The sequence below is a fragment of the Micromonospora sp. NPDC004540 genome (genome assembly GCF_040610095.1).
Taxonomy (GTDB): Bacteria; Actinomycetota; Actinomycetes; order Mycobacteriales; family Micromonosporaceae; genus Micromonospora.
The window spans coordinates 1-57536 of record NZ_JBEXLR010000002.1 but is presented as its reverse complement, the minus strand read 5'-3'; the positions used below and the strand labels follow the sequence as shown (position 1 = coordinate 57536).

50 protein-coding genes (1 of these 50 running past the window's edge) are annotated in these 57536 nt (G+C 70.8%); 26 read left to right on the top strand and 24 right to left on the bottom strand.

Going from position 1 to position 57536, the window contains the following annotated elements:
• Together hydA and ABZV78_RS01095 are read left to right on the top strand one after the other, a co-directional pair.
• On the top strand, positions 1–1397 hold the 3' portion of the coding sequence (hydA, locus tag ABZV78_RS01100; protein WP_355634741.1) for a dihydropyrimidinase. The gene continues 7 nt to the left of window position 1, outside the view; the window shows 1397 of its 1404 coding nt (coding positions 8–1404); its start codon lies beyond the left edge, outside the window; it ends in the stop codon at positions 1395–1397.
• 13 nt (positions 1398–1410) lie between these two features.
• Positions 1411–2403: a TIGR03842 family LLM class F420-dependent oxidoreductase gene (locus tag ABZV78_RS01095; RefSeq protein WP_355634740.1), complete on the top strand. Its 993-nt coding sequence runs from the start codon at positions 1411–1413 to the stop codon at positions 2401–2403.
• Positions 2404–2466: 63 nt separating this feature from the next.
• Here the strand turns inward: ABZV78_RS01095 and ABZV78_RS01090 are convergent, their stop codons facing one another.
• From ABZV78_RS01090 to ABZV78_RS01075, 4 genes are read right to left on the bottom strand one after another with little or no spacing between them, the layout of a single operon-like run.
• Positions 2467–3069 carry an LUD domain-containing protein gene (locus ABZV78_RS01090; protein ID WP_355634739.1) on the bottom strand — a complete coding sequence of 201 codons (603 nt, stop codon included), beginning with the start codon at positions 3067–3069 and terminating at the stop codon, positions 2467–2469.
• Positions 3066–4475, bottom strand: coding sequence for a lactate utilization protein B (locus tag ABZV78_RS01085; RefSeq protein ID WP_355634822.1), 1410 nt, complete (start codon positions 4473–4475; stop codon positions 3066–3068). The genes ABZV78_RS01090 and ABZV78_RS01085 overlap by 4 nt, the downstream gene beginning before the upstream one ends.
• A gap of 17 nt (positions 4476–4492) precedes the next feature.
• On the bottom strand, positions 4493–5266 hold the full coding sequence (locus tag ABZV78_RS01080; RefSeq protein WP_355634738.1) for a (Fe-S)-binding protein: 774 nt from the start codon (positions 5264–5266) through the stop codon (positions 4493–4495).
• A gap of 46 nt (positions 5267–5312) precedes the next feature.
• Positions 5313–7286 carry a beta-propeller domain-containing protein gene (locus tag ABZV78_RS01075; protein WP_355634737.1) on the bottom strand — a complete coding sequence of 658 codons (1974 nt, stop codon included), beginning with the start codon at positions 7284–7286 and terminating at the stop codon, positions 5313–5315.
• Positions 7287–7477: 191 nt separating this feature from the next.
• Between ABZV78_RS01075 and ABZV78_RS01070 the strand changes: the two genes are divergently transcribed.
• On the top strand, positions 7478–8275 hold the full coding sequence (locus ABZV78_RS01070; protein WP_355634736.1) for an inositol monophosphatase family protein: 798 nt from the start codon (positions 7478–7480) through the stop codon (positions 8273–8275).
• 53 nt (positions 8276–8328) lie between these two features.
• Here ABZV78_RS01070 and ABZV78_RS01065 read toward each other — a convergent pair whose 3' ends face one another.
• Entirely contained in the window at positions 8329–9417 is a 1089-nt protein-coding gene (locus ABZV78_RS01065; protein WP_355634735.1) for an XdhC/CoxI family protein, read from the bottom strand.
• A gap of 117 nt (positions 9418–9534) precedes the next feature.
• Between ABZV78_RS01065 and ABZV78_RS01060 the strand changes: the two genes are divergently transcribed.
• Genes ABZV78_RS01060 through ABZV78_RS01025 form a run of 8 tightly spaced genes read left to right on the top strand, consistent with a single transcriptional unit; the run spans position 9535 to position 17654 of the window.
• On the top strand, positions 9535–10407 hold the full coding sequence (locus tag ABZV78_RS01060; RefSeq protein ID WP_355634734.1) for a xanthine dehydrogenase family protein subunit M: 873 nt from the start codon (positions 9535–9537) through the stop codon (positions 10405–10407).
• 2 nt (positions 10408–10409) lie between these two features.
• Positions 10410–10958 carry a (2Fe-2S)-binding protein gene (locus tag ABZV78_RS01055; protein ID WP_355634733.1) on the top strand — a complete coding sequence of 183 codons (549 nt, stop codon included), beginning with the start codon at positions 10410–10412 and terminating at the stop codon, positions 10956–10958.
• On the top strand, positions 10955–13345 hold the full coding sequence (locus tag ABZV78_RS01050; protein ID WP_355634732.1) for an aerobic carbon-monoxide dehydrogenase large subunit: 2391 nt from the start codon (positions 10955–10957) through the stop codon (positions 13343–13345). Before ABZV78_RS01055 ends, ABZV78_RS01050 begins: the two co-directional genes overlap by 4 nt.
• Positions 13346–13356: 11 nt before the next feature.
• On the top strand, positions 13357–14223 hold the full coding sequence (locus ABZV78_RS01045; RefSeq protein WP_355634731.1) for an XdhC family protein: 867 nt from the start codon (positions 13357–13359) through the stop codon (positions 14221–14223).
• The gene (locus ABZV78_RS01040) at positions 14220–14804 is read left to right on the top strand and encodes a nucleotidyltransferase family protein (RefSeq protein WP_355634730.1); all 585 of its coding nucleotides are present in this window, start codon (positions 14220–14222) and stop codon (positions 14802–14804) included. The genes ABZV78_RS01045 and ABZV78_RS01040 overlap by 4 nt, the downstream gene beginning before the upstream one ends.
• Complete coding sequence (locus ABZV78_RS01035; RefSeq protein ID WP_355634729.1) at positions 14801–15670, top strand: MoxR family ATPase; 870 nt, start codon at positions 14801–14803, stop codon at positions 15668–15670. Before ABZV78_RS01040 ends, ABZV78_RS01035 begins: the two co-directional genes overlap by 4 nt.
• Positions 15667–16422 carry an SRPBCC domain-containing protein gene (locus ABZV78_RS01030; protein WP_355634728.1) on the top strand — a complete coding sequence of 252 codons (756 nt, stop codon included), beginning with the start codon at positions 15667–15669 and terminating at the stop codon, positions 16420–16422. Before ABZV78_RS01035 ends, ABZV78_RS01030 begins: the two co-directional genes overlap by 4 nt.
• Complete coding sequence (locus ABZV78_RS01025) at positions 16419–17654, top strand: VWA domain-containing protein (protein ID WP_355634727.1); 1236 nt, start codon at positions 16419–16421, stop codon at positions 17652–17654. Before ABZV78_RS01030 ends, ABZV78_RS01025 begins: the two co-directional genes overlap by 4 nt.
• Here the strand turns inward: ABZV78_RS01025 and ABZV78_RS01020 are convergent.
• Positions 17579–18535, bottom strand: a complete 957-nt coding sequence (locus ABZV78_RS01020; protein ID WP_355634726.1) for a LysR family transcriptional regulator — start codon at positions 18533–18535, stop codon at positions 17579–17581. The two genes, ABZV78_RS01025 and ABZV78_RS01020, sit on opposite strands and share 76 nt — an antisense overlap.
• A gap of 162 nt (positions 18536–18697) precedes the next feature.
• Positions 18698–19081, bottom strand: a complete 384-nt coding sequence (locus ABZV78_RS01015) for a hypothetical protein (protein WP_355634725.1) — start codon at positions 19079–19081, stop codon at positions 18698–18700.
• A 299-nt stretch (positions 19082–19380) separates the two neighbouring features.
• Between ABZV78_RS01015 and ABZV78_RS01010 the strand changes: the two genes are divergently transcribed.
• A complete protein-coding gene (locus ABZV78_RS01010) occupies positions 19381–22212 on the top strand; it encodes an MXAN_6230/SCO0854 family RING domain-containing protein (RefSeq protein WP_355634724.1) in 2832 nt (943 codons plus the stop codon).
• A gap of 456 nt (positions 22213–22668) precedes the next feature.
• Entirely contained in the window at positions 22669–24963 is a 2295-nt protein-coding gene (locus ABZV78_RS01005) for a M14 family zinc carboxypeptidase (protein ID WP_355634723.1), read from the top strand.
• 195 nt (positions 24964–25158) lie between these two features.
• On the opposite strand, the gene ABZV78_RS01000 is transcribed toward ABZV78_RS01005, so the two are convergent.
• The 4 genes from ABZV78_RS01000 to ABZV78_RS00985 all read right to left on the bottom strand — a co-directional run bounded on the left by ABZV78_RS01000 (position 25159) and on the right by ABZV78_RS00985 (position 27228).
• Positions 25159–25572 carry a hypothetical protein gene (locus ABZV78_RS01000; RefSeq protein ID WP_355634722.1) on the bottom strand — a complete coding sequence of 138 codons (414 nt, stop codon included), beginning with the start codon at positions 25570–25572 and terminating at the stop codon, positions 25159–25161.
• A gap of 137 nt (positions 25573–25709) precedes the next feature.
• Positions 25710–26141 (bottom strand): hypothetical protein, encoded by a 432-nt coding sequence (locus ABZV78_RS00995; protein ID WP_355634721.1) that lies wholly within the window; start codon positions 26139–26141, stop codon positions 25710–25712.
• 90 nt (positions 26142–26231) lie between these two features.
• On the bottom strand, positions 26232–26789 hold the full coding sequence (locus ABZV78_RS00990) for a DinB family protein (protein WP_355634720.1): 558 nt from the start codon (positions 26787–26789) through the stop codon (positions 26232–26234).
• Positions 26790–26940: 151 nt separating this feature from the next.
• Positions 26941–27228 carry a DUF2277 domain-containing protein gene (locus ABZV78_RS00985; RefSeq protein ID WP_355634719.1) on the bottom strand — a complete coding sequence of 96 codons (288 nt, stop codon included), beginning with the start codon at positions 27226–27228 and terminating at the stop codon, positions 26941–26943.
• A gap of 371 nt (positions 27229–27599) precedes the next feature.
• On the opposite strand from ABZV78_RS00985, the gene ABZV78_RS00980 reads away from it, so the two are divergent.
• Entirely contained in the window at positions 27600–28610 is a 1011-nt protein-coding gene (locus tag ABZV78_RS00980; protein WP_355634718.1) for a helix-turn-helix transcriptional regulator, read from the top strand.
• Between the two features lie 137 nt (positions 28611–28747).
• Here the strand turns inward: ABZV78_RS00980 and ABZV78_RS00975 are convergent, their stop codons facing one another.
• The 4 genes from ABZV78_RS00975 to ABZV78_RS00960 form a co-directional block, all read right to left on the bottom strand.
• Positions 28748–31705 (bottom strand): M4 family metallopeptidase, encoded by a 2958-nt coding sequence (locus ABZV78_RS00975; RefSeq protein WP_355634717.1) that lies wholly within the window; start codon positions 31703–31705, stop codon positions 28748–28750.
• 479 nt (positions 31706–32184) lie between these two features.
• Positions 32185–33045, bottom strand: coding sequence for a DUF4253 domain-containing protein (locus tag ABZV78_RS00970; RefSeq protein ID WP_355634716.1), 861 nt, complete (start codon positions 33043–33045; stop codon positions 32185–32187).
• An 80-nt stretch (positions 33046–33125) separates the two neighbouring features.
• Positions 33126–34118 carry a hypothetical protein gene (locus tag ABZV78_RS00965; protein WP_355634715.1) on the bottom strand — a complete coding sequence of 331 codons (993 nt, stop codon included), beginning with the start codon at positions 34116–34118 and terminating at the stop codon, positions 33126–33128.
• Positions 34119–34148: 30 nt separating this feature from the next.
• Positions 34149–34445: a hypothetical protein gene (locus ABZV78_RS00960; RefSeq protein ID WP_355634714.1), complete on the bottom strand. Its 297-nt coding sequence runs from the start codon at positions 34443–34445 to the stop codon at positions 34149–34151.
• On the opposite strand from ABZV78_RS00960, the gene ABZV78_RS00955 reads away from it, so the two are divergent.
• Positions 34444–35214 (top strand): DUF4253 domain-containing protein, encoded by a 771-nt coding sequence (locus tag ABZV78_RS00955; protein ID WP_355634713.1) that lies wholly within the window; start codon positions 34444–34446, stop codon positions 35212–35214. The genes ABZV78_RS00960 and ABZV78_RS00955 overlap by 2 nt on opposite strands.
• A gap of 64 nt (positions 35215–35278) precedes the next feature.
• On the opposite strand, the gene ABZV78_RS00950 is transcribed toward ABZV78_RS00955, so the two are convergent.
• Positions 35279–35635 carry a hypothetical protein gene (locus ABZV78_RS00950; protein WP_355634712.1) on the bottom strand — a complete coding sequence of 119 codons (357 nt, stop codon included), beginning with the start codon at positions 35633–35635 and terminating at the stop codon, positions 35279–35281.
• Positions 35636–35825: 190 nt separating this feature from the next.
• Here ABZV78_RS00950 and ABZV78_RS00945 point away from each other — a divergent pair, with 190 nt between their 5' ends.
• The 3 genes from ABZV78_RS00945 to ABZV78_RS00935 all read left to right on the top strand — a co-directional run bounded on the left by ABZV78_RS00945 (position 35826) and on the right by ABZV78_RS00935 (position 37453).
• Positions 35826–36359 (top strand): DUF6817 domain-containing protein, encoded by a 534-nt coding sequence (locus tag ABZV78_RS00945; protein WP_355634711.1) that lies wholly within the window; start codon positions 35826–35828, stop codon positions 36357–36359.
• Between the two features lie 56 nt (positions 36360–36415).
• On the top strand, positions 36416–36841 hold the full coding sequence (gene coaD, locus ABZV78_RS00940) for a pantetheine-phosphate adenylyltransferase (protein WP_355634710.1): 426 nt from the start codon (positions 36416–36418) through the stop codon (positions 36839–36841).
• Between the two features lie 306 nt (positions 36842–37147).
• Positions 37148–37453 (top strand): hypothetical protein, encoded by a 306-nt coding sequence (locus ABZV78_RS00935; protein ID WP_355634709.1) that lies wholly within the window; start codon positions 37148–37150, stop codon positions 37451–37453.
• A 116-nt stretch (positions 37454–37569) separates the two neighbouring features.
• Here ABZV78_RS00935 and ABZV78_RS00930 read toward each other — a convergent pair whose 3' ends face one another.
• The 6 genes from ABZV78_RS00930 to ABZV78_RS00905 all read right to left on the bottom strand — a co-directional run bounded on the left by ABZV78_RS00930 (position 37570) and on the right by ABZV78_RS00905 (position 43167).
• Positions 37570–38142 carry a GNAT family protein gene (locus tag ABZV78_RS00930; RefSeq protein ID WP_355634708.1) on the bottom strand — a complete coding sequence of 191 codons (573 nt, stop codon included), beginning with the start codon at positions 38140–38142 and terminating at the stop codon, positions 37570–37572.
• Positions 38143–38292: 150 nt separating this feature from the next.
• Entirely contained in the window at positions 38293–38769 is a 477-nt protein-coding gene (locus ABZV78_RS00925) for a hypothetical protein (RefSeq protein WP_355634707.1), read from the bottom strand.
• Positions 38770–39731: 962 nt separating this feature from the next.
• The gene (locus ABZV78_RS00920) at positions 39732–40475 is read right to left on the bottom strand and encodes a hypothetical protein (RefSeq protein WP_355634706.1); all 744 of its coding nucleotides are present in this window, start codon (positions 40473–40475) and stop codon (positions 39732–39734) included.
• 240 nt (positions 40476–40715) lie between these two features.
• Positions 40716–41690, bottom strand: coding sequence for a vanadium-dependent haloperoxidase (locus tag ABZV78_RS00915; protein ID WP_355634705.1), 975 nt, complete (start codon positions 41688–41690; stop codon positions 40716–40718).
• A gap of 42 nt (positions 41691–41732) precedes the next feature.
• Positions 41733–42209, bottom strand: a complete 477-nt coding sequence (locus ABZV78_RS00910; protein ID WP_355634704.1) for a hypothetical protein — start codon at positions 42207–42209, stop codon at positions 41733–41735.
• Positions 42210–42603: 394 nt separating this feature from the next.
• A complete protein-coding gene (locus ABZV78_RS00905) occupies positions 42604–43167 on the bottom strand; it encodes a hypothetical protein (RefSeq protein WP_355634703.1) in 564 nt (187 codons plus the stop codon).
• A 26-nt stretch (positions 43168–43193) separates the two neighbouring features.
• On the opposite strand from ABZV78_RS00905, the gene ABZV78_RS00900 reads away from it, so the two are divergent.
• From ABZV78_RS00900 to ABZV78_RS00880, 5 genes are all read left to right on the top strand, one after another.
• Positions 43194–45791 (top strand): AMP-binding protein, encoded by a 2598-nt coding sequence (locus ABZV78_RS00900; RefSeq protein WP_355634702.1) that lies wholly within the window; start codon positions 43194–43196, stop codon positions 45789–45791.
• The gene (locus tag ABZV78_RS00895; RefSeq protein WP_355634701.1) at positions 45770–46795 is read left to right on the top strand and encodes an iron ABC transporter substrate-binding protein; all 1026 of its coding nucleotides are present in this window, start codon (positions 45770–45772) and stop codon (positions 46793–46795) included. Before ABZV78_RS00900 ends, ABZV78_RS00895 begins: the two co-directional genes overlap by 22 nt.
• Positions 46779–48380, top strand: coding sequence for an iron ABC transporter permease (locus ABZV78_RS00890; protein WP_355634700.1), 1602 nt, complete (start codon positions 46779–46781; stop codon positions 48378–48380). The genes ABZV78_RS00895 and ABZV78_RS00890 overlap by 17 nt, the downstream gene beginning before the upstream one ends.
• Positions 48377–49411, top strand: a complete 1035-nt coding sequence (locus ABZV78_RS00885) for an ABC transporter ATP-binding protein (RefSeq protein ID WP_355634699.1) — start codon at positions 48377–48379, stop codon at positions 49409–49411. The genes ABZV78_RS00890 and ABZV78_RS00885 overlap by 4 nt, the downstream gene beginning before the upstream one ends.
• 86 nt (positions 49412–49497) lie before the next feature.
• Positions 49498–52077 (top strand): non-ribosomal peptide synthetase, encoded by a 2580-nt coding sequence (locus ABZV78_RS00880; RefSeq protein WP_355634698.1) that lies wholly within the window; start codon positions 49498–49500, stop codon positions 52075–52077.
• A gap of 200 nt (positions 52078–52277) precedes the next feature.
• Here the strand turns inward: ABZV78_RS00880 and ABZV78_RS00875 are convergent, their stop codons facing one another.
• Both ABZV78_RS00875 and ABZV78_RS00870 read right to left on the bottom strand, forming a co-directional pair.
• Entirely contained in the window at positions 52278–53909 is a 1632-nt protein-coding gene (locus ABZV78_RS00875) for a M28 family peptidase (RefSeq protein ID WP_355634697.1), read from the bottom strand.
• Between the two features lie 274 nt (positions 53910–54183).
• Positions 54184–54354 carry a hypothetical protein gene (locus tag ABZV78_RS00870; protein WP_355634696.1) on the bottom strand — a complete coding sequence of 57 codons (171 nt, stop codon included), beginning with the start codon at positions 54352–54354 and terminating at the stop codon, positions 54184–54186.
• Between the two features lie 83 nt (positions 54355–54437).
• Here ABZV78_RS00870 and ABZV78_RS00865 point away from each other — a divergent pair, with 83 nt between their 5' ends.
• The 3 genes from ABZV78_RS00865 (at position 54438) to ABZV78_RS00855 (ending at position 57431) form a co-directional block, all read left to right on the top strand.
• Positions 54438–54824 carry a VOC family protein gene (locus ABZV78_RS00865; protein WP_355634695.1) on the top strand — a complete coding sequence of 129 codons (387 nt, stop codon included), beginning with the start codon at positions 54438–54440 and terminating at the stop codon, positions 54822–54824.
• Between the two features lie 1266 nt (positions 54825–56090).
• Complete coding sequence (locus ABZV78_RS00860; RefSeq protein WP_355634694.1) at positions 56091–56720, top strand: class I SAM-dependent methyltransferase; 630 nt, start codon at positions 56091–56093, stop codon at positions 56718–56720.
• 102 nt (positions 56721–56822) lie between these two features.
• Complete coding sequence (locus ABZV78_RS00855; protein WP_355634693.1) at positions 56823–57431, top strand: class I SAM-dependent methyltransferase; 609 nt, start codon at positions 56823–56825, stop codon at positions 57429–57431.
• The last annotated feature ends 105 nt before the right edge of the window (positions 57432–57536 follow it).

Here is a 57536-nt window from a genome sequence, read left to right as displayed (position 1 = left end):
TCGTCATCCGCAACGGAACAGTCGTCAACGCCACCGGGGAGTACCCGGCGGACGTGCTGGTGGAGGGCGAGCGGATCGCCGCGCTCGCCGCGCCGGACTCGGGTCTGGCCGAGCAGTGGGCGTCCGGCGCCGAGCGAGTCATCGACGCCGCCGGGAAGTACGTGGTGCCGGGCGGCATCGACGGCCACACCCACATGGAGATGCCGTTCGGCGGCACCTTCTCGGCCGACAACTTCGAGAGCGGGACGATCGCGGCGGCCTGGGGCGGCACGACCACGATCATCGACTTCGCCGTGCAGGGCAAGGGCACGTCGTTACTGTCCGCGCTGGACAGGTGGCACAGCAAGGCCGACGGCAACTGCGCGATCGACTACGGGTTCCACATGATCGTCTCGGACGTCAACGACACGTCGCTCAAGGAGATGGAGACCTGCATCGACGCGGGCGTGAACACCTTCAAGATGTTCATGGCCTACCCGGGTGTCTTCTACGCCACGGACGGGGAGATCCTGCGGGCGATGCAGAAGGCCCGGGACACCGGATCGATGATCATGATGCACGCGGAGAACGGCATCGCCATCGACCAGCTCGTCGTGCAGGCACTGGCCAGTGGGCGGACCGACCCGGTGCAGCACGGGCTGACCCGGCCGCCCGAGCTGGAAGGCGAGGCGACGTCCCGGGCGATTACCCTGGCGAAGGTCACCGGCGCGCCGCTGTACATCGTGCACCTGTCCGCCGCGCACGCCCTCGACGCGGTCACCCAGGCCCGCGACACCGGGCAGAACGTGTTCGCGGAGACCTGCCCGCAGTACCTGTTCCTGTCGCTGGACGACCTGGCCAGGCCCGACTTCGAGGGCGCGAAGTACGTCGCCTCTCCCCCGCTGCGACCCAAGGAGCACCAGGCGGAGCTGTGGCGGGGCCTGCGCACCAACGACCTGTCGCTGGTGTCCACCGACCACTGCCCCTTCTGCTTCAAGGACCAGAAGGAGTTGGGCCGGGGAGACTTCTCGAAGATCCCCAACGGGATGCCGGGCGTCGAGCACCGGATGGACCTGCTCTACCAGGGCGTCGTGAAGGGCGAGATCACCCTGCCGCGCTGGGTCGAGATCAGCTCGACCACGCCCGCCCGGATGTTCGGTCTCTACCCGCGCAAGGGCGTCATCGCCCCGGGCGCGGACGCCGACATCACGGTGTACGACCCGACGGCCGAGCAGACCATCTCCGCCGGCAGCCACCACATGAACGTGGACTATTCCGCGTACGAGGGCATGCGGCTGACCGGGAAGGTCTCCACCGTGTTGTCCCGCGGCCGGGTCGTGGTCGACGACAACGCCTTCCACGGCGCCGCCGGGCACGGCACGTTCCTGAAGCGCGACCTCAGCCAGTACCTGGTCTGACGAGGAGTTGACCGTGGACTTCGGTGTCGTACTGCAGACCGACCCGCCCGCTCGAGACGTCGTGGCGGGCCTCGCCGCCGCCGAGGACAACGGCTTCCGCTACGGGTGGACGTTCGACTCCTGCGTGCTGTGGCAGGAGCCGTTCGTCATCTACTCGCAGGTCCTCGCCGCGACCAAGCACCTGATCGTCGGACCGATGGTGACCAACCCGAGCACCCGCGACTGGTCGGTCACGGCGTCACTCTTCGCCACCCTCAACGACATGTTCGGCAACCGAACCGTCTGCGGGATCGGCCGGGGCGACTCGGCCCGCCGGGTCATCGGCCAACCGCCGGCGAGCCTGGCCACCCTCGGAAGCGCCATGCGCGTGATCAAGGAACTGGCTGAGGGACGCGCCGTCGAACACCACGGCACGCCGGTGCGCATCCCGTGGGTGCGTGACGGCAAGCTGGAGATCTGGATGGCCGCCTACGGCCCGAAGGCGCTGCGGCTGGTCGGCGAGCAGGCCGACGGCTTCATCCTGCAGACCGCCGACCCGGACATCGCCCGCTGGACGATCGGCACGGTACGCGACGCGGCCAGCGCCGCCGGCCGGGATCCGGACTCGATCACGATGTGTGTGGCCGCCCCCGCCTACGTGGGGACGAACCTCGTGCACCAACGGGATCAGCTGCGCTGGTTCGGCGGCATGGTCGGCAACCACGTGGCCGACCTGGTCGCCCGCTACGGCGACTCCGGCGTGGTGCCGAAGGCGCTGACCGACTACATCACCGGCCGCGAGGGCTACGACTACGCCCACCACGGCCGCGCCGGCAATCCGTCCACCGACTTCGTCCCCGACGCCATCGTCGACCGATTCTGCCTGCTCGGCCCCGAGTCGGCCCATGTCGACCGGCTGCAGGAGCTCAAGGAGATCGGGGTCGACAACTTCGCCCTCTACCTCATGCACGACGACAAGGAGAAGACCCTCACCGCGTACGGCAAGAACGTGATCACGCACGTCTAGCGCGTCGCGCACGACGGTGCGCTCGGCAGGGCCGGCCCGACTGTCACGCCCGCGGGCCGGGGTTCAGGCCGTGATGATCACGTGCAGGTTCCGCGGCCCGTGGACGCCCTCGACCCGGTTGAGTTCGATGTCGCTGGTGGCGGAGGGCCCGCTGATCCAGGTCAGCGGCCGGTGCGGATCGACCCGGGCGAGGGCGTCCGGCACGGTGGCGACGACCTGCGTGGCCCCCAGCACGCACACGTGCACGTCGGGCAGCAGCGTGATGATCCGGCGGCCCTGGTCCGGGGCTCCGTCGAGCACGATGGTGCCGGTCTCGGCGATCGCCACGGCCGCCGCGGTGACGACCCCGTCCACGGCCGCGATCCGCGCCGCGGTGAGGTTGTCGTCCGGCACCGCGGTGACGCTGTCGGGCAGCCAGTGCCGGGGCAGTTCGGGTGGCACCACGATCTGCCGGCCGCCGAGCACCTCGTCGACGACCCGGGCGACGTCCGCGGCCCCGCACCGGTGGACGGTGGCCCGATAGTCGGTGAGGCGGTCCACGAACAGGTCGAGGTCGGTGACGACGGAGCCGGCGGGCCGGTAGTCGCGGGAGACCTCGGCCGGCGCGGCTCGCGGCTCGCCCAGGGCGGCGCGGAGCCGGCCGAGGATGAGGTCGCGTCCGGTCACCTCTCCGCCCACCACTGGCGGAAGGTCTGCGGCGGCGGTTCCGGTAGGTCGCGGCTGGCCGTCCAGCCGGACAGTGGAGGTGGCAGGCCGCGTCCGCGCGGGCCGGCCACCCGGCTCAGCCGCGCGCCGCGTTGCGCGGCCGCGTACAGCGCGGGGTGGTCCATGGTGTACGCGGCGGCGGCCATGGCGGCGGCCTCGGCCCGCGGGTGGGGGGCCTCGGCGCGCAGGTGGACCAGGAGCTCCGGGATGTTGATCATCACGGGGCAGGCGTCGTAGCAGGCCCCGCAGAGCGACGAGGCGTACGGCAGGGAGGCGTTCTCGGCGATTCCGGTGAGCTGCGGGGAGAGCACCGCCCCGATCGGGCCCGGGTAGACCGAGCCGTACGCGTGCCCGCCGGTGCGTTCGTACACGGGGCAGACGTTCAGGCAGGCGGAGCAGCGGATGCAGTGCAGGGCCTGCCGTCCCACCGGGTCGGCCAGCACGGCGCTGCGGCCGTTGTCCAGCAGGACGAGGTGCACCTGCTGCGGCCCGTCGCCCGGCGTCACGCCCGTCCACATCGAGGTGTACGGGTTCATCCGCTCCCCCGTCGAGGCGCGGGGCAGCAGTTGCAGGAACACCGCCAGGTCTGCCCACGTGGGCACGACCTTCTCGATGCCCATCACCGTGATCAGCGTGTCGGGCAGGGTCAGGCACATCCGCCCGTTGCCCTCCGACTCCACCACGGCCAGGGTGCCGGTCTCGGCGACGGCGAAGTTCGCCCCGGAGATCGCCACCTTCGTGCTGAGGAAGGTCCGCCGCAGATGCCGGCGCGCCGCAGCCGCCAGGGCCGCCGGCTCGTCGGTCAGGCCCGGGTCGACGTCGGGCATCTCGCGCAGGAAGATCTCCCGGATCTCCGCCCGGTTGCGGTGGATCGCCGGCACCAGGATGTGACTCGGTTTGTCCCGCCCGAGCTGCACGATCAGCTCGGCGAGGTCGGTCTCGACCGGCTCGATCCCGACCGCCTCCAGGGCCTCGTTCAGGCCGATCTCCTGGGTGGCCATCGACTTGACCTTCATCACCCGGTCGGCGCCGGTCGCCCGCACCAGCTCGGTGACGATCCGGTTGGCCTCCACCGCGTCGGCCGCCCAGTGCACGGTGCCACCCGCGGCGGTGACCGCCGCCTCCAGCTGTTCCAGCAGCTCGGGCAGGCGCGCCAGCACCTCCGCCTTGATCGCCCGGCCGGCGGCCCGCAGCTCCTGCCAGTCCGGCACCTCACCGATCACGGCCCCCGACTTGCCGCGGATCGTCGTGGTGGCATGTCGCAGGTTCCGGCGAAGCTGGGCGTCACCCAACGCCCGCCGGGCCGCGACCGGGAACGGCTCGTCGCCACGCAGCTGCCCCACCCCGCGCGGCGCGGTCGTCGGCATGCCCAGGAAGGTCCTGCTCACGACCGCACCTCCAACCGGTCCCGCTCACCGGCTGGCTCCGACCGATCCGTGCTGGCGAGGACCTCCGCCAGATGCACCGTCCGCACCCCCGCTCTCAGGCGGGACAGCCCGCCGCCGATGTGCATCAGGCACGACGCGTCCCCGGCGGTGCACACGTCCGCCCTCGTGGCCAGCACATTCTGTATCTTGTCCGCCAGCATCGCCGTCGAGGTGTCCGCGTTCTTCAGCGCGAAGGTGCCCCCGAAGCCGCAGCACTGCTCCGCCTGCGGCAGCTCCACCAGCTCCAGGCCACGCACCTCGCGCAGCAGGCGCAACGGCTTGTCCCCGACCCGGGTCATCCGCAGGGAGTGGCAGGTCGGGTGGTACGTCACCCGGTGCGGAAAGTACGCCCCGACATCGGTCACCCCCAGCACGTCGATCAGCAGCTCCGACAGCTCATACGTGCGCGCGGCCACCTCCTCCGCCCGACTCGCCAGCCGCTCGTCCCCCGCCCGACGCGCCACCATCGCGTGCTGATGCCGCACCGATCCCACGCACGAGGCCGACGGCGCCACCGCCACGTCGTACGGGGCGAACACCCGCACGTGCCGGCGGACCAGCCGTAGTGCCTCGTCCGGATAGCCGGTGTTGATGTGCATCTGCCCGCAGCAGGTCTGATCCTCGGGGAAGACCACCTCGTGGCCCAGGCGCTCCAGCAGCCGTACGGTCGCTCTGGCCGCCTCCGGAAAGAGGGTGTCGGCCAGGCAGGTAACGAACAGGGCGATCCGCATCCTCAGCCACCCATCCGATCTTCGGCGGCTCGCCCGGCGAGCGCCGTCACGCCGTACGCAGCCAGCCGAGGGTCTTCATGGTGGCAAGGCTAGTCGCCTTGAGGCCGGCGTCGGACACGGTCCAGAGCACGCCGTCGACCACCAGTGACCGCCGGATCATCACCAGCTCCCCGGAACGTCCGGCGGCGAGCTCGTGGTCGACGGTGCCGACCTCGGTGAACCCGCCGTCGCCGACGCGCAACGCCAGCGCCACGTTGCTCGGCAGGCCCCGCTTGCTCACGGCGCCCGCGCCGGGGACGGTCAGGGGAACCACGACCAGGCGTTCGGCCGACCAGTACAGGAAGGCGTGCGGGTCGAACTCCGCTTCGGATTGCCCCTGCCGGACGTGGTACTGCGCGATCCGGCTCGGCTCGGCCGGATCGGCGACGTTGAAAAGCGAGAGCTGGGTGCCCTGGACCCGCCCCTGGCCGGACGCCTCCTGCCCGACGCCGAGCAGCCGTCCTTCGCCGACCGGGTGCAGGTACGCCGAATACCCGTTGATCTTCAGTTCCCCGCTCACCTTCGGCGCGGTCGGATCACGCAGGTCGACGGTGTAGAGCGGATCGGTCTGCCGGAAGGTGACGACGTATCCGCTGCCGCCGACGAACCGTACGGCGTGGATCCGTTCCCCCTTGCCCAGGCCGGTGACCTTGCCGACCTGGGCCAGTGTCGTGCCGTCGGCGCGCAGGACGTACACGCTGGACGTCGAGTTGGGCCGGTCACCCCAGGTACGGCCACTGGTGGTGGCGACGCGCAGATGCCCGTCCCACTCCGACATCGCGTACTGGTTGATCAGCCAACCCGGAACGGTGGCGGCGGCGACGTACCGCGGGGGGCCTGCCCCCGCGGTGTCGAACTGGTAGATCTCGGTGGTCTCGTCCTTGGGATCGGGGGCGACGTTGCGCGCGGTCAGCATGGGCAGCACCCGCCAGCGTTGGTCGTTGGCGACGTACAGCCGGCTTCCGGTGCTGTAGACGGTGTCGCCGTCGGCGGTCAGGGTGACCGGGTCGCCGGCGCTGAGCATGGCCGCCCCGAGGTCGAAGCTGAGGACGGTCACCAGCGAGGTACCGGAGTAGCTGGCCGGCCGGCTCACCCGTTCGCAGTCGACCCGTCCGGTGCTGGTTCGTCCACCGGCGGTGACCTCGTACCGAGGCAGCCAGTCGTCGGCCGTGGCCCTGTCGATGATCTCGCGGTTGGCAGCGGTGCGCTGTGCGTCGGTGGCCCGTTCCCGGTACGGGAAGGCGATCCGGGGCGCGGAGCGGACCACGACCCGGACCGTCGTGCCGACCTGGCGGGCGTCCACCAGGCTGCCGTCGATCCGGTACTCCCCGATGATTTTCGGCGGCCCCGCGAGGTCGACCATGACCAGGCGTGGACCGACGATGTCGCCACGGGTCGGACCGGCTGCCGCGGGCCGCCCCTCCGGGACGGCCGGTTTCGCGATCGCGGCCCACCCCTCGCGGAGCAGCACCAGCGCCCGGTCACCGTGGAGGAGGAGGCTGCCGTCGGCCCAGCCGAACCGGTCGGCACCGGGCGCCAACTCCAGCGCCCCGGTCAGCTGCCGGGTGGCCGGGTCGATCACGTACAACTTGCCCCGGGTGACGGTGACGATCCGCTTGCCGTCGGTCTTGACCAGGTCCGGTTCGTCGACCCCAGCCTCGTGCGTGTTCGTGCCCGAGTGGTCGGGGGTCCCGGCTCCGGCCGCGTTGGCCCCGGGCGCCGCGTCCACCGACTTCGCCGCGGGCGCTCCGGCCTGTTCCGCCCTGCCGAAGGTACGGGCATCCCCGCCCGGCCCGAACCCCCAGGGCCCGACGTACGCCTTGGCGGCCGTTTTGAGCTGCCGCAGCGCCTGCGCGCAGGAGTCGAACGCGACGAGCCGGAACCCGCCGGCCGGCACTCCCCCGGGCCGTGGTGGCGTGGGGACGGCCTCCGCCGTGCACCCGCTGAGCAGCGACAGACTGGCGACAAGGACCAGCCCCATGACTCGGGGAACGCCGGCCGTCCGATGACGTGGGGGCACGCTGCTGCCTGTCATGCCCCTAGGACGTGTCCGTCCTGGGTTGGGTTCCCGGCCCGAGGCACCTGGATCAGGTCGCTACGGCGTCCGGTCGGGGGCGGCGCGATGCCGCCCTGGCCGCCCGGAGACAGCTTCGCCCCGATATTCTGCCTGACATGATCAACTCGTACGCGGGCCTTGACGATGCCGGGGTCGCGGTGGCTGCGGCCCGTGCCGGAGCGGACGTGGTGCGGGACATGTACGGCCAACGGCTCAGCCGCATCGACAAGGGCGCCGGGGACTTCGCCACCGCCGCCGATGTGGAGGCCGAGCAGACGATCCTCGCCGTCATCCGTGCGGCTCGGCCCGATGACGCGGTGCTCGGCGAGGAAGGCGGCCGGCGGGGCGCGGCCGACGCTGCGCGCCAGTGGCTGGTGGATCCCCTGTGCGGCACCCTGAACTACGCCGTCGGCAACATGCTGGTGGCCGTCAACGTGGCGCTGCGCAACGGGGCGGCGGCGGTGGCCGACCCGTTCAGCGGCGAGGTCTTCTTCACCGACGGTGAGACGGCCTGGGTGCGGCAGGACGGTGTCGACGCGCGGTTGACGCCGACTCCCGCCAACCAACTGGTGGACGTCAACCTGGACCCGCCGTTTCCGAGCGCGCCCGGATTCCGGGCCGTCGACCTGCTGGCCCACCCCGGGTTCGTCGAGCGGTTCCGGCCGCGGGTCGTGTCCACCACCCTGGCATTGGCCTGGGTCGCGGCCGGCAAGCGCGCCGCGTACGTCACCGACGGCGGTGACCTGTCCGGGAGTGTGCACTTCGCCGCCGGCATCGCGGTGTGCCGGGCCGCCGGCTGCGTGGTCACCGGGATCGACGGCGCCCCGCTCGGGCCGGCGGGCCGCGGGCTGGTGGTGGCCGGCGACGCCGAGACCCACGGGCTGCTGATGTCGATGATCCGCGGCCGGGGCTAGTGGGGTGACCGCACAGGTCTCGCCGGGCCGGGTCAGGCCGCGGCACGAGCGGATCACTCCGACGGGTGCAGCTGCTGGTGGATCGGGACCTCAAGGCCGGTGAGGGGACGGCCCGAGCCTCCCCAGGCCTGGGCGATGATCTCGGCGGCGATCGCCACGGCCGTCTCCTCCGGCGTCCGCGCGCCGAGGTCCAGCCCGATCGGCGAGGAGAGCCGGGCCAGGGCGCCTTCGTCCACACCCTCTTCTCGCAGCCGTCGCAGCCGGTCCGCGTGGGTGCGGCGGCTGCCCATCGCGCCGATGTAGCGGGCCGGCGTGTGCAGGGCGAGCTTCAGCAGCGGCACGTCGAACTTCGGGTCGTGGGTCAGCACGCAGAGCACGGTGCGCTCGTCGACGGTGGTCGACTCCAGGTACTTGTGCGGCCATTGCACGACGAGGTCGTCGGCCTCGGGGAAGCGTCTGCGGGTGGCGAACACGGGGCGGGCGTCGCAGACGGTGACGCGGTAGCCGAGGAACCGGCCGATCCGGGCCACCGCGGCGGCGTAGTCGATCGCCCCGAAGACGATCATCCGGGGCGGCGGCAGGTACGACTGGACGAAGACCGAGACCTCGTCGCGTCGCTGCTCCCCCTTCCTCCCGAGGCGGATCGTGCCGGTGGTGCCGAGCGCGAGCATGCCGGCAGCCTGCTGCGCCGCCGCGCGGTCCAGGTCGGGGTCGCCGAGGCTGCCCGCGACCCGGTCGGGCCAGAGCACCAGCTGCGCATCCTCGAGCGAGGCCGTGGCGACCGGCCGGCCGGTCCGGATCGCGGCGAGCACCTCGTCGGGCTCGGTCAGCGCGGTGTCCGGCCGGACCAGGATCTCGATGGTGCCGCCGCAGGTCAGACCGACGTCGAACGCGTCGTCGTCGCTGACGCCGTACGTCTGGACGTGGGCCGTGCCGGTCTCGAGGGACGCCAGGCACAGCTCGTAGACGGCGGCCTCGACGCAGCCACCGGAGACGCTGCCCAGGACCTCGCCGTGGGCGGAGACCGCCATGGCCGCGCCCGGTTGCCGGGGCGCCGAGCGCCAGGTCCGTACGACGGTGGCCACGGCGAAGGCGACACCGGCGGCGCGCCAGGCGATCAACCCGTCGGCGATGTCCCGCATGACGGCACGATCCGCGAGCCGCGGCACACCGTCAACGCCGACCTAAGGATCTGCTTAGGTCGGCGTTGACTTTGCCGGGTGCCGGGGCGAGATTTTGCCGGACTGCGGAGGTGCGACATGCAGGTCCCGGCACCGTTCGAGTACGAGCGAGCCACCACTGTGGATCAGGCCATCGGCCTGTTGGAGCGGCTGGGCAGCGGGGCGCGGCTGATCGCGGGCGGGCACAGCCTGCTGCCCATGATGAAGCTTCGTCTGGCCAACTTCGACTATCTGATCGACATCAACGATCTGCACGCGGAACTGGGCTACATCCGGCCCGGCCCCGACGAGCTGCGGATCGGCGCACTCACCCGGCACCGCGAACTGCTCGAGTCCGCGGAGCTGGCCGCGGCGTTCCCGATCTTCGCCGACGCGGAGCGGGTGATCGCCGACCCGGTGGTGCGCAACCGGGGCACGTTGGGCGGGTCGCTGTGCCAGGCCGACCCGTCGGAGGACCTCTCGGCGGTGTGCACGACGCTGGACGCGAGCTGCGTGATCCGCGGGCCCGGCGGCGCCGAGCGGGTCGTGTCCATGGAGGAGTTCCACGTCGGCCCGTACGAGACGGCGGTCGGCGACGCCGAGATCCTGGTCGAGGTCCGGCTGCCGGTGCGGCCGGGCGGCGGCAGCGCGTACGAGAAGGTCGAGCGCCGCGCCGGTGACTGGGCGGTGGTGTCGGCCGGCGCGGCGGTCTGGCTCGACGGCGGCGTGGTCGTGGACGCCCGGGCCGGGCTGGCCGCGGTGGGGCCCAACACCACGGGCCTCCCGGGGATCTCGGCGCTGCTTCGCGGCCGGCAGCCGAGCGAGGACCTGCTGAAGCAGGCCGGAGCGATCGCGGCGCGCAGCTGCGATCCGGTCAGCGACCAGCGCGGCAGCGCGGACTACAAGCGGCATCTGGCCGCCGAGCTGACCAGACGGGCCCTGCGCCGGGCCGTGGAGCGGGCGAGGAGCTGAACATGCAGGTGACGATGACCGTCAACGACGTCGAGGTCACTCGGGAGATCGAGGGCCGGCTGCTGCTGGTGCACTTCCTGCGGGACGTGCTGGGCCTGACCGGCACGCACTGGGGCTGCGACACCAGCAACTGCGGCACCTGCGTGGTGTGGCTGGACGGCGAGCCGGTGAAGTCGTGCACCGTACTGGCCGCGATGGCCGGAGGTCACGAGGTGCGCACGGTCGAGGGCCTGGCCGCCGGCGGCGAGCTGGACCCGGTCCAGCAGGGGTTCATGCAGTGTCACGGCCTGCAGTGCGGCTTCTGCACGCCCGGGATGATGATGACGGCCCGGGCGCTGCTCGACCGGAACCCGGACCCGACGGAGGCGGAGATCCGCGAGGCGATCTCGGGGCAGATCTGCCGGTGTACGGGTTACGCCACCATCGTGCGGTCGGTGCGCTGGGCGGCCGTGCACGAGGCGGCCGCCGCCGCCCAGGTCACCGAGACCACCGAATCAGACGACGCCGGTGAGATCGCGAACGCCGGCCAGCCCGCCGGGAGCCTGTCATGACGGCCGTGCACGAGCGCCCGGACACCTTCCACGACAACGACCAGAAGCCGGTCGGGCACGGCCGGATGCTGCGCAAGGAGGACCCGCGGTTCCTGCGCGGTCGCGGCCGGTACGTCGACGACGTCCAGCTTCCCGGCATGCTGCACCTCGCCATCCTCCGGGCGCCGGTGGCGCACGCCCGCATTCTCGGCATCGACACCAGCGCGGCCGAGGCCTCGCCGGGGGTGAAGGCGGTCGTGACCGGGGCGATGCTCGCGGAGCAGAACCTGGCCTGGATGCCGACCCTCTCCAACGACGTGCAGGCCGTGCTCGCCACCGACAAGGTCCGCTTCCAGGGCCAGGAGGTGGCGTTCGTCGTCGCCGACGACCGGTATGCGGCGCGGGACGCGCTGGAACTGATCGACGTCGAGTACGACGTCCTCGACCCGGTCGTCGACGCCCGCCGCGCGCTGGAGCCGGACGCGCCGCTGATCCGCGACGACCTCGAGGGCAAGGCGAACAACCACTGCTTCGACTGGGAGACCGGCGACGAGGCGGCCACCGCGGCCGTGTTCGCCCGCGCCGACGTGGTGGTCGCCCAGGACATCGTCTACCCCCGGGTGCACCCAGCGCCGATGGAGACGTGCGGAGCGGTCGCCGACTTCGACGCGGTGGAGGGCAAGCTGCGGCTCTGGTCCACCACCCAGGCCCCGCACGCGCACCGCACCCTCTACGCCATCGTGGCGGGCATCCCCGAGCACAAGATCCAGGTGATCTCGCCGGACATCGGCGGCGGGTTCGGCAACAAGGTGCCGATCTATCCCGGGTACGTCTGCGCGATCGTCGCGTCGATCGTCACCGGCAAGCCGGTGAAGTGGATGGAGGACCGGTCGGAGAACCTGGTCAGCACCGGCTTCGCCCGCGACTACATCATGCGCGGCGAGATCGCGGCGACCCGCGACGGCCGGATCCTGGCCATCCGCACCAACGTGCTCGCCGACCACGGCGCGTTCAACGGCACCGCCGCGCCGGTGAAGTACCCGGCCGGCTTCTTCGGGGTGTTCACCGGCAGCTACGACATCGAGGCCGCCTACTGCCGGATGACCGCGGTCTACACGAACAAGGCGCCGGGCGGTGTGGCGTACGCCTGCTCGTTCCGGATCACCGAGGCCGTCTACCTGGTCGAGCGGATCGTCGACTGCCTCGCCGACGAGCTGGGCATGGACCCGGCGGAGCTGCGGCTGAAGAACTTCATCCGGCCGGAGCAGTTCCCGTACACGACGAAGACCGGCTGGGTGTACGACTCCGGCAACTACGAGCCCACCATGCGGCTGGCGATGGACATGGCCGGCTACCACGAGCTGCGCCGCGAGCAGGAGGAGAAGCGGGCCCGGGGCGAGCTGATGGGCATCGGCATCGCGTTCTTCACCGAGGCCGTCGGCGCCGGGCCCCGCAAGGACATGGACATCCTCGGCCTGGGCATGGCCGACGGCTGCGAGCTGCGCGTGCACCCGACCGGCAAGGCCGTGGTGCGGCTCAGCGTGCAGTCCCAGGGCCAGGGACACGAGACGACGTTCGCGCAGATCGTCGCCGAGGAGATCGGCATCCCGCCGGCCGACATCGACGTGGTGCACGGCGACACCGACAACACCCCGTTCGGCCTCGGCACGTACGGCAGCCGCTCGACGCCGGTGTCCGGTGCGGCGGCGGCCCTCGTCGCCCGGAAGGTCCGCGACAAGGCCCGGATCATCGCCTCCGGGATGCTCGAGGTGTCGGTCGCCGACCTGGAGTGGGAGAAGGGCGCCTTCCACGTCAAGGGCGACCCGGGCAAGACGGTGACGATCCAGGAGATCGCCCTGCGCGCGCACGGCGCCGGCGACCTGCCCGAGGGCATCGAGGGTGGGCTGGAGGCGCAGATCTGCTACAACCCGTCGAACCTGACCTACCCCCACGGCGCGTACATCTGTGTGGTGGACGTCGATCCCGGCACCGCCCAGGTGAAGGTGCGGCGGTTCATCGCGGTCGACGACTGCGGCACCCGGATCAACCCGATGATCATCGAGGGGCAGGTGCACGGCGGGCTGACCGACGGGGTCGGCATGGCCCTGATGGAGATGATCGCGTTCGACGAGGACGGCAACTGCCTCGGCGCGTCGCTGATGGACTACCTGATCCCGACGGCGCTCGAGGTGCCCGACTGGGAGACCGGCTTCACCGTCACCCCGTCGCCGCACCACCCGATCGGCGCGAAGGGCGTGGGCGAGTCGGCCACCGTCGGGTCGCCGCCCGCGATCGTCAACGCGGTCGTCGACGCCCTCAAACCCTTCGGCGTACGGCATGCCGACATGCCGTTGACGCCGTCGCGGGTCTGGGACGCGATGCGCGGCAACGCCCGCCCGCCGGTCTGAGGGAGGCCGCCATGACCACCATCGCCGACCGCGCCCGCGAGCTGACCGTGTCGCGCGCGCCGTTCGTGCACGCCACCGTGGTCCGCGCCCAGGACCCGACGTCGGCGCGGCCCGGCGACGACGCGGTGATCCTGCCGGACGGCACGATCGAGGGTTTCGTCGGCGGGGTGTGCGCCGAGAGTTCGGTGCGGGCGGCCGCCCTGGACACCCTGCGCGACGGCACCACCCTGCTGCTGCGGGTCCTGCCGGACGGCACGGCCACGTTCCCCGACACCCCGGGGGCACGGGTCGTGGTCAACCCGTGCCACTCCGGCGGCGCCATCGAGATCTTCCTGCGCCCGGTGCTACCCGTGCCCGTGCTGGGCCTGGTCGGCAGCACGCCGATCAGCGCCGCGGTGGCCACGCTGGCCGCGTTCCTCGACTTCGAGGTCGCCACGTCCGGCGACTACGCGGGCGCGACCGCGGTCGTGGTGGCCGGTCTCGGCAAGGGCGAGCAGGACGCGATCCGGGCCGCGCTGGATGCCGGCGTGGGCTTCGTCGCGCTGGTCGCCAGCCGCACGCGCGGCGCGGCCCTGCTCGACGAACTGGCGCTGACCGACGCCGAGCGCGCCCGCGTCCACACCCCGGCAGGCCTGGAGATCGGCGCGCGCTCGCCGCAGGAGATCGCCCTGTCGATCATGGCCGAGGTGGTCCGGGCGCTCCGGGTGGACGGGCTCGCCTCCTCCCCCGGCACGCCCGCGGCCCGCCCCCAGCAGGCCGTCGACCCGGTGTGCGGGATGACCGTCCTGGTCGGGCCGGACACCCCGCACGCGAAGGTCGACGGGCAGGACCACTGGTTCTGCTGCGCCGGCTGCCTCGCGCGCTACACGGCGGCGTGACCGTGTTCGTCACCGGCCTGGTCCTCGCCGCCGGGGCGTCCGTACGCCTCGGCGAGGCCAAGCAGCTGCTGCCGTACCGCGGGCGGACGCTGCTCGACGCCACCCTGGACCTGGCCCGCTCGTGCGCCTTCGACCAGCTGCTCGTGACCCTCGGCGGCGCCGCGGACCTGGTCCGGGACCGGGTGGACCTGACCGGGGTCCAGGTCGTCGAGAACGTGGAGTTCAGCACGGGCTGCGGGTCGTCGATCAGCACAGCGGCGCAGGTGGTGGACCCGCGCGCCGACGGGCTCGTCCTGCTGCTCGGCGACCAGCCTGGCGTACGCGCCGCCGACGTGCGGCGGGTCGCGGCGGCGAGCACCCCACTCGCGGTGTGCCGGTACGCCGACGGGCTGGGGCACCCGTTCTGGTTCGCCCGCGAGGTCCTTCCGGAGCTGCGCGGCCTGCACGGTGACAAGGCCGTCTGGAAGCTGCTGCACTCCGGCCGCCACCCGGTAACCGAGGTACCCGCGGACGGGCCGACGCCGATCGACGTGGACACCCGCGCGGACTACCAGCGGCTGCTGGCGGGCGAGGCGCGGTGAAGGATCCCCTCGCAGTCCGGCACCGGCTCGACGCCGTCGACTACCTGGCCGACGACGGCATGGCGATGGCCGTCTTCCTCGCGCTGGAGCTGGGCAAGCCGCTGCTGCTCGAGGGCGAGCCCGGCGTCGGCAAGACCGCGGCCGCGAAGGCGCTGGCGCGGGCGCTGGACACGACGCTGATCCGGCTGCAGTGCTACGAGGGCCTGACCGCCGGCGAGGCGCTCTACGAGTGGAACTACCAGCGGCAGCTGCTCGCGATCCGGCTCGCCGAGGCCCGGCACGCGACCCTCACCGACGCCGACCTGTTCAGCGCGGAGTTCCTCCAGGAACGGCCGATCCTGCGCGCGGTACGCCATGAGGGGCCGGTCCCGCCGGTGCTGCTGATCGACGAGATCGACCGCGCCGACGACGAGTTCGAGGCGCTGCTGTTCGAGTTCCTCGGCGAGGCCGGGATCACGATCCCCGAACTCGGCACGTTCGCCGCGACCACGCCGCCGGTCGTGGTGCTCACCTCGAACCGCAGCCGCGACCTGCACGACGCGCTGCGCCGCCGCTGCCTGTACCACTGGATCGACTTCCCGGAGCCGGGCCGGGCCGCCGAGATCGTCCGCCGGGCCGTGCCGGGCGCGGCCGAACCGCTGATCCGTACGGCGACCGAGTTCATCGGCGAGGTGCGCGCCCTGGAGCTGGACAAGGCGCCCGGCATGGCCGAGGCCATCGACTGGGTCGCCGCGCTGTCCGTGCTCGGCGCCGCCGACCTCGCCGCCGGTGACGTCCTCCGGACCATCGGCACCATCGCCAAGACCCCCGACGACCGCGCCGCCGTCGCCGCCGCGCTCGGCGCCTACCAGGAGAGCCCGGGATGAGGATCACCAACGAGTTCACGGTCAACACCCCGATCGAGCGGGCCTGGGAGGTCCTCACCGACCTCGAGGGCATCGCGCCGTGCCTGCCGGGCGCCCAGCTGACCGGCGTCGACGGCGACGTCCACCGGGGCAAGGTGAAGGTCAAGGTCGGGCCGGTCGTCTCCGAGTTCGCGGGCACCGCCCGGTTCGTCGAGAAGGACGAGACGCGGTACCGGGGAGTGATCGACGCGAAGGGCCGCGACGCACGGTCGGCGGCCAACGCGTCTGCGTTGGTCACCGCCCAGCTGCGCCCGGACGGCGACCGGACCCTGGTCAACGTGGACACCGACCTGAAGATCTCGGGGAAGCTGGCCCAGTTCGGCAGCGGCATGATCAAGGAGGTGTCGGGCAAGCTGCTCGCCCAGTTCGTCGCCAACCTCGAGGCCAGACTGGCCGCCGAGGAGATGGGCGCCACGGCGCCGGTGGGCAGCCCGCCCGCGTCCACCGCGCGACCCGAACCGGCGTCCGCGACAGCCGTCGCGACCACACCCGACACCCCCGCGGCCGTGGCGGCCTCGCCCGACGCCGCCACGGTCGCGTCGACGCCCGTCGGACGGCCGTCCGCCACCGCCCGCGCCGAGCCGGCCGCCGAACCGGAGGCGCTCGACCTGCTCAGCATCGCCGGTGGCTCGATCACCAAGCGCCTCGTGCCGGTGCTCGTCGGGATCGTCGTCGTCGGCGCGGTGATCGCCTGGCTGGTCGCGCGCCGGTGAGTTCCGGCCTGCTGCGCGGGACCGACCGTGCGGCGTTCGCGGTGGCCCTCGCCGGCCGGCTGCGGCACGCCAGTGTGCCGGCCGGGCTCACCGAGGCCGACGACTTCGTGAGGGCGCTCGCCGCCAGCACACCTGTGGAGATGTCCACGCTCTACTGGACCGCCCGGATCAGCTTCGTCCGGCGGCACGCCCACCTCGCCGCGTTCGATCGCGTCTTCGCCGCCGTCTTCGCCGACGCGCCGCCGCTGCCGCTGACCCGGTCCGCGGTCCCGTCGGGCGCCCGCGACGACGTACACCTGCCGGTTCCCGCGGACACCGACCACGACGGCGCCGGCGGCGGGCTGCCGTGGGCGACGCTGCCACCGGCTGTCGCGGAGGCGGAGGCGTCCGATGTCGCGATGCGGCTGCCCGAGCGGCGCCCCAGCGCAATCGCCGGGCTCGCCGACCGGCCGTTCGAGGACCTCGACAGCGCCCAGGTCGACCTGCTCGGCGACGCCCTGCGCGAGGCCGTCGCCGGCTGGCCGACCCGACGCACCAGGCGGCACGCCGTCGGCCCGGCCGGGCGGCGGGTCGCGCTGCGCCCGACGATCGCCCGCGCCCGCCGCACCGCGTGGGAACCCGTCGAGGTCGTCCGCGAGCGGCCGGTACGACGACCGCGCCGGATCGTGCTGCTGTGCGACGTCAGCGAGTCGATGCGGGCGCAGGCCCATGCGTACCTGCACCTGCTGCGGGCGTTCGCGATGGTCGCCGACGCGGAGGTGTTCGCGTTCGCGACGACGCTCACCCGGCTCACGGTCGCGCTGCGACACACGTCGGCGACCGCGGCGATCGCGCAGGCCAGCGCGGCCGTGACCGACCGGTTCGGTGGTACTCGCATCGCCACGAACCTGCGGGCGCTGCTGGCGTCCCATCACGGCGACGCGGTCCGCGGGGCGGTGGTGGTGGTCGGCTCGGACGGCTGGGACAGCGACCCGCCCGGCGAACTCGCCGCCGTCATGGCACGGCTGCGCCGCCGCGCCTACCGGATCGTCTGGTTGAACCCACGGGCCGGCGCCCCCGGGTTCGTTCCCCGGGTGGCGGGCATGGCCGCAGCGCTGCCCTACTGCGACCGGCTGCTGCCGGCCGCGACGTTCCGGGACCTCATGGACGCCGCCCGTCAGCTCCAGAGCGTCACGTGCACCGACGGCCGGAAGTGGTTCACCGCGACGCCCACGCCGCGCATCATGGCCTGAATCGCCCGCGGCGTCGACGCGAACCGGCACAGCTCGGCCGCGGCGGACGGTGCCCCCGGGTTGGTGAGCACCAGCGAATGCCACACCGCCTCGACCGTCGCGTGCGGCCCGGACAGCGCCACGAGCTGGCCGTTGCGGACGTCCGGAGCGACGGTGAACGACAGCGCCGGAGCGACACCCCTGCCACGCTTCGCCTCGCCCAGCGCGGCCGCGTGGCTCTGGAAGATCTGCTGCCGCTCCTCGGGCACACCGAGCCGGCGTAGCATCGCCGGGATCGCGCCCAGGTCGGCGGCGGCCGACGGCCCGAGCAGCCAGGTCAGGTCCCGCAACTGCCCCGGCGACACCGGCACGCCGGCCAGCGGATGGTCCGGGCCGACGGCCATCACGAGCCGGTAGTTCATCACCGGCCGGCAGGCGATCGCCGTGTCGACCACCGGCGGCAGCGGCCCCATCGCGATGTCCGCGGCCCGGGTCAGCAGCAGCGACTCGAAGGATCCGGGGTCGCACACGCTCAGCTCGACATCGAGGTCGACGGCCCGTTTCGCGAACAGCTCGATCAGCCCCGGCGCGGCGAACTCGGCGAACAGGCTGGACGCGGCGACCCGCAACAGCCGGCGGCCGCGTCCCGCCGCGCTCACCTCCAGCACCGTACGGTCCTGCAGGCCCAGCAGCTCGGCCGCGCGGCTGGCCAGCCGCAGCCCCCCGGGGGTGAAGGCCAGCCCCGCCGCAGTCCGCGAGAACAGCTGGTCCCCGAACTCCTTGCGCAACTGGCCGATCAGCAACGAGACCGCCGACTCGGTGACCTCCAGCTGCGCGGCGGCCTGTTTGACGGATCCCAGCCGAACGACGGCGACGTAGGCGCGCAGCTGCGTCGGGGTCATCGGCGTCGACCCACTCTCCCGCTCCCCGATCGAGTGATCCGGACATCCCGCGAAGGTGCCTCGATCATTCCCGGTCAGCCGCCCCGCCGCCAGTGCCAGTCCACGTCGCTTGTGGCCGCGCTGATGGCACCCGTCGCGCTTGCGGCGGCTCGGACGGTACGCCTAGCGGGCGCGTCGATCCTCGACGTGCACCACTTCGAGTTCGTGACCGTCCCGGTTTCGCTTGCTCCGGCCGTACAGCCCGACACGCAGGTCGCTCGGGTCCTCGACCTCGCCCGGCCCGACGTAGGTGAGCACGTCGTTGTGGTGCCCGTACACCACCCAGCCCGGGCCCGGGTCCAGCGTGATCGTGCCGAAGTCCCCGGCCGGCCCGCCGGCGTGGACCGGGCCGTACTCCCGCAGGATGTCGGTGGCGCGCGCGGCGAGGTCGGTGTCCGGGCCGGGGTCGGGGAACACCACACAGGTCCCGTGCCGGTACACCACCCATGACTTGCCGTCTCCGACGATGATCCGGCGCCAGACGTCGGCGAGGTCTTCGTGCGACATGGCAGCGATCATGCCCGGCCGACCGGCCCACTGCCACCCCTATCCGGATCCGCCGACGGCGATTCCGCATCCGGGAATCACCCGCCTCGTGTCCTCCGACCGCCACCTGATCGAGCCCTTGTCCCGGTGACAAAACGGGTCGCGAGAACTGGGGCGTCGGTCGTAACATCGGCGGGCCGGGGCGGCTCCCAGGTGCGCTTCCTTCTCCTTTCTTCGACTGAAACCAGCGTGCCGACTCTCCGCCCCGGCATCTGTCTGCCGGAGCGGCGCCGTCGCACCGGGCCGGAGGAGGACCGCTGTTGGACGCGCTCGCGACGATCCTGCTGCGTCGGGCCGGCGCGGTGGCGCTGCCGGCGCCGGCCGCCGCGCCGCCCGCCGACGGCGACGCCTGGGTGGCCAATCTCGAGGCCGATCTGGCCGCCACGGGTTGGCTGCTCGACGCGGCGATCCGGCAGCGGTTCGTCCTGCTGGACCCGGTAACCCGGATGCGCTGGGCCGAATTCGTCTGCGCGGTCACCACCGAACTGGTCGGCGCCGACCGGGAACACGTGCCGCTGTTCCGCCGCTTCCCGGACACCCCGGCCGACACGGACCGGCTCTACGTCGAGCGGCTCATCGTGCATCTGCTGCAGACCGACGCGGCGCCGTGCATCCTGTGCGGGGCCGAGGGCCGGGTGCACCCGCTGGACCCCTGTGGGCATCTCGTCTGCGCGGGCTGCTTCGACGCCGACGCGTACACCGCCTGCCCGATCTGCGGGCGGCGGCTGACTGCCGGCAACTCCTACCTGCCGCTGGTGGCCGAGGCAGCGCCGTCGGCGTCGTCTACGGCACCGCCGGTGCGGCTGCGCCGGCTCACCCTCGACTCCTCTCCCACCAGCACCGCCGTCCGGCTGCGGGACGACCTGGTGAGGCGTCCCGCGGCGCTCGGCGAGGCCGACCTGGCCGACCTGCGGACGCTCGTCGCCGCGACCGCGCCGGACCGCCTCGACTGGCTGCCGGCGGTGGTGCCCGCCCGGGAGACCCTGGCCGTGGTGATCGCGGAGGCGCTGCACCGCACGGCACTCACCGCCGCCCAGGAGCGGGTGCTCGCCGAGGCCGCCGCCCGCTGGGGCACGGCCACCGACGTGGCCCGCGCCCTGTGGGTGTACTCGGGCGGGGATCCCGGCCTTGTCCTGCCGCGGCGGCGCCGCGACAACCCGCCATCCGAGGAGTACCGGCCGGTCGACGAGCCGGCCGTGACCGTCGGCATGCCGCGGGTGCGGGCGCTGCCCCGGCCGCTGCGCCGCACGGTGCTCACCTTTCTCGGGTCTCTCGGCCCGGTCACGGCGGCGGAGGACATGGCGCGTCACCCCACCGTCTGGAAGCGGCTCGCCGAACGGCTGCACCCCTATGAGCGGGTCACGGCGTACCCGGACGCGGCGGTCGCGTTCGCCGCGCTGCGCGGCACCGGCGCCCCGGGCGGCGGTGCACTGGGCACGGCGATGGTCGCCGCCGCTGAGCGCGCCCCCGAGCGGCTGATCCTGTCCTGGCACGCCGACGGCACGGTGTCGGTACGGGTCCGCACCTTCGCCGCCCTGGTCGAGCGGGCGGTGGCCGAAGGGGACGCGGCCGACGCCGCCGCCCTGCTCGTTCAGCGGCCCGGCGACCTGTGGCGGCGGCTCGATCACCTGCTGCGCCTTGCCGGCGACGACCCGGACGCGCAGCGCATCGTGCTGGACGCCGCGCGGCAGGTCGCGCCCCGGGTGTCGCCGACCGTCCTCGCCGACGCGGCCGCCGCGCTGACCGGCCGCGACGCCACGGTCGCGGTCGTGGAGGCGGTGGAGGTTGCCGCCGACGCGTCGATGGCGGAGGCCGCGGGCGCGGTCGCAGCCGGGCACGTCGGCGCGGTCGGGGCTGTGCTGGGGCGCGCACTGGGGCTGCGGATACGGCGGCCGGCCAGTCCCGCGCCGGCTCGGGGCGCGGCGCCGGGCGAGCCGCGGCGCACGTTCTTCCCCAAGGGTGACGTGGTGCGCACGTGGAGCGCGCCGGAGCGGCGCCGCCGGCTGCCTGCCGACGCGATCGCCGAGATCCGGGCGGGCGTCGACGCCGAACTGGTCGACCGGGCCGGCGGGTTGGACCGCTTCGACGTGGCCGTGCTGGACGTCGCGCTGGGTCGGGTGCCCGCCCCGCGACGGGAACGCGCGGGCTCCGCGCAGCTGACCGGTTGGCCGCGAGGCAGCGTCCGCCGCCTGCCCGACCTGGACGTGCTGCGGCTCTTCCTGCATTGGACCGACGGCGAGAAGTTCCGGGTCGACCTGGACCTGTCCTGCGCGTTCTACGACCGGGACTGGACGCCGCGGGGCCACTGCGACTACACCCGACTGCGGTTCAAGGGCCGCGCCGCGATCCACTCCGGTGACCTGACGTCGGCACCGCCGCCGCTGGGCGCCACCGAGTTCCTCGACCTCGATCGGGCGGCGCTGCTGACGGCGGGGATCGAGTGGGCCGTGCCCGTGGTGTTCAGCTACAACGACGTGCCGTTCGAGGCGCTGGACGCTGCGTTCGCCGGCTTCTCCCTGCCCGAGCGGGGTGGCCGGCGGTTTGACCCCGCCCGGGTCGTGCAGCGATTCAACCTACGCGGCGACTCCCGGTCGCTCGCGCCGCTGGTGCTCAACTTGCGCACCGGCGAGGTGATGTGGATCGACGCGAGCCTGTCGACCGCCGGGTACGGCCACAACGTCGGCGGGTACGGCGCGCGCCTCGGCCGGCTCGCCGCCGACCTGTGGGAACACTTCTGCGCCGCCACCCGCCCGACCTTGCTTGACCTCGCCGCCTGGCACGCTTCTGCGCGGGCCGACCGGATCGTCGTCGCGCACGCCGATGGCACCACCACACCGGTGCAGGTCGGCGGCGGCGCCGAGACCGTGGCGGCCGTCCGCGCGGCAGCGACCCGCGTCGCCGGGGACGGCGTGTCGCCGCGGCCCCAGGTCGCGAAGACGTTCGTCGCGACGGTGGACCAGGACCGGCTGGCGGCGCTTCTGGACGGCGAGGTGGCCGACGGCTCGGCCGCCCTACTGCTCGACGGATCGGCAGGGGCGCCGTGGACGCCGGTGTCCGCTGCGGACCTGGCCGCCGGACTGGTGCCACTGTAGCCGCCGGACCTGCCGGTCCTGCTCGCTGTCGCGCAACGCCTCAAGTAATGCTCAAATCCAGCTCGGCCGATCCTTCGAAGCGAAGAGCCTGCATACGCTCAACGCACCCGGCTCACTCACGGTCCTCCCCGATCCCGTCACGGCGGCGACCACCGTCGCGCACGGGTCGACCCTGCGCGAGTTCGGCATGACAGTCGCGGATGGACCGGCCCGACCCGCAGCAGGGCCGGCCACCACGTCAACCTCACGTCGAAGCAGAAGGAGGGGAGAATGCGACGCATACGACGACGCATTGCGCTTGTCGCGCTGCCCGCCCTGGTGGGAAGCGTCCTCACGGCAACCGGACCCGCGGGTGCGGATCCCGACGGGTCGGCAGCCACGGCAGGCTCAGGACGATCCCGCCTCGAGGTTCCGGAGGCCGCCAGCCTCGTACGCATCCGGCTGACCGGCGCCGACATGCTGGACAAGGTGGCCGCCGCCGGCTTCGACCTCGAACACGGTCTCAGGCGCGTGCCGACCGGCATCGAAGGCGAGGCGGTGGCGACCGCCGAGCAGGTCGCCGAGCTCGAGGCGCTCGGCGTCGAGATCCTCGGCGACGGCGAGAGCTTCGCCTGGAGCGAGGAGGCCGACGGCGGCCTCCAGGCCCTCCGCGCGACGGCTGTCCAGCCGCTCGCTCACGAGGAGACGGTACGGATCGCCCGTGCCGACTGGTTCACGACGAAGGGCCAGGGCTTCCTCTACGTCGAGGCCCGGACCACCGAAGGGGCGCAGACGAGCCCGATCATCACGATGCAGCTCGAGAACGACTCCGGCGCGGGCACCTCGTTCGGCTCCGCCCGGACCATGAGCCGGTTCGTCGATTCCGGGCAGTACATGTTCCACCGGAACCTGTTCAAGCTCGACGCCCGCCCGAGCCAGATCCGGGTCACGAGCTCGACGGGGGGCGTCGCCACCGGCTACGTCTCCAACTGGCTCGAGGACGGCGCGGCGCCGCTGACGGCGAACCCCGCCTACAAGTGGGACTTCGTCGACGGCTACCGGCACCCGCAGCAGCTCTTCAGCCGCGCCGAGGAGATCGCCCGCCAGTACCCGGACATCGCCGAGATCGTCTACCTGCCGAACAAGACGAACGGCTACCAGCGCAAGGCGCAGGCCACGATCGGCGGCACCGGGCAGAGCGCTGTCGTCGTCAGCTCGGCCGCCTGGGGCCACGAGGGCGGCAACGACATCACCGTCGAGTTCGTGAACCGGCCGGGGGCGAACCTCCCGCTCGGGGTCGAGGTTGCGGGCAAGGCGATCCGCGTCCTCCTCGCGAAGGACGCCTCCGGTGGGCTGGCGAGTACGGCCGCACAGGTGGCGGCGGCACTGGAGAGCCAGTCCCAGGGCCTGATCGATCGGGCGCACCCGTATCGCACCAACGCGGGCACCGGCATCGTCGCGGCGACCTCCGGCCCGGCCGCGCTGACCGACTTCCTCGACCAGAAGCGCGTGGGCGCGCCGGAGGGCGAGGTGCCGCGGGGCCCGGCCACGATCCCCGTCCTGCGGATCGGCAAGCACCGCGACGGCAGGAACCCGGGTGTGCTGATCCAGGCGCAGGACCACGCCCGCGAATGGGTGCCCGCGACGACCAGCCTGGAGTCGGCCGAGCGTCTGGTGCACAACTACAAGTCCGACTGGGAGACGAAGAAGATCGTCGACAACACCGACATCTTCCTCATCCTGTCCAACAACCCGGACGGGGCGAACTACAGCTTCTACAACTTCGCCTCACAGCGTCGGAACATGACGAACCACTGCGCGGACGACAACGCCGATCCGGCCCGGCGCAACTCCTGGGGCGTCGACCTGAACCGGAACTACCGGGTCGGGTCGGCTCACGACGGCTACTCCGGCGGGTCGACGAGCTGCGTCAGCGACACCTACCAGGGACCGGAGAAGCTGTCCGAGCCTGAGTCGAAGAACATCATCTGGCTGGTCGAGAAGTACTCGAACATCAAGTTCATGATGTCGGTGCACTCCAACGGCGGCCAGCTGTTCTGGCAGCCGGGCGCCTACATCGCGGACGGGCGGATCACCACGCCGCGTCCGCCGCTGGGTGACGAGGCGTTCTACTGGCAGTCGGCCGCCCGGATCCTGTCGCAGGTCAAGGCGCATCGGGAGACCGTCGTGACGCCGGAGAACGTCGGCGGCTCGTCGGACGTCCTCTACTCCTCCGCGGGCAACGTGCGCGAGGACCTCTACCACACCTACGGGATCTACGCCTTCGGCTGGGAGGTCGGCGGCTCGATCTACAACCCGGCCACCGGCAACTGGCAGGGCGGTTCGTTCCAGCCGGCGTGGGTGGGAAACCCGGAGCTCGTCAGCGGCCACTCCGAGACGATGGAGTACGCCAACGGCATCATGGAGATGTTCCGGATCGCGGCGGAGTGGGGCAAGGACAACCAGAAGCCGACGTCCCAGCTTGTTCCCGGCGGCGGGAAATACTCCGGGCCCGTCGACGTCCGCTTCGAAACGAGCGAGCCGGCCACCATCTACTACACGACGGACGGCAGCCGGCCCACCCTCGAGTCGCCGCGGTACGCAGCGACCGAGTTCCGTGAGCCGGGCCAGGTGTTCCACGTAACCGAGACCACCACGTTCCGCTGGTTCTCGGTCGACAGCGCCGGCAACATCGAGCAGAACTACGACCCGTCGAACAACGACAGGCGCAACAACTACCGCACGGCGACGATCACCGTCGGCGAGCAGTAGTCAGGCGCCACAGCCCCCTCCTGTCACCATTGCCTCGTCGGTGGGTTCCGTCCTCGCTGACGAGGCAATGGCCAGGGCTTCTCCTCGTCGACATGTGACAGCAAATACTCACGAGAACGATCAGCTTCGGTATGCGACAGCCTGCGAACGACGATTCCCGGGGCGGCAACACCCCGGGAACCGCTACGGCTGAGGCTAGAAGTACAGGACCGGCGAGGAGGCGTACCGCGTGGTGCCGGCGTGCGTGGTCCTGGCTACGGCCATGTAGTACCAACCGATATATTTCGAGCCGACGCAGCCCCACTTGGAAGTCTTGCCGGCCCCGATCGACACCGTCCATGGGCCGGTGCACGGGAAGGTGATGCCCTTCTCGTAGCTGGACAGGGTCCACGTCACCTGCTTGGTGCTGGTGGAGATGTTTTTGATCTGAATCTCGTACCACATGTTGCCCTGATCGGTGTCATCGATACAGGCGCGGAAGTTCAACAGCCCGTTCACCTCCCACGAGCCACACTGGAACGTGGCGGCCGAAGCCGCCGAGGGGACCGCGAGGACTCCCGCGATCACCAGCATGACCGCGGCGAGCCGGGCGATCAGCCGTTTGGGCATTCACTGCTCCCAACGATTGGGCCGGAAACGGTGGCCGCTTCCTGCGGCCGAGCCCATTCTGAAGACCTCCTGATCATGGTGCCAAGAACATTTCACGGTGACGTACACACGCTGATCAGCGTTTCGGCAGACACAAATCATCGCCGGAAGTTATCCGGGTCGGCGAGGTACCGATCGAGGTCCGGATCGTCGTGCACCTCTTCGAATTCGTCCGCGATCACCCACCCATCACCGAGTTCGGCGCGCAGCTGGTCGAGCGCCCGCCGAGCGGCCGCGTTGAAGGCCTGACACTCCGGCTCACGCCAAGGCCCTGGATCCGGCGGATAGTCCCAGTTCAGTGATGCGTCGTACCACTCGGCCAACCGGGTCAGCTCATCCCTGAGCGCCACACGGATCGGCAGCCGCTCCAGGCGCACCGGATACCCCCAGGCCTCCTGGCTCTGCAGGCCAGTCGGCCACAGGACCCCTCCGGACCCGGCATCGAAGAAGAACCGAGCGCGCGGCATGGGCAAGAAGCTTGGCACAGGTTTCAGACGCAACGTTGAGCGGGTCCTGGGACGGAAACCCATGCCCCAGACCCTCGCCCGCCCGAGGAGACCGCCGCGGCCTGGCACTGACCGGCGAGAACGGACGCGCGGGTTCGCGGCAGTTGAGGACCGTCAGAGGGTGAAGTCTTCGGGCGCGCCTTCACCCACGCGACCATCCACTGCTTCTCGGAGGATGTCGGCGTGGCCCGTGTGCCGTGCGTACTCCTCAACCATGTCCAGGAGCATGGCGCGGACCGTAGGCGTGCGGCCATCCGGCCAGGTGAAGGACGCCGGCCCGTCGAGCCCGCGCTCCTTGATGACCTCAGCCACGAGTTCGCGCGAACGCTCGACAGCGTCTCGCCACACTGCGTAGACATCTTCCGGAGAGTCCAGCGCCCCGGTACGCCATTCCCAGTCAGGGTCGGCGTCGAAATCCACGGCGTCCCAGGGGGCTCCGTACTCCTGTCCGGCGAGCTTGACCGCCAGCCAGTCTGCCTCGACCAGGGCCACATGCTTGACGAGACCACCGAGCGTCATCGCGCTTGCGGCCGTGGTCGCGCACAGACCCTTCGCGTCGAGCCCTGACGTCTTCCAGGCGAAGGTCCGGCGGTTACGCTCGAGAACTGACAACAGAGACTCGACCTCGGTGGAAGCCGCCGACGGGGCAGGCTGTGGAGACGCTTCGCTCATGGCCGGAGCATAGCCAGCCGCGCGTCTATGGCTCATCGGCGGTTGAGGACATCGTCGGCGCCGGCCCGCCCCAAGACGGTGACACCTTCGATCTCGCCGAAGAGGTACCGGGCAGGAAACCCTGTCCGGAGCGTGGCCAGATCGGGCGCCGTCAGCCCGAGGCTGCCCCTCGAAGGCCGTACCGTTCGGCGGCGCGCGCCTTGGCCTTTGCGGCCTCCACCTCGCGGTCACGAGGAGGCGCCTTCGTCACGAGGCTGTCCAGCAGGGTTCGGGTGGCCGCCGTGACAGCGCGGATCGCCTCGCCGAACGCCTCCTCGTTGGCCGCGGACGGCCGGGTCGCGCCGCTGACCTTGCGCACGTACTGGATGGCGGCGGCCTCGATCTCATCGTCGGTCGCAGGCGGTTCGAAGTTGTGGAGCACGCGAATGTTCCTGCACATCCCTCTACCATGCCATGCAGAGCGGCCCGTTCACCGCCGTCGAGTGCTCCCAGTTGCTTCCCGGGTGCTCCCCCGTCCCGCGCCGGCAACAATGGCCGTCGGCGTAGGCGCCGGATCGCCAACCGCCGAGCGCGGCCGAGCCTTTCAGGGGTGACGCGGACGTCCATCGGCTGGTACGGGCGTCCTCGGTTGCCATCAATGCTGGTACAACTTGCAACGGCTGCACTGCAGCCTGGGCCACCGCAGTCCCGCCGACCACGAGGCCGCCCTGGCGGCCTGACCACCACATCGATGGTGTCCGCCAAGGCGGAACAAGCTCAGAGCCAGAGGTGTCAGAACGTATGGACGGAACTGCAGGCAGCCCGTGGGCGGTGACCGGTCTGGATCCACTGGCCGGGCGGGTGTTGGAGCACCTGGTGGCCGTGCCGTCGGCGGACGTCACCGAGGTGGCGGCGGCGGTCGGGGTGTCGCCTGCGGAGGCGGAACGAGCACTGCGGCACCTTGCGGACTCCGCACTGGTGCTGCAGATCGACGGCACGGCACCGCGATGGGCGGCCGGCCCGCCACGGTCATCGCTCAGCGCCCTGCTGGCCCGGCGGCGGGCCGAACTGGCCCGCGTCGAGGGCCTCGTGGAGCGGCTTCACGAGGTGTACGAGGCGGTGTCCGGGCCACGCGCTGCGCACCTGGTGGAGGTGCTGGAGCGCGAGGATGAGGTGCCGGCGCGCTACGGTCAGCTGCTGAAAGGGAGTTCGGTCGAGATACTGCATCTGGCCAAGCCGCCGTATGTGACGGCCACGCAGGCGTCCGTCGGGGAGTCGGGAGTGGCGCCCGGGGTGCGGATGCGGTCGGTGTACGAGACGGAGGGCTTTACCGACGCAGTGTCCCTCAGGACGGCGCTGCGCGGGACGGGTCAGGGCGGGGAACTGCGGCTGGCGTCACGGCTGCCGGTGAAGTTGGTGGTGTTCGACCGCGCGGCGGCTCTGCTGCCGGTGCGCGGGGACCGCCCGGCGGCGGGTTCCTTGGTGGTGCACTCGCCCGCGCTGGTGGTGGCGCTGGTGGCGCTGTTCGAGAGCGTGTGGGAGCGCGCCGAGCCGGTGTCGCTGGCGAGCCGACACGATGGGCCGGTCCTGAAGGGCAGTCTGACGACCGTGGGGCCGGACCAGCGAACACGGGAAATCCTGCACATGATGGCAACCGGGATGAAGGACGAGGCGATCGCCCGCGTGCTCAAGGTGAGCCGCCGTACCGTGCAGAAACATGTCAGCGATGCGGGTTCCCTGCTCGGCGCCCGGACTCGGTTCCAGATCGCGCTGCTGGCGGCGGAGCGGGGGTGGCTGAAGGAGTCGGCCATGTCGGCCCGAGCCTCGACAGAGGCTCGTTGAATTGCGCAGCCCCACGTCATCGCTGCCACACGTGGACCATGACAAGGGCCGGGGAGTTCCGGACACGACGGCGCGCCGGAACCTCCTTGTGGGAGGCCCCGGCGCGCTGTCGTGCATCGCGCTCCCCTAGCAGGGGCTCACTTGCAGGACTTGGCTCCCGTCGCGTACGCCAGGCCGAAACCGCTCGCCGACGAGTCCATGAAGATCACCTCGCGCCCCGCGCCCGCCGTCGCGAACATCTGCGCGCCCGGGCTGCACGACGCCGGGCCGACGTAGGTCCCGTCGAACGTGTACTGCTTGAGCTTCGGGTTGAGCGAGTTGTCCGGGTAGCCGCCGTTGGCGAACCAGAGGTCCACGGGGGCCTCCTCCGTGGTCGTGAGGGTCGTGTCGGACAGCGTGACGACGTCGGCACGGATCGCCTGCGGCGAGTTCTCCTCGAAGAGCAGGTGGCTGGTGCCCGTGGCGAAGTCGAAGAGCCGCACGGAGTCGTTGAACGTCCCCTTGCTCCACTCGCCGTCGACGTAGCTGCCGTAGTCGCGGTTGATCACCCAGGCGACGCCGGTGCCGGACAGCTGCGGGTAGCTCATCGTCTCGGCGCCCGGGTCACCGCCGGCGAAGGTCGTCTTCCCGGTCGCGACGTCGTACACCTCGACGCCCAGCGACCACCACGTGCCATCGGGGTTGGGCTGCGCGTAGTCCTCGTACCGGACGTAGGAGATCTTCCCGTTCTTGACGCTCGGCGCGGTCGCGTTCCCGACCCAGTCGGGGTGCGCGAGGGTGTGGACGGTCCGCGAGCTGACCTGCAGGTAGCGCACGACGTCGCGGTACCCCTGCGCCGGATCGTACTGGCTCCACGCGACGACGTCGCCGTCGAAGCCCAGGCCGTCGATCCGGTACGGGGAGCTGTAGAGCTCCTCGACGTCGCCACCGCCGACGGGCGCCGACAGGATGCGGTTGGTCTCCCACGTCGGCGAGTCGGGGTTGCCCGCGACCGACAGCCACACGACCCGCTTGCCATCGGTGTACGGGAAGGTGTGGTTGTTCCCGTCGTTCGGGGAGATCCGGTACGGCGCGACCTTGCCGTCGGTGCGGCCGACCCAGATCGACATCGGCTCGGTGCGGTTCGCGTCCGACCGCGGCACGGTGAACCAGCCGCCGGCCATGCTCGCCTTCGTGTCGATGTACAGCCCGGTGTTGAGCCGGTCGACCAGCAGGTCGGTGTTCTTGCCGTACAGGGTCGCCTTCCACTTCGCGGTGATCCCGCGCGAGTCGAACGCCGCCTGCACCACCTTGAGGTCCTTGTTGCTCAGATCGAAGGACTTGGCGGAGGACAGCACCGCGTCGCGGGCGGCGACGAAGTCCGACATGGGCGTGAGGTAGTCGGTGAGCGCGCGGTAGACGATCTTGTCGGCGACCGCGCCGCCGAACGCCTGACGCAGGTCCCACAGCGCCCCGGACACGATCGTCGAGTTGAGGTGCACGCCGCCGTCGTCCATCGCCGGCGTGTCCATGAGGTGCTGGAAGTCCGCCGTGGTGGCGCCGTCGTCGAGGTTGCGCAGGGCGCACTTGGCGGGAGCCAGGGTGCGGCAGAGGTCGCCACCGATCAGGCTCGCCTCCGGGCCGGACATCGGCGTGCCCGCCGCGTCGAGGTCGATGGCGTTGCCGAAGTAGTCGGCGATCGCCTCGTTGAGCGCGCCCGGCTGGCCGGCGTAGACGAGGCTGGCGGAATTCTCCACCACACCGTGCGTCATCTCGTGGCCCACGACGTCCGGGTCGGCGGCCAGCGGTAGGTACTCGTCGTCGCCGCTGCCGTACACCATGCGGGTGCCGTCCCAGTACGCGTTGACGAACGGGTAGCCGCCGTAGGTGATGCCGACGATCGAGTTGATCGGCATGCCGTCGTCGTCCAGGCTGTTGCGCCCGAGCTTCGTCTGGAACCACTCGAACACCTTCGCGGCGTCCCAGGCCGCGTCCACGGCGCCGGCGTCGGTCAGGTCGGCGCCGAGCGTGCTGGACGGCGATGCGAACGGTGCCATGCCCTCGGGCATCTGGCCGTCGAGCAGCTCGTAGTAGTCCCGGCCCCGAGCGTCCCAGGTGGTGATCGGCACCGTACGGCCGTCCGGGAGAGTGTGGGTCTGGTCCATCATGAGGTAGGGGCCGGCGTCGTCGATCCGGACGAGCGGGACCGGCACCGAGGCGCCGTGCAGGCTCTTGCCCTCGCCGAGGACCGGCGTCGTGCCGTTACCCGACGGGGGTGGCTCCGTCACGGCCTGCGGCGCTACGGCGCTCCCGCCGGCGGCCAGGGCGGCGGCCTGCTGCGCGGTGGCGAACGGCTTGATCCGGCTGACGCTGAGCAGCGTCACCCCGTTCGTGGCGCCCACGTACACGTCGCGGAGCACGGGCTGGCCCGTGACGACGTCCTTGCCCTTGACGAGCACGCGCCGCGCGAGCACGCCGGTGCCGGTCGGCATGACCACCAGCCCCTGGTCGGTGCCGCTGAGGTCGGCGTGGGCCGCGTCGGGCTTCGTGCCGGGCCGCGGGGCGCCGGCCACGACGGCCGCACCGGGGTGCAGGCTCTTGCGCACGTCCTCGACCGCTCGGGAGATCGCGACGTCCGCGGGCATCGGGGTGGCCGTCGTGTCGACGTCGAGGTCGGTGAAGTAGCTGCCCGACGTGCCGGTCACCGCGCGCTTGCCGGCCTTCTTCTCCATACGCACCACGTACTGGGCGCCGAACACGGGCAGGCCCTTGTACTTCTGGTTCAGCCGGACCGTCTCCCGCGCGCCCTGCGTGTCGACGCTCGCTGTGGTGAGCGTGCCGGCCGGGTCGGCGATCTCGTAGCGGTCCTTGTGGCCCGCGAGGTGGGCCTTGGCGGCCTTGTCCGGTGCGATCGTGGCGTCGACCGGCTCGGCGAGGTCGTCCACGAGCGCGGGGGTGTCCGTCGCGGGCGCCACGGTGGCCGGGACGGACGCCTCCGTGGCCGCCGTCGTGCCGGTCGGCGACGGGGTCGCCGCGTTCGCGGCCTGGGCGGTGGTTCCGAGGAGGGCGGCCGCCGCCAGGATGGCGAGGGCGGGTGGTGCCTTGAGTCTGCGCATCGGTTGCTCCTGCAAGGTGGTCCAGCGCCCGGCCGGCTCCTTGCGGCACGGGTTCCGCTCACCCTCACCGCGGTGTCGCCACCGCCACAAGGACGACTTTGCGCAGCTGCACAAGTCAGAAGCTCGCCGAGAGACCGCGGGCTGCGGTGGGCGATCGTCTCCACCGCCGCGGCGCTCGTGGTGTGGACCGTCTTCTCCCTGGTCCTCACGGTCCTCGACAGCGAGCCCGATTTCCTGCTCAGCCAGGCAGCGGAGGGGCTGCGGGTCGCAGCCCCTCCGTTGCATTCGTTGACGGTTACTGGCGTGTTTCCACAGGGGCTGTTCATCGCCGTCCAGTGCTCCCGGCTGCTCTCAGCCGCTCCCCTACCGTCAGCAGAGAGGGGCCGTCAGGATACGAGTGAGTGGCCCAGGATCGCGGATTGCGCATCACGGAACGCGGCCAGCCGTCCCAGGGGCCGTGCACGGTCTGGTCGAGATTGTCAGGGCCGGTTGTGCACGAACCACGCGTCACCGGCGGGCAGGGCAACGGCGACCTCCCACCGGCTCAGGTCGAGGTTCGAGGCGAGCGCCTTGAGCTGGCCGGCCGCGGTCCACGCCTCGTCACCCGGTGCCGGGCGACGACCCACCTGGAACTGCAGCATGGTGCCCCACGACGCGACCAGGCGGGCGTCCCACCGGTGATGCCACTGCGCCAACACCTCGGCGAGCCGCCGCTGGTACTCCCGGGTGGGCGCACCGAAGAAGTCCACCCAGTACCCCGAGCTGCGGACGTCGCTGGTGGGCAGCAACATGAGCAGGACACTGTTGGGCGTGTACCAGTATTCGGTCTGCGTCACGAACCGCACGCTGGCAGACACCCTGGCGTACAGGTCGGCGTCGGCGAGCAGCCGATCGTACAGCGCCCTCTCCAGCGCCTGACGCTCAGTCGGTAGCGCCACATCCGACACCAGGGCCGTCAGGTCCAGGTCGACGCCGGTTATGCCACGCGCGTAGTACTCGACCTCGCCCTCGTCGACCTCGTCGTCCTCGCTGTAGTGGCGGTAGGTCAGCCAGGGATCGGACGACTCGGCCGCCTCGGCGAACGCGCGAAGCTCCGACTCCGACGGACCCGACTCGGGTTCGGGCCGGGTCCTCAGCGTGTCGTCGAAGTCGTCGGTGACCATGACGGGCAGGCGTCCGGTGACCGGCACCAGTGCGTCGGCAGCCTGCCAGGCCTCGTGCAGGCGATCGGGGTCGATGTCGGCGACGAGGACAGTGCCCGACGGGCCGTGCCCGATCGGCAGGCCGGCCAGTGGCGTGCCGACGAACGCCGCTTCGATCTGCTCGAGGTCGTTACGCACGGTGAAAGTGTCTCCGATCATCGACGCCACGCGGCGTGGAGGTGGGTCCGGGTGCACGTAGAGGCTTGGTCAGGCCGCGGTCAGTCCTCGTCGCCGTGGATGGTTACCTGGATGGCGGCTGGAGCGCCCGCCGCGTCAAGCTCGACGTGGACGGGGAAGAAGCCGTCGCCTACGGACGTCATCGCGAACATGATGCGAGCACCGCCGACATCGATCGTGGCAGCCTCGTGCTCGGACGCGCGGACATCGGCCATCACCCGCCAGTGGTGGGAGTGCGGGCGGAAATCGAAGGCGAACCTTCGCTCTGGTGTTACGTTCCTTCGCTCGTTCAGCGCGACTGCCTTCGCGTACGCCTCGCGGACTGGCAGGTTCAGCCAGCCGTAGTTGTTTTCGCCGGGTATGCCGGTGGGGGTCGCGGCGAACTCGGCTGCGATCTCGGCCTCGTCCCTGCCCCAGAACACGACGTCGGCGAGGCCATCGATCGGGTCGTCGTGTACCCATTCGCTCAACGCGTCCGCGTCGGCGAACACAAACCGGGCGCAGTCGACGCCGACGTTGCCGAGCGGGCGGGTGCCCACGACGGGTTCATCACTGACCTCGATACGGATGTGCCTCCAGCCCCAGTCGCTGACCGGCGTCGCGGTGACCGGGAGCGAACGGTTGGTCGGCAAGCCTCCGACTGAAATGACGGGCACGCCGGTGATCAGGAAGTCGGGATCGCCGCCGGCGATCGCGCGCCGCACGCGGTCACGGTGCGGGACCTGCCGTGGAAAGGGACGCAGCGATGCGTCATAGCCGTGCTCCCGGCAGTGACCGTCGAACAGCGAGGTGAACTCCGCGACGCCATGTTGCGGGATGTCGTACAGCGTCCGGCCGCACTGCCGGTCGAACGACCGCGCTGCCGCGTCCGCATCGCGCCCAACGACCTCGAAGTCGACGGCCGGCTCGACGTCAGGCTGTCGCACGTCCTCCGGCGCGCGGTCACCGGACCACAGCCCGAGATAGCCGCCATCCATCAGCACCAACTGCCCGGAAGGGCAGGTAACCTCGCCGAGCAGCACAATCTCCGTCACGGTCGCGCAGTCTAGGGCGTGCACCAACGGTCACCGCAACGAGATGACGCTCGCGGCTGCCTGCGGATCGCATGCGTTCAATGGCCCCCATCCGCTTCTGCCGTCGACCGTGCGGGTCTGACTTCGAGTCGCCATGACGGAATGCAGCAGGTTTGTCGAACGGCCGACCGTGGTTAGCGCGCTATGCCGGCGAGGTGGTGTCCCGAGGCGGCGGGCTTTGGTGATCTCGGGGATGCCGTCTTCGATGAGCCAGGTCTTGTGTGTATGGCGGAGGTCGTCAGCCACGTCGGACAGCGTGTCGTGGCCGGCGCCTATGGTGTCGGCCATGACGTGGTACGAAGCGCTGCCGCCGGACATTCCCGAGGGCCGGTTGATGAAGCCCTACAACGACCCCACGCCGGTCTACTGGCTCTCCTCCCGTCCTGCCGCGGCGGGTGATTGGTCCCGGTGGCGGGCCCAGCATCAGCGGACGGGGCTGTGGCCGCTGCTCGTGCTCGACGTCGAGGGCGACGACGAACCTTTCGGCATCGACGCCGAATACGACCGCATCACCACGGTTGAGCAGCACGACAGTGGCGTGGTCCTCGCCGAGTGGTGGCAGGAGATCACCGATAACGACCTCGACGAAGAAGCTGCCAACAACCTCGGCTACCTCGATCCGATCGGTGCACGGTGGCCCGGGCTCACACCTGACCCCGACCAGCAAGGTCCGGTGGAGCGCTTCGCCGACCAGTACGCTGACATGCTCTCGACCGGCCAGGCCCGCCTCGCGCTGGTCCCCGCGGCCGACGGCGCACATGCGCTGACAGCGATCGGCTGGACCGGACCGCTCAACCACGACAACGACACCGCCCGCTTTGCCGCCGTTGTGCGCGACTGGCAGCGTCGGTTCGAGGCCAGGGTCGTCGGGTTGGGCTTCGACACCCTGCACCTGAGCATCGCCGCACCGCCGGTCACCGTCGACCTGGCCCTACGGGTGACCGCCGAACATTTCGCCTTCTGTCCGGACAACATCTGGCAGAGCCACGCCGACACCTTCCCCAAGTACGCCGAAGGGATCATGGGCTTGAACTGCTGGAGCTTCTGGTGGGACTGACCCGGCAGCGGGCTCAGAACGGCCAGCAAAGCATCGACCATGCCGCCGGCTGGCAATCGTTCGGTTACGTCTGGTCGTACGCGTCACCCTGATTACGTGCGAGAGTTGGATTCCCGCCGTCAGTGCTCAGAAGCCAACGGAGCAGCTCCGGGATCGATGTGGCGACGACAGGCATCTCGCCGACGACCCCAAAGGTGTCCCAACTGACCAGATAGCAGCGTCCCGCCCGGGTCGGGTGGAGGTCGATGACGACGTGCGGGTCTGTGGCTGCCGCGCCGCCGTCAGCAATGACGTAACAGCCGTTGGTCAGATCGTCCGGCGCCTCTGTCGCGACCTCCCACGCAACGGCCTCGGTCAGCAGGCGGGGACTCGCCGGCACGAGCGCGTCGGGTCCGCAGGCCCGCCATTGGTAAGCATCCACCGGCGTGCGCGACGCGATCGAGCAAGTCGCGCAGCTCGCTTGAGGCCAGCCCCGAATCCGTCACGTCGAAACGATAGGCCCAAGTGACCGACCCTCAGCGAGGCGAGTGCCAGACGTAGCCACGGCGCTGTGACATGTTGCCCACACCCAGGGGCCAGCGGATCCGACAACTGATACCTACAGTCGGGCTATGGGCACCGACAAAGGCGTGCGGGTCTGGCTCCGCCGGCATGGAGCTGAGCAGATCGCGCATCCGGGGGGCAACCTGTACGCCCACCTCTGTCGAGTCAGCGAACGACTCGCCGTGCTCGGCTGCAGCGGTGAAGTGCAAGCCGCGGGCCTTACCCACGCCGTCTACGGCACCGACGGGTTCGACCTCGCCCTGCTTGATCGGGACAATCGTGCTGTGCTCCGGGATCTCGTCGGTGCCGACGCCGAGGAGCTTGTCTATCTGTATGGCGCCTGCGACCGTAGACGCAGCTGGCGGGAGCTGGCACAGACCGGCCAGGTGTTCGACCGCTTCGTACGTCAGGTGAGAACGCCGGATGCGGCTCAACTTCGGTCGCTCATGGACCTGAGCATCGTCAACGAACTGGACGTCATCGAGCAGGATCCTGCGGTGGCGAACCGGCACCGTACCTACTTCCGGGAACTGTTCGCCTCTTGGGCCCCACTGGCCTCTGAGCAGGTCATCCGCGATGCACAGCGGGTCTTGCGGCCGTGACACCCGAATCATCGGCAGGGCCACGTTCGACAGCACGCACCCCCGGTCGCGTACGCGTGCGAGCCGTCTACCCCGGCAGCTTTGATCCCTTCACTCCTGGGCATTTGAATGTGGTGAACCGGGCACGCGATCTCTTCGACGAAGTGGTCGTGCTCGTCGCGGTCAACAGCATCAAGCATCCGGGCACCGACAAAGAGGAGCGAGCGGCCGCTGTACGGGCCATTCTGCCGGTCGAGTGGACCTCCGTCACCGTTGCCGCCTGGAGCGGGTTGACCGCCACCTACTGCCGTCGCCATGAAGTAGGAGTGATCGTCCGCGGCGTGCGTAACACCACCGACCTTCGGACCGAGTACCAGCTCGCCGCGATGAACCAGTCGCTGGGTGTCCCCACGGTGTTTCTGCCTGCGCAGCCCGAACTGGCCGCGGTGTCTTCGACTGCGGTCCGCACGCTGGGCAAGTTGCCTACGTCCAGGCAGCCGTAATTCCATCGACGGTCATTCGCGGCACGATCGCGTGCGCTTCGCGGATGCCGTCGCCGGCAAGCGCGACCTCCAGGGTGAGCGCATCCCGTCGGGGTCCTGGCCTACGATGTTCGCCGCGACCAGCATGCTGTGATGGGTGCTCCTCTGTTGCGCCGACAGACGTCGCAACCACTCACTCGCCTGCACTCACGCCCGTCCTCGGAGGTGATCGACATGTCATCCAGGCGTTAGTCCCGCGCACGGTGCGCAGGCGGCCGAAGGGCAGGTCATCAAGTGGCCCGTACCGACGTTCACCGACCCGAGCGAGTGCAGCAGCGAGACCCGCTGCTGCGTCACTGGTTCACCGACACCCACGAGCACGGCTCCGGCCCCTGCGATCTTGACGAGTTTCTTGCCTCGCCCAAGTGGATCCGCACCCGCTGCTACCGGCAGCCGTCGGCCCAGGCCCCGAACCTTTGCGGCTGTCACCTCTGCACCTTCCAGTCGCACCGCAAACTCGCCCGCCGGCAGGGGCGGGTCGCCTGGCGGGCGATCCGTCAGCAGCTCCTCGCTGAGCACCGCGGCGGCGAGCGCGACCTCGACGTCCCCGCGATTCGCGGGAAGGCCTGGTAGGTGTCGCACTGGGGATCAGAGAGCGCGCCTTGCGGTATGAGAGTGCACTGTGCTGGCCCCATCAACTCAGCGAGAAGCGCCCGGCGGCCGGGCGCGGTCTCGCGAGCGAGGAGGACTCAGCGGGCGGGAACCGGCTCGGACGACGGCCGCCACTCCCGCCTGATCAGCCCGTACACCCAGGAGTCCGAGACCTCGCCGTTCACGACGCAGTCTTCCCGCAACGTCCCTTCACGCACGAATCCGAGCTTCTCCAGGACGCGGGCAGATGCCCCGTTGCGCGTATCGGTCTCGGCCTGGACTCGATTCAGGTCCAGCGTGTCGAATGCCCACTGCAGCAAGGCGCGCGCGGCCTCCGTCGCGTAGCCGTGGCCCCATGCCGCCTCGTCGAGGCAGTAGCCCATCGACGCGCTGCGGTAGTCCGGATTCCACCGGGTCAGACTGCACCAGCCGATGAACGCCCCGTCGGAAACATGGTCCACGGCGAGCCGCGTCCCGGTGCCTTCCTCTGCCATCTGCCGGCAAGCCGTTATGAACCGCTCGGCGCGCACACGTTCGGTCCAGGGCGGCGCGTCCCAGTAGCGCAGCACGTAGGCGCTGCTGTGCAGCGCGAAGAGGGCGTTCGCGTCCGCGTCGTTGAAGGGACGCAGTCGCAGGCGAGCGGTGTGCAGCGTGGGGGTGGGCAGGGACATGAGTGCCATATTGCCTCGCTCAATGGGCGGACAGAAGACATCGGCTACTAGGGGAAGCCGCCGCCGCTCCACGCTGCTGACACCGCGTCGATGCGGGTGAGCGTCCGTGTCAGCGCGCTGATAGGGCGGTGTCAGCGGCGGTAGCGATGGTCAGTGGGCACGGCGGACATACGAGCCGCCGAGCACAAACGACGACCACCCGATGGAGAGCATGATGCCGAAGTTCGACACCGCGGCCCCGATCTCCGCTGTCCCGGCGAGGAGAGCTGTGATGAGCAGGCAGACGGCCGGCATGGTGCAGCTGACCGCCACTGGCGCGGGCCGCCTGCCGCAGCGGCGCTGGCAGGCCGGTCGAAGAGGACGTTGCTCCGGTTCGACCGTGTCGTCGATGCTGAAGCCGACTCGCCGCTGCTCTGCACGAGTGCGTGAAGGTGAGCAGATCGCGTCGCTGCCGAAGCCACCCGGAGCGTCCGAGGCTCGACCGGTGAACGGAAGCGCATTAGGCTCATTTGTCAGGTTCGTTCTGTTCGGCGGTGGTGTCGGGCTCGCCTCCAGTATCGCGGTGTCGCTGCTGGCCACGCTCATGCCGTGGGCGGCCGCAAACGCGCTGATCACCGTGATATCCACGCTGCTTGGCACGGAACTGCACGCCCGGTTCACCTTCGGCGCCGGCCGACGCGCGCGATGGCACCAGCATCTGCAGTCCGCCGGCTCGGCCACCGCCGCCTATCTGGTCACCTCAGCTGCCATCCTCGTTCTACACGCATTGCAACCGTCCGCCAGCATCCGCTGGGAGCAGGCCGTCTACCTCAGCGCCTCCGGACTCGCCGGAGCCGGGCGGTTTCTGGTGCTACGCCTGTACGTCTTCACCCACGGCGCACCCCCCGCACCGACCCCGACGGCGTGCGGCCGGCACGTGCCGGCACCGCACCGAGCAGGCTTCGACCCAGTCGGCGGCCACCTGACCCTGACCACCAGCGACTGGCGGCGGACCGAACGACGGCGGCAAGAGAGGGCGACCGCCCTCGCCCGACCTCCTGGACGACCTCATCCGGCTGTTGGTGCAGGCCCACGACCAGCGGCTTGCCGGTGCCACCGGCGGGCACAACCGCTGCTCGCAGCGCCAACGCGGAGGCCACCCGCTCGTGCCAAGCGAGCGAGCGCATACCGCGCGACCTCAACCGCCTCAGTCGCCGATCGGTCATTGATCGAGCGGTCGATCACCGCTCGCGGCCCATAGACGCCGGCCAAGTCGGAGAAGACCTGGTGGTGCTCGCTACCCTCCCGTCCTGCCATAGGCCAAGAACGCCTCCTCCTGCAAGGCGCGCGCCTCTGGTCGCCGGGATCGTCAGGGAGGCGACGGTGTTAAGAGACGTCCTCTTATACCGGTGCTGACGTGCGCCCCGACGGGCGTCGCCACACTTGCCGACCGGACTTGCTCATCGACCTCCGGGGCCTGCTGACAATGTGCGGGCTATCGGAAGGGGGTCGGCCAGGCCACCGTTCAACTGCAACCGCGGATAGCGGCACAGGCGTGCAGTCAGTCGGCGCTCGGGTGCCCGCGCGTGCCAAGGCGCCGCTTCCAGGGGTTAGGGGCGGGATCCGGTCGCTGCCGTGGTCGCGGCGGCGGCCAGCAGATTCCTGAGCCGGGCATGCGGGAAATGTTCCTCGGCCTCCGCTGGCGGTGTCACCCGTGTGCTGTAGAAGTCGGCATCGTGGTCGTCGTCTTGTTCGGCCCACAGGTTGCCTGCTTCGTCGCGGTGCCAGACCACTTTCTGGCCGCGGAAGTCGGCGCGTTCGAGCCAGTCGGCGCCACTGGGCCAGTAGCCGGTCCAGCCGCGGGGCCGCAGCGCGGCGTACGCCGCGTCCACGACGGCAACGGCGGTGTCCACGTCGTCGTCCTCGAAGACCGCGGCGAACCGGCACAGCAACGCCAGCGGCACCCCGGGGTGCGACAGCAGCGGATCCCGCACGGCGACTGCCCGGCAGATCAGGTCGAGCTCCGACCAGCGCAGCGCGTACGGGTGCCAGTGCGCCAGATCGTCCCACCCCAGCCCAGCCCACCCGGCGGAACCGGGCCCGGTGATGCCCAGTTCGTAGGAGTCGAGCCGGGTGTTGACGTCGAGCGCGATGAGATGGCCGCCGCCGACGTCGAAGGTGACGCTGAGCGCGTCGTCATCGTCATCGTCATCGTCATCGTCATCGTCGTCGTCGAGCAGGTCCTCAAGGCCGCCGAGCCGATCGGCGCCCGGGCCGTCCTCCGCGGCGAAGGTGTAACGCGCCCAGAAAGCCGGATCGTTCAGAGACTCGCGCAGGGATCCTGGAATACCCATCCCACGATCATCGCCTGCCGACGCGGCAATCCGTCAGGCAGGGTGGATGGCCTCCCGCCCTGGTCTGCGTCGGCCCCCGACTTCCTGACAACAACATCCCAGCGAGCAGCCGGTGCGGTCCGGCCAACGCACCCGACCGGGTCGCCACCATCTGCCGGCGCTCCCCGAGTTGATCAGTGAGAACGCCGGCAGACTGTGCCCGGCTGCATGATGGCCCAACTCAGCTGGGCGCCCGGCGCGTCACCGCCGCGGGCGGAAGTAGTTGCTGATCATGTACGCGGTGACCTTGGCGCCGATCTTCGCGCCCTCGACGTCTGCCGTCCGGGTGTGGATGCCGCCCCAGATGCGGGCCTCGATGACCTCGGCGATGGCCTGGGAGAAGCTGCCAAAGTACCGGGTGGTGCCCGAGGCTTCGCTGTATCCACTGAACGGGATGTCGTCGCGGCCGAAGAAATGCCGCAGCGCCAGCATGCTGGCCGTGGTGAAGCACGTGTGCCCGGAGGTGAAGTCGGGGTGGGGCGGCGTGACGAGAAGCGGCATCCAGCCGGCATCGGCCGTGGTGGCCGGGTTGCCGTCGGTGTCGGCCAGTTGGACGGCGGTGACCGGGCGCCAGAACATCCAGGCGGCCTTCTCGTTGTAGCAGGCGGTCGTCGCATCGGCCTCGGCAAGGTCGACCATCGCGAACATCCGCGCCGTCTGCAGCGGGTTCAGCCGCTGTGTCGTGGCCAGCTGGCGCTTGATCTCCCACTCGCCCAGGTGCCGGTCGTGCCACCAGATCGCAGCCTCTGTCTGGTCCGCCGTCCGGACCGGGCTGTTGACGGCGCCGACGGTCTTGACCTCGTTGAAGTCCCGGGCGTACTGCTCGCTGGTGAGCGCGGGCGGGCCGGACGTCCGGAACATCGACGCGCTGGGGATGAGGAACGGCTTGAGGTTGGCCACCCATGCCCCGTCGTTGGCGTTGGTCGGCGGGGTGGGCCGCCACTGGCCGGGCCCCGTGCCGACCCGCCAGGCCGCGTCGCCGAACGCCCCGTCGTTCTGCCGGGCGCTGATCATCGCGGCGGCGGTCTGACTACCCACCGAGATCCCGCGCCGCTTCGCGCTGCCGTTGGGCACGGCGGCCAGCCACTCGTCGTACTGCGTTCGCAGCCGCGCCTGCTGGGACGGAAACAGGGAGCTGAGCACCTGGAAGGCCGCGGTGCCGACCGCCGCGTTCACCGATTCGCGGCCGTTGGTAGCCGGCGCGATCAGGTACGGCTGCTAGGGCGTCCCGGCGATGGCGTTGACCGCATCGTAGATGGCGCCGTGCACCATCGCGAAGCTGCGCGCCTGGACCTGCGGTTGCTGGCCTGCCACGTCCCAGATCGCGGACTGCGCGTTGCGGTCCCAGACGATGACGGCATTTTCGGATGTGCTCGCTTCCGCCGCATGCGCGGAAGGGGTACCGAACGCGGCCAGCGACCCGGCGGCGAGGATACCGATGACCACCGCGCTCACGAATCTTCGGCGGGTGTGGACCTGACATGTCATGACTGCCTCCCCCGCTGGCAATCCGGCCAGCTGGATGCCATTGACGCAACTAGCTGCCGGAAGGCAGGCTAACGCGTCGTTCGCACGCTCCACAGTGGCTGAACGGGCGGACAAGTGGTGTTCCATAACTGTTCCGATCACGGCCAACATGGCATGAGGTGCCATGTCGGTCGCGCTTGCATCGGCGATCAGGTCTATCCACAGCATCGGCGCGATGGGTGGCGCTTGCGGCTGGCTGCTGGTGAAGTACCTCCAGCAGTGGGGTGAAGGACCAAGGCGCCGACGACCTCCCGCCGGTGACGCCACTGCGCCAACACCTCGGCGAGCGTCCGCTGGCACTCCGGGGTAAGCGCACCGGAGAAGAAGCCCACCCGGTACCCCGAGCTGGGGACGAGCCTGCCGGAGGCCTGAGGGGCACGTGGCTCGCCCGGTCACGCTCTGCCTGAGCATGATCGGCATCGCGTGGGCATCGCCAAGGTCCTGGCGACGTTCCGGCCTCGGACGGGAGGTCGTCGACGGCCATAGCCGCCCCGACCGATGGCCCGGCGAGAAGTACGGGGGCCCTCGATCGGCTTCTTACGCCGCCGTCATGGCCGAATCTTCACCTGGATGGCAGCAGCAGGGTCGTCGCGTCGACCACCTCGACGGTGGCCCCGGCCCGGTCGGTGGCCACGGTCAGCACGTGCCCAGGCGCGGGGGGCGGCAGCCGGTGAAGCGTCAGACCCGATCCGCCACCGGCTTTGAACCGGGCTTCCGCGATCGTCCAGGCCACCACCTCCCGCACCGGCCGGTCACCGATCCGCTCGACGTCGACTCCGACCCGCCCGCCGCCGGGCAGGGCCGCAACGGTCACCACCGCGCCACTGTGCGACACCGACATCTCCAATACGGTGCCGGGCAGCCTCGGCCGGCCGTGCCAGCGGCCGCACTGCGAGCACGTGCGGTCCACCGTCACCGCGTCAGCGGGCAGGTCGAGCATCGAGCCGGCGACGGTGCGCAGCAGTGCCGCTCCGAGCAGGAATCGAGCGCGATCCGCCTCGGGCACGATGCTGTCGAGACGCTGCCGCTCGCGGTCGTCGAGCACCTTCAATAGCCCGACGTGCGCCGCCGTCAGACCGACGGTGAACACCGTGATCTTGCTCGTCGTCGACGGTTGGACAGCCACGGTTGATTAGGTTAGCCTCACCTACCGTGTCTCTGCTGGATCCCCGGCGGGTGCGCGCCGCCGTCCCAGTGTCTGACACTGCCGACACGCACCACCCTGCCCTGATCGACTCGGCCGGCCATCTCAGTTTCGGGGAACTGGCCGACCGGGTGGCTGCGCTCGCGGCCAGCCTGCCGTCCGTACAGGCCGGCCGGCGGCTCGTGCACGTGCCGCTGGCCCCGCATCGCGACCTGGTCCTCGGCTATCTGGCAGTGATGTCAGCCGGGCACGTGGCACTCGTCACCCCGCCTGAGCATCGGTCGATCACCGCGGTCTACCAGCCCGACCTGTGGCTCCGTCCGGATGGCACCTTCGCGCCCGCGACGCCGAGCAGCGACACCGGGGAACCGCGGCACCTCCTGCATCCGGATCTGGCGCTGCTGCTCAGTACGTCGGGCAGCACCGGGTCACCCAAGCTGGTTCGGCTCAGCCACGGCAACGTGCTCAGCAACGCCGAGGCGATCGCGGCCGCGCTGTCGATCACGCCGGGCGACCGTGCGGTCACCTCGCTACCGCTGCACTACTGCTTCGGGCTGTCGGTGCTGCATGCCCAGCTCCGCGCCGGTGCCACCACGGTGCTGCGGCCCGGGTCGGTGACCGACCCCGGCTTCGCCGATGATCTGCGCCGCGACCGGGTGACCCTGGTCGCCGCCACTCCGCACGTGGTGGATCTGCTCGACGTCCAGGGTGTGCTCGATCGTCTGCCGTCGCTCCGGTTGCTCGCCCAGGCCGGCGGCGCGTTGCCGCCCGCGCGGGTACGAGAGCTGGCCGCCCGGGGCCGCGCGGCCGGCTGGGGAATGGCCGTGATGTACGGCCAGACCGAGGCCACCGCGCGGATGGCCGTGCTGCCACCAGAACTGTCGGAGCGATACCCGGACGCGGTGGGATGGCCGATCGCCGGGTCGGCGTTCCGGCTGGACGCGGCCGGAATCGACGAAGCGGTGGGCTCACCCGACGGCGCGGTTGGCGAGCTCGTGTTCACGGGTCCGGGCGTCATGCTCGGGTACGCCGAGCAGCCCGACGACCTGGCCCTGGGCCGGATGCACACCGAGCTGCGGACCGGCGACCTGGCGCGGATCGACGCGGACGGCCTGGTCCGGATCGTCGGGCGACGGTCCGACTTCGTGAAGATCATGGGGATCCGGATCGACCTCGGTCAGGTCGAGCGCTCCCTGCGCGGCCAGGGGCTGCAGTCCTGCGTCACCGGCCGCGACGATCAGCTTCAGGTCACCTACCGGCGCTGCGCGCAGTCCCCCGACCAGGTTCGCGACCAGGCAGCGCAGGTCTCCGGTCTCGGCCGGTCGGTGATCTCGGTCCGCGCCGTCGACGACCTCCCGCTGCTGCCCAACGGCAAGATCGACCGCCGGCGCAGCGCCGGGCTGCACGTCACGGAGGCCCCCGGCCAGCAGGCAGAGACCGCCGCCGCGGTGGTCGCCGTGCTGGAGCCGCTGGTCGGCCCCGGTGGCGTCGACCCCGATCGGTCGTTCGTCGAGCTCGGCGGCGACTCCTTCAGCCACGTCACGGCGTCCGTCGGCCTGACGCGTCTGCTCGGTGACCTGCCGTCCGACTGGCACCACCGCCCGGTGCGCGACCTGATCACGCTCGCCGACCGGGTGCCGCGTTCCCGGTGGCGTCCCCTGGCGCGGGTGGAGACGACCGTCGTCCTGCGCGGCGTGGCGGTGGTGACGATCTGTGGCAGTCATGTCGGGTTGTTCCGGCTGCCCGGCGGAGCGCACACCCTGCTCGCGGTCGCGGGTTTCCTGTTCGCCAGGTACGTACTCGCCTCGTCGACGACGGCGGAGCGCGTACGGCGGACCGCCCGGATCGCGGTCGGGGTCGTCGTCCCGGCGGTGACCGTCGCGGCGCTGATGCTGTTCGGCTTCGGAACGGTCCACTGGTCGAACGTCGCGCTGGTGCACTGGCTCGCCCGGCCGCGGGACATCAACGACTTCTGGTTCGTCGAGGCCTACCTGGTGATCATGGCTGCCACAGTCGCGGTCCTGGCTGTTCCGAGGCTGCGGGCCGCATACGCCGCCGACGCCTGGCGCACCGCGATGATCGCCGTGGCCGTGCTGCTGGTGCCGCGCTATCTGGTGCTCGCGTTGTACGACGGTCCGCTGCGTGGTCTGCCAGGCACGGTGGCATGGCTGTTCGCGGCGGGGGTCGCGATGGCGGTGGCCGACAGCCGAAAGCGCCGGCTGGTCACGGTGGCGGTCGCCGCTGGCGCCGCCTTCGGCTTCTTCGCCGGGGACCCCGCACGGAACCTGACGATCATGGTCGGGCTCACCGTGCTGGCGCTCGTGCCCGCGCTACCGGTGCCGCGGCTGCTCGTCCGTCCGCTCGGCGCACTGGCGGCCGCCTCGCTGCACATCTACCTCGTGCAGTTCCAGATGTTCGCGTTCTTTGATTCTCCGATCATGAAGTTCACGGCCGCGATCGCCGCCGGCCTGGGGTTCTGTGCGGTCGGTAACCACGTCCTGCGCCGGCGGCTGTCGCCTCTGCCCGCGGTCGCAGTCATCCGTCGTCGCGTGACGGCGAAGCAACTCGTGAGAGAGGACATGACATGCGTCGACGTACGTTCCTGACCGGCCTGGGGGCCCTCGGGGCAGCGGGCCTGGTGGGGTGCGGGTCGAAATCCGAGGACGGGTACAAGGCCGACCCCGATTCGCTGCAGGTCTACTCCGCGCAGCACGAGAACCTCACCAAGGCGTGGGCCGAGGCGTTCACCTCGGCGACCGGCATCAAGGTGCAGGTCCGCAAGGGCTCCGACGCCTCGATGGGTCATCAGATCGTGGCCGAGGGCTCCGCGTCGCCCGCCGACGTGTTCCTCACCGAGAACAGTCCGGCGATGACGCTGGTCGAGCGGAACAAGTTGCTCGCCCCGCTGGACGAGGCGACCCGGCGGCAGGTGCCGGCCCAGCTGACCCCGTCGTCGAAGTCGTGGACCTCGATCGCCGCCCGGTCCACCGTGCTGGTCTACAACACCGCCAAACTCGACAAGGCCGACCTGCCGAAGTCGCTGATGGATCTCGCCGGGCCGCAGTGGAAGGACCGCTGGGGGTGCGCCCCCGGTGGTGCCGACTTCCAGGCCATCGTCGCGGGCATGCTCGCCGGTCAGGGCGAGCAGAAGACCACGGACTGGCTGAAGGGCCTCAAGTCCAACGCCCGGGTGCTGCAGAACAACATCGCCACGATGAAGTCGGTCAACGCCGGCGAGATCGAGTGCGGCGTGATCTACCACTACTACTGGTACCGGGACCAGGCTGGCACCAAGGAAGGCAGCGCCAACACGGCTCTGCACTACTTCCGCAACCAGGACCCCGGCGCGTTCGTGTCGCTGTCCGGAGGTGCTGTGCTGGCCTCGACGAAGAAGCCGACCGAGGCCCACCGGTTCCTGACGTTCATCACCAGCAAGGCCGGGCAGCAGGTGCTGGTCGACTCCCAGTCGATGGAGTACGCCGTGGGCAGCGGTGTCGCCTCGGCGCCCGCGCTGCCGCCGTTGAACAGCCTCCAGGCGCCGCCGGTCGATCCCTTCACGCTGAACTCCGACAAGGTGACTGAGTTGATGACCGATGTCGGCATCATCTGACGTTCGCGAGTCGCCCGCCGCCGCGTACGACGAACCGGCGACGCCCCGGCAGGTCGTACGCGCCCGCCGGTCCACCCGGATGCCGTGGCTCGTCGTGGCGGCCGCCGTGCTGGTCGCGGCCGTGATGGTCCTGCCGGTCCTGGTCGCGGTCGGTCAGGCGTCTGCCAGTGGCGACGAAGCGTCGAGGCTGCTGCTGCGGCCGAGGACGGCCGAACTGCTCGGCAACACGATGCTCCTGGTCCTGCTCACCGTACCGATCACCGTGCTGCTGGGCTGTGGTGCGGCCTGGCTGGTGGAGCGAACGACCCTGCCGGGCGCCGGCGCGTGGCGCACGTTGCTCCTGGCACCGCTCGCCATTCCGGCGTTCGTCAGCAGCTACGCCTGGACGTCGGTGCTGCCGGAGGTCCAGGGGCTGGCTGGCGCGGTGTTCATCACCGCCCTGGCCTACTATCCGTTCGTCTTCCTGCCGGCCGCGGCTCTGCTGCGGGCGCTCGACCAGGGGCACCTGGACGCCGCGCGGTCGCTCGGCTCATCCGGTCCGGGAGCGGTACTGCGGGTCGCGATGCCGCAGCTGCGGCCGGCCATCACCGGCGGCGCGTTGCTGGTGGCCCTGCACCTGCTGGCCGAGTTCGGCGTCCTGCAGATGATGCGGTTTCCCACCTTCACCACGGCGATCCTCCAGCAGTTCGCGGTCGGGTTCAGCAACGCCGCCGGCAGTCTGCTGGCCGCGGTCCTGGTGGTGCTCTGCATCGGCCTGCTGGCCCTCGAGGTGCCGCTGCGCGGCCGGGCGCGGATCGCCCGGATGGGCGCCGGCACCCGGCAGCGTCCGGTCGCGTACCGCCTGGGCGCATGGACCATCCCCGCGTCCGCCGCACTCGCCGCACTGGTCGGCCTGGCGCTGCTGGTTCCGCTGGTGCTGGTGCTGCGTTGGCTGGTGCGGGCGATCACGTCCGGCGCGGTGTTCGTCGGCCCGCTGCTCGCGGCGGCGGGTTCGACCGTCGGCCTTGCGGTCCTGGCGGGCCTCGCCGCGTCGGTCGCCGCGCTGCCCGCCGCGTGGCTGCTGCACCGGTACCCGTCCCGACTGGCGACCGCGCTGGAGCGGGTGACCTACCTTGCCAGCGCGCTTCCCGGGGTCGTGATCGGGCTGGCGCTGGTGACGCTGGCGGTGCAGTGGGCCCGTCCGGTCTACCAGACCGCCGCGCTCGCGGTGCTGGCCTACACGGTGCTCTTCATGCCCCGCGCCATGGTCGCCTGGCGGTCCGGCCTGGCCGCGGCTCCGCCCGAGCTCCTCGAGGCGTCGCGTTCGCTGGGGCTGTCCGGATTCCGTACCCTCATCCGGGTGGTCCTTCCGCTGGTCCTGCCATCGGCGCTGACCGGATTCGTTCTGGTCTTCCTCGCGACGTCGACCGAACTCACCGCGACGCTCCTCCTCGCCCCGACCGGCACTGAGACGCTGGCCACCGCGTTCTGGTCGGCCAGCGACGAGTTGGACTACGTGGCGAGCGCCCCGTACGCTGCCGCGATGATCGCGCTGTCCGCCCCGCTCACCGTCCTGCTGCGCCGGCAGATCCTGGACCAGCGATGAGCGGCGCCGGCATCTCCATCACCGGGCTCACCGTCGGGTACGGCGGGCCGCCCGTACTGGACCAGGTCGATCTGCAGGTGCGCGCGGGCGGCGTGACCGCGGTGCTCGGTCCCTCGGGCAGCGGCAAGACCACGCTGCTGCGGGCGATCGCCGGGTTCATCCGGCCCGATCGCGGGCGGATCGAGGTACGCGGCGAGGTGCTCACCGACGGACCGACGTTGGTGGCTCCGGAGCGGCGCGGCATCGGTTACGTCCGACAGGACGGCGCACTGTTCCCGCACCTCGACGTCGCCGGCAACATCACCTTCGGGCTGCCACGGGCCGAACGGCGGCGAGCGGCCCAGGTCGAGCCGTTGCTCGAGCTCGTCGGCCTGTCACCGAGCCTGGCCCGGCGTCGACCGGACGAGCTGTCCGGCGGGCAGCAGCAGCGCGTCGCGCTCGCCCGGGCCCTGGCCCGCGAACCATCCGTGGTCCTGCTCGACGAGCCGTTCTCATCGCTCGACACCGCGCTGCGCGCCGCTACCCGCGAGGCGACCCGTGCCGCTCTCGCGGCGCAAGGCGCCACCACCGTGCTCGTGACACACGACCAGGCCGAGGCGCTGTCGTTCGCCGACCAGGTGGCCGTCATGTTCGACGGTCGGTTCGCCCAGATCGACAGCCCAGCAGGCGTGTACGGCGCACCGGCCACGCCCGAGGTCGGCCGGTTCCTCGGCGACGCGATGCTCCTCGGCGGACAGGCCGTCGGTCGGACCGTCTCGTGCTGTCTGGGGCAGCTGGACCTGGCCGAACCGGCCACCGGCGACGTACTCGTGATGGTCCGACCCGAGCAACTCGTCCTGGGCGAGCCGGCCGACATCACCGCCTCGGTCTCGTCGGTGACCTACCAGGGCGCCGACGCCATGGTCCGCCTGGAACTTGTCGGCCAGACCACCCGTCTGGTGGCGCGCGTCCCCGGCGATCGGGTACCCCACCCGGGGGACAAGGTGGGTATCGCCGTACCCGCACCCGTCCGCTCATTTCCCCAAAGCTGATCCTTGGACGGGGCGCCGGGCAGCCGGGAGATGACGCAGGCCACCCCCGCTTTTCTCTTAGGTGAGGCTGCCCTAATCTGTCGCCCATGCGTGTCCTCCCTTACACCGGGCCGGCGCCGTTCGTCCGCGCCCTGGCGGGGCACGGCGACCGGCCGGCCGTGATCACCGCCGACGGCGGGCTCAGCTACGCCGAGCTCGCCGCGCGGGTCAGCGAGTTGGCTGCCCGGCTCGGCACGACGCGCCGGCTGGTGCTGCTCGCCGGCGCGAACCGGGTCGACGAGCTGGTCGCGTACCTGGCGGCGCTGACCGGCGGGCATCCCCTGCTGCTGGTGCCGGGGGACGACCACGCCGCAGTCACCGAGATGGCCCGGGCGTACGACCCGGACGTGCTGATCCATCGCGTCGACGGAGAGCTGCTCGTCGACGAGCGGCGCCCGGGCACCGGGCACGAGCTGCACCCCGACCTGGCGCTGCTGCTCAGCACCTCCGGGTCGACCGGCTCCCCGAAGCTGGTCCGGCTGTCGTCGGCGAACCTTCAGGCCAACGCCGAGGCGATCGCCGAGTACCTGGACATCCGCGACACCGACCGGGCCGCCACCACGCTGCCGCTGCACTACTGCTACGGCCTGTCGGTGGTGAACAGCCATCTGCTGCGCGGGGCGGCGCTCATCCTCACCGGGCTTTCGGTCACCGACCGCTGCTTCTGGGAACTGTTCCGGGGCGAGCGCGGCACCAGCCTGGCCGGCGTGCCGTACACCTTCGATCTGCTGGACCGGGTGGGCTTCGACCGGATGCGCCTGCCCCACCTGCGTTACGTCACCCAGGCCGGGGGCCGGCTCGCCCCGGAGCGGGTGGCCCGGTACGCCGCCCTCGGCCGCCGCCACGGCTGGCGGTTCTTCGTGATGTACGGCCAGACCGAGGCCACCGCCCGGATGGCGTACCTGCCGCCGGAGCTGGCCGAGCTCCGGCCGGAGGCGATCGGTGTGCCCATCCCGGGTGGGTCGTTCCGGCTGCGCGCGCTGCCGGACCGGCCCGAGCCGGACACGGGCGAGCTGGTCTACGCCGGGCCCAACGTGATGCTGGGCTACGCGGAACGGCCGAGCGACCTCGCGCTGGGGCGCACCGTCGAGGAGCTGGCCACCGGGGACGTGGCCCGGCGCGGGTCGGACGGGCTCTACGAGATCGTCGGGCGGACCGCGGAGTTCGTGAAGATCTTCGGTCTGCGAGTCGACCCGCGACGGGTGGAGGATCGACTGCGGGTGGCGGGCGTCGAGGCGTACTGCGTCGGGACGGACCGCGAGCTCGTGGTGGCCGCAACGGGCGGTCACCGGCCCGAGCGGGTACGGCGCCTGGCCGCCGCCGCGGCGGGGCTGCCCGCCAGGGTGGTCCGCGTGCACCTGCTGGCCGAGCTGCCCCGGCTCGGCAACGGCAAGCCGGACCTGGCGGCGGTCCACGCCCTCACCGCCGCTCCCCCGCCGGCCTCCGCCGTGGACGCGCCCGGCGTCGGGACCGAGCAGCTCTGCCGGCTCTACGCCGACCTGCTGGACCAACCCGAGGTCAGCGCCGACCAGAGCTTCGTCGACCTGGGCGGCGACTCCCTGTCGTACGTCGAGATGTCGGTCCGCCTCGAAGAGCTCCTCGGCGACCTGCCCGCGGACTGGCACCTGACGCCGATCCGGGAGCTGACCCGATCCGCGCCGGCCCGCCCGACCCGGCACCGCGTACTGGAGACCAGCGTGGCCCTGCGGGCGCTGGCGATCGTGGTCATCGTCGGCTCGCACATTCCCGTCTTCACCGTCAAGGGCGGGGCGCACCTGCTGCTCGCCGTAGCCGGGTTCAACTTCGCCCGGTTCCAGCTCACCACCGCGTCCCGGCGGGAGCGGGTACGCGGCGCCGTACGTGCGGTCGGCCGGATCGTGCTGCCGTCGGTGGCCTTCATCGCCCTGGTCGGGGTGGTCACCGGCGACTACACGCTGACCAACGTGCTGTTGCTCAACAGCGTCCTCGGCCCGCACGACGGCGCGACGGAGTGGCAGTTCTGGTTCATCGAGGCGCTGGTCTACATCCTGCTGGCGACGACCGCGCTGATCGCCGTGCCGGCGGTGGACCGGATCGAACGGCGGTATCCGTTCGGCCTGCCGCTGGCGCTCGCCGCCCTCGGCCTGGTCGGCCGGTACGACCTGCCCGGCCTCGCCACGTTCGGCTACGTCCCGTCGGCCGTGGTGGTGTGCTGGCTCTTCGCGCTCGGCTGGGCCGCGGCCCGCGCCACCCGGACCGCCCAGCGGGTGGCCGTCACCGCCGCGGCGGCGCTCACGGTGCCGGGTCTGTTCGGCGAACCGTTCCGTGAGACGTTCATCGTCGCCGGCTTCGCCCTGCTGGTCTGGGTGCCGCGGCTGCCGAGCCGGCCGGCCATCAATCGGGCGGCCGCCGTGCTGGCTGCCAGCTCGCTCTGGATCTACCTCACCCACTGGCAGGTGATGCCGCTCGTCGGCCCCTGGTCGCGGATGGCGGCGTTGGCCGCATCCCTGGCTTGTGGGATCGCCTGCGCGGCACTCGCCCGGCAGGCGGCTCGGCGGCTGCCGCCGGTCGCAACAGCGGCAAAGTTCAGAGCGCGGACGGGTCAGGAGCAATCCTCAAGCCGCCTTGGCGGCAGCCCGATCACGTGACGCGACAGCAACAGTCGGAGGAGCGTCCTGCGCGGGTCGTGCACGTCGGGTGATGGTCGAGTTGGTCCGGGGTTGTCCGGTGGTCGGCGTGGAACAGCGCCTCGGCGAGCAGCGCCCGTACGTGGCTGTCCGCCGCGGAGTAGGAACAGCGAACGGGCCCGGGCCGACGACAAGCGGCCCGGGCCCGTACCCGTGATTCGTCAGCTCAGCGCATTGCCATGGGCGTCCTCGCTGTGACCCGCCCCGTGCGACTTGCCGGGTGCGCGGGGCTCGCCGTTCACGGCGGAGGTGTCGTAGGCGAACGTGATGATTGCCGTCGCGGCGGCGTCGGCGTTGACGTCGAACGCGAACGTGTTCACGTTGCCGTAGAGGTCGTACGCGGCGTCGAGCTGGGCGTAGAGAGCCGCGTTGCCGCCGTCCCCAACCGGGTCGAGGCTGTCGCACGGATCGTGGTAGCAGGGGTCGTACTGCGCGCCCTGTACCCCGCCGTACTTGGCCACGTCCGCGGCGGTCTTGAGGCCTTCGGCCCCGGTGAACAGGCCACCGGCGGGAATGCCGACGGCGATGAACGGGCCGTAGTCCGACCGGCCGGTAAAGTCCGCCGCGTTCGTCGGCAGGCCCCGGCTCGCGAAGAACCCTTCGAACACGTCCTCGATCTGTGCGGATCCGGTCGGGCCGGGGCCGGAGCCCTCGCCCGCGGAGTCGTCACCGTCGTAGACGCCGAACATGTAGTTGGGCGAGCCGATCATGTCGAAGTTGAGGTACAGCGCGATGTCGGCGGCCTGTTCCTCAGTGAGGCTGTTGACGTACACCGTGGAGCCGACGAGGTTGGCCTCCTCCGCGCCCCACCACGCGAACCGGACCCGGTTGTTGGTCTTGGTCTTCGCCATCTGCAGGGCGATCTCGAGCAGGGCGGCGCTGCCGGTGCCGTTGTCGTTGATGCCCGGCGTGTCCGGCTCGGAGTCGAGGTGTGACCCCGCCATCACCACGTTGTCCGTGCGGCCGGTCGTGTTCTCGGCGATGACGTTCTCCGTCGACCGGGTCTCCGACGTGGTGTCGGCGGTGATCCGCACCGTCAGGCCTGGCGTCGTGGCGAACTGCTCGCCCATGTAGTAGGAGACCCCAACTGCCGGGATGCCCACCGGCGCGCCCAGCGTGCCGAGGAGCAGGTTGTAGCGGTCGGCGTTGACGACCGGGTCGCCGTTGCCCTGGTTCATGACGATCGCGCCGATGGCGCCGGCGGCCTCCGCGTTGGCCACCTTGGCGCCGAACGAGCACGTCGGCGCACCCGGCGCGGTCCCCCGCTGCAGCAGGGCGATCTTCCCGGTCAGGTCGAGGCCGGCGAAGTCGCTCGCCTCGCACCCGGACGACGAAGTCCGCGGCGGGGTCAGGTTGATGTCGACCGGCACGACGAGACCCGTGACGTCACCGGGGCCCGAATAATCCATGAGGTCGTAGTCGGTGCCGGCAACGTAGTTCGTCACCGGCGGCGGAGCGAGGCGGGTGAAGCTGGACCCGAACTCCTCGAAGAAATTGAAGTCGAACGTTTGGCGGGTCACCGCATAGCCGGCGTCCTCGAGCAGACCGGCCACATAGGCGGCGCTCGCGTCGTGCCCGGGCAGCCCGGAGCCCCGGTTGCCACCGTTGGCGTCGGCGATCGCCTGGAACTCGTCCAGATGCCGGAGCACCCCGTCCAGAGTCACCGCCTTGGTGAGCTTCTTCACCGAGTTGTTGTTGGGATCGGCCTGAGCCGGGTTGGCCAGCGTCAGCGACCCTGCCAGGGTCGCCGCCGCGATGCCGGCCAGCGCCCGTCTGATCTTGCGAGACACCACGACGTGTCACTCTCCTCATCGCTGAGGCGTCCGGCCTCCGCGCCCCCGTGCCGGACCAGGCCTTGACCATCACATTCACGACGGATGATCGGGACAGTCGTTCGGCCGGTGGACCCACCAACCGAACGTCTTCCCAGTTCGGCGGCGGCCAGGGTCCGGCGCTCACACTCTCATCAACCGCCTCAGCCACCGGAGCAGTATCGAGGTACCTCGCGGGCCCGGAACGGCCGTGCCGCCAGTTGGTCAGCCGCTGCGGCTGATGGCAGCGCTACTGCTAGCTGCTACGCGGGGCGTACATGATGGTGGTGACGCCGATGAGGCAGATGGCGGCCCCGATGACGTCGTCGGCGAGGATGCGACCGACGTTCGGGTCGAGTTGGAAGGTGGCGACAAAGCCGTAGAACTCGAGCGCGATGACTCCGGCCGCGATCCAGACCAGCCCCACGTGCTGGGTTCAGGCTGGGGTCACCTGGACGGGCTCGTAGCCTGGGAAGTGGACCAGATCGAGTCTCGGGTCGAGGAGGGGCTGTGGACCGGGTTACCGGCATCGGCGGGGTCTTTTTCCGCGCCAACGACCCTGACCGAATCAATCACTGGTACGCCACCCACCTCGGCGTTGCCCTCGCACCAGAATCGTACGACGTTTCCTCATGGTGGCAGCAGTCCGGCCCGACCGTCCTGGCCGCAATGTCGGCGGACTCCGAACACTTCGGCGGCTCGGATCACTCCTGGTCACTCAACTTCCGAGTGACCGACCTGGACGCGATGGTCAGCCAGCTGCGTAGTGCAGGTATCGACGTCGAGGTCGACCCCGAGGAATACCCGAACGGCAGATTCGCCAGCCTGCGAGATCCAGAGGGCAATGTGGTCCAGCTATGGGAGCCGGCAGGGGCCGACAGCCCTGGGCCAGCCTGAGCCGGTCGGCTCTCGCCCGTTGACTCGCGACGAGATTCTGAACCCGGACGGGCGCCTGGTGGAGACTCTCGACCCGCCTTCTGATCCGTAGATTCCCAAGACCATGTCCAGGCCGTAGGAAGCCGCCCGCCGGGTCCTGGTCCTCAGGCTCTCGGCAACGCGGTCGGTCCCGTCCGGTCCGGACCAGTCCGCCCTGGTGGCTCCGACGCGTGGCTCCCAGACTGTCAACTTGGGAGGACTCAAACGGATCGTCACGTCTGCGGTCGGGAAGGATGACGGCGTGGTCGGCAACCTTGTTGGTGCAGTGGCGGAGACCTTGGACAGAACGACTCGGGTACGCGTGTACCACCCGGGCGGCCCGGAACTAGCTCGCAAGCGGCGTGACCGTCCGCCAGTCCTCGCTGACCAGCATGGGACCGAGGCGCTGATCCAACTGCGAGCAGCGCTGATGCTCCGGCCGGACACCGCCGTCGCGGCCTGGATGTGTTGGCCGGACTTGTGGCTGGAGCTGCTAGGGCCTGACAACGCTCGGTTGACCACAGTCGGGCTGCTGCACTCCGGTTGGCTGAGGTATGAGCCCGATGGTGATCTGCAGCTGCACGACCGGACGCGGATCGTCCATTGGTTGAATCGCTGGGCTCCGGCGGCAGCGGCGACGATCGCCGGAGGGGTTGCTCCCATCGACCGGCCTTCGAACCTGGTGTAGTTCTGCCGTGCCTGGGTCAGGCTGAGCCCGTGGTTGGGAGTGCTACCTCGCACCACGTCGGCGTCGTGCTCGTCCTGGCCGTCGTCTCAACGGCGCAGGCAAGACCACGCTGATCCGCGTCCTGGCCACGCTTCTCCCGCTGGACGGCGGCGCGGCCCGGGTCGCCGGTCTCGACGTACGTCGAAACCCGGCCGGCGTGCGGAACCGGATCGGCCTGGCCGGACAATAAGCGGCGGTCGACGACTACCCGACCGGGCGCGAGAATGTCGAGATTGTCGGCCTCCTCTACGGATTGACCCGGCGCGAGGTCCGCCGTCGCGCCGCCGACGTCCTGAAACGCATCGACCTTGCCGGTGTCGGTGACCGCCCTGTGCCCACCTACTCAGGCGGCATGCGCCGACGGCTGGACATTCTCGGTCCCGGCGCGCTGCCCGCCGGCCAAACCAATCGGCCCGCAAGTCGGCCTGGCACTGTTCTGGGCCGCAGCCCTCACCGCGGTCTGCGTGCCGCTTGCCATCCGCGCGTACCGTCGCGCTGTCAACTGACCATCGGAGGCAACCATGACCGCCGAACCGCTCGACCGCAACCGGCGCATCTGGGACCGCATGGCCCCCGGCTACGACCGCCAGATGCGACGCTTCGAACCCCTGCTCATCGGCCGCGACCAGCGGCCCTGGGTTTGTGCCCAGGCCCAGGGCGACGTGCTGGATGTCGCCATCGGCACCGGCCTCAACCTCCCCCACTACCCGCCCGGCACCCGACTGACCGGCGTCGACCTCTCCCCTGCGATGCTCGCCGCTGCCGGCAAACGCGCGGCCGGCCTCGGCCTCAACGTCGACCTCGCCGAAGCGCCCGCCGAACAGCTGCCGTACGGCGATGCCACGTTCGACACGGTCATCTGCACCCTGTCCCTGTGCAGCGTCGCCGACGACCGGGCCACCATCGCCGAAATGCACCGCGTGCTACGCCCCGGCGGGCGCCTCCTCCTGCTCGACCACGTCGCCGCCACCAACCGCCTCCTCCTGACGCTGCAACGACTATGGGAGAAGGTGACGCTCCGGTTCGCTGGCGACTACCAGACCCGCCACCCGCTACCACTGGTCCAAGACGCCGGGTTCGTCGTAGAGGAAAGCCAGCGTTCCAAGCTAGGCACCGTCGAGCGGCTCCGCGCGATCAAACCCAGGCGTTAGGTTCGGCAACGCGGGTAAGGGCGTGACAGGCCCGCGCGAGGCGCTCGGTACGTTGTGATCCAAAACCAAGCCGCCGCGGGCGACCTCGCGGAAGGAACGACTGTGACTGGGGAGCATTGGCGCGACGTCTACGAGCAGAAGCGAACTACCGAGGTCAGCTGGTTCCAACCCGAGCCCACGCTGTCGCTGGAACTGCTCACCGCCGCACATGTCGACACAGACGACCCGATCCTCGATGTCGGCGCCGGCTCCTCCGTGCTCGTCGACCGCCTGCTCGATCGCGGGTTCCGCGATGTGTCCGTCCTCGACATCTCGCCGCCCGCCCTCCACGCCACACAACAGCGCCTCGGGCAGAACGCCAGCAATGTCGCCTGGATCGTCGCGGATCTGCTGACGTGGAAGCCTGAACGCCGCTATAGGCTTTGGCACGATCGGGCCGTCTTCCACTTCCTCACCACCCCGGACGACCGCGCCCGCTACCTCGACGTCCTTCGCGCTGCAGTCCAATCGGACGGCTACGTCATCATCGCGACCTTCGCCGCCGACGGCCCTGACCGCTGCTCCGGCCTACCGGTCGCCCGCTACGCCCCGAACCAGCTCGCCGAACACTTCCCTGGCTGGCGGGTACTACACACGGACCGTGAACACCATCGGACCCCCGACGGCGGGATCCAACCCTTCACCTGGCTACTACTTGCAAGGGCGACCTAGCCCGGCGCGAGGGTCTGTCAAGAAAACGGTGTAACACGGGTTGTTGAGGACTACTTGCGGGCTGCGGCGAGTCGGCCTTCGAAGGCCATCTCGAAGGCGTTCAAC

Coding starts and splice junctions, on each gene's coding strand:
- ABZV78_RS01085 (WP_355634822.1), bottom strand. CDS start 4,475: ATGCCGACGACCGCGCCGCGCGGGGTGGGGCAGCTGCGTGGCGACGAG.
- ABZV78_RS01080 (WP_355634738.1), bottom strand. CDS start 5,266: ATGCGGATCGCCCTGTTCGTTACCTGCCTGGCCGACACCCTCTTTCCG.
- ABZV78_RS01075 (WP_355634737.1), bottom strand. CDS start 7,286: ATGGGGCTGGTCCTTGTCGCCAGTCTGTCGCTGCTCAGCGGGTGCACG.
- ABZV78_RS01070 (WP_355634736.1), top strand. CDS start 7,478: ATGATCAACTCGTACGCGGGCCTTGACGATGCCGGGGTCGCGGTGGCT.
- ABZV78_RS01065 (WP_355634735.1), bottom strand. CDS start 9,417: ATGCGGGACATCGCCGACGGGTTGATCGCCTGGCGCGCCGCCGGTGTC.
- ABZV78_RS01060 (WP_355634734.1), top strand. CDS start 9,535: ATGCAGGTCCCGGCACCGTTCGAGTACGAGCGAGCCACCACTGTGGAT.
- ABZV78_RS01055 (WP_355634733.1), top strand. CDS start 10,410: ATGCAGGTGACGATGACCGTCAACGACGTCGAGGTCACTCGGGAGATC.
- ABZV78_RS01050 (WP_355634732.1), top strand. CDS start 10,955: ATGACGGCCGTGCACGAGCGCCCGGACACCTTCCACGACAACGACCAG.
- ABZV78_RS01045 (WP_355634731.1), top strand. CDS start 13,357: ATGACCACCATCGCCGACCGCGCCCGCGAGCTGACCGTGTCGCGCGCG.
- ABZV78_RS01030 (WP_355634728.1), top strand. CDS start 15,667: ATGAGGATCACCAACGAGTTCACGGTCAACACCCCGATCGAGCGGGCC.
- ABZV78_RS01020 (WP_355634726.1), bottom strand. CDS start 18,535: ATGACCCCGACGCAGCTGCGCGCCTACGTCGCCGTCGTTCGGCTGGGA.
- ABZV78_RS01015 (WP_355634725.1), bottom strand. CDS start 19,081: ATGTCGCACGAAGACCTCGCCGACGTCTGGCGCCGGATCATCGTCGGA.
- ABZV78_RS01005 (WP_355634723.1), top strand. CDS start 22,669: ATGCTGGACAAGGTGGCCGCCGCCGGCTTCGACCTCGAACACGGTCTC.
- ABZV78_RS01000 (WP_355634722.1), bottom strand. CDS start 25,572: ATGCCCAAACGGCTGATCGCCCGGCTCGCCGCGGTCATGCTGGTGATC.
- ABZV78_RS00995 (WP_355634721.1), bottom strand. CDS start 26,141: ATGGGTTTCCGTCCCAGGACCCGCTCAACGTTGCGTCTGAAACCTGTG.
- ABZV78_RS00990 (WP_355634720.1), bottom strand. CDS start 26,789: ATGAGCGAAGCGTCTCCACAGCCTGCCCCGTCGGCGGCTTCCACCGAG.
- ABZV78_RS00985 (WP_355634719.1), bottom strand. CDS start 27,228: ATGTGCAGGAACATTCGCGTGCTCCACAACTTCGAACCGCCTGCGACC.
- ABZV78_RS00975 (WP_355634717.1), bottom strand. CDS start 31,705: ATGCGCAGACTCAAGGCACCACCCGCCCTCGCCATCCTGGCGGCGGCC.
- ABZV78_RS00955 (WP_355634713.1), top strand. CDS start 34,444: ATGACGTGGTACGAAGCGCTGCCGCCGGACATTCCCGAGGGCCGGTTG.
- ABZV78_RS00960 (WP_355634714.1), bottom strand. CDS start 34,445: ATGGCCGACACCATAGGCGCCGGCCACGACACGCTGTCCGACGTGGCT.
- ABZV78_RS00945 (WP_355634711.1), top strand. CDS start 35,826: ATGGGCACCGACAAAGGCGTGCGGGTCTGGCTCCGCCGGCATGGAGCT.
- ABZV78_RS00930 (WP_355634708.1), bottom strand. CDS start 38,142: ATGTCCCTGCCCACCCCCACGCTGCACACCGCTCGCCTGCGACTGCGT.
- ABZV78_RS00920 (WP_355634706.1), bottom strand. CDS start 40,475: ATGGGTATTCCAGGATCCCTGCGCGAGTCTCTGAACGATCCGGCTTTC.
- ABZV78_RS00910 (WP_355634704.1), bottom strand. CDS start 42,209: ATGCTGTGGATAGACCTGATCGCCGATGCAAGCGCGACCGACATGGCA.
- ABZV78_RS00895 (WP_355634701.1), top strand. CDS start 45,770: ATGCGTCGACGTACGTTCCTGACCGGCCTGGGGGCCCTCGGGGCAGCG.
- ABZV78_RS00890 (WP_355634700.1), top strand. CDS start 46,779: ATGTCGGCATCATCTGACGTTCGCGAGTCGCCCGCCGCCGCGTACGAC.
- ABZV78_RS00885 (WP_355634699.1), top strand. CDS start 48,377: ATGAGCGGCGCCGGCATCTCCATCACCGGGCTCACCGTCGGGTACGGC.
- ABZV78_RS00880 (WP_355634698.1), top strand. CDS start 49,498: ATGCGTGTCCTCCCTTACACCGGGCCGGCGCCGTTCGTCCGCGCCCTG.
- ABZV78_RS00860 (WP_355634694.1), top strand. CDS start 56,091: ATGACCGCCGAACCGCTCGACCGCAACCGGCGCATCTGGGACCGCATG.